The sequence below is a fragment of the Frigoribacterium sp. PhB24 genome (assembly GCF_003755185.1).
In the GTDB taxonomy this organism is placed as follows: Bacteria; Actinomycetota; Actinomycetes; order Actinomycetales; family Microbacteriaceae; genus Frigoribacterium.
The window spans coordinates 165,049-220,758 of record NZ_RKIC01000013.1; the positions used below are offsets into that span (position 1 = coordinate 165,049).

Here is a 55,710-nt window from a genome sequence, read left to right on the forward strand (position 1 = left end):
ATGTTCTGAGTTCAGAGTCGGATACAGCAGACGACCGATGGCGCGCAGCTGGACGCGTTCGGCTTCGAGTCCTGTCGGCTGCCCGTCGGGAGAAACGGAGCGGCTCTCGTCAGCGCTGGTCATCGTGTCGTCATCACGGGACGAGGGGACCGTCGTCACGGCCGACGCGGTCATGTCGGGTGGGCGCACCCGCGAGGATCGCGGCGAGCCACCCGGGAGTGTTCTCGGCCGTCCGGGGAAAATCCTCGAAGTCGGCACGATGTTCCTCGGCGCCGAAGTGGCCTAGTTCGGGTTCGTTGTCGTAGTCGTACCGCGCGCTGAGTTTCCCGGCAGTCGTGACGGTGAAGACAGCGGTGAACCATGTTCCCGCCCCTGCCTTGTACATCAGGTGCCTCAGCCGACGAGCCGCTTCGAACGTGCGTCGCGAGGGAGCAGCCGACTCCTGGGTGCCGTCAGCAGCCGACATCAGCGTCTCGCCGGCCATCACACCTCGAGCCATGCTGGTCGTCATGACGATCCGATCGAGGCCGGACGGGAGCAGCCCGTACAGCTGTCCGCCGATCTCTTGCAGGATCGCGCGCTCGGCCTCGACGCCCGTCATCAGCTGGTCGTCTGCCGAAGCAGAGCGGCTCTCCTCAGCGCCCGTCATCGTGTCCGAGGCGAACGAGGTCGTGGCGGGTCGGGGCGCCGGCGAGGACGGCGGCAAGCCAATCCGGGGTGTTCTCGGGGGTGCGGGGGAATTCGTCGAAGTCGGCTCGGTAGGCCTCGGCGCCGAACTGGCCCAACTCGGGCTCGGCGTCATGGTCGAATCGTGTGCGGAGGTTCCCTTCGGCCGTGACCGCGAACCAGGCGGTGAACCATGTTCCTGCCCCCGGCCTGTACATGGCCTCTCTGAGTTCACGGGCACGGAGGGTGGAGTCCCTCTTGCCCATGACGGAGTCGCACGTTCCGTCCGGGCGGCAGAGTCGCTTCCTCCCGGTGGAGACACCACCGACGATGCTGATCTCGGCCTCGATGCGATCGAAGCCCGCGGCGATCTCGCCATGGAGCGCCAGACCGACCTCTCTCAGCGCAGAGCGCTCGTGCTCGAGCTCGGGTGGGTTCTCATGTCCTGTCATGACTCGGGTTCTTCCTTCGGCTCATGTGTGCCACCCTGGCGTCGAGGTCGTGGCGGGTCGGTGCACCGGCGAGGATGGCGGCCAGCCAGTCGGGGGTGTTCTCGGGGGTGCGGGGGAACTCGTCGAAGTTTGCTCATGACCCTCCGGAGATCGCGGGCCGCCTGGAAGACGCCACGACCGGACGAGAGAGAGGTCGAGCTGCCGTCGGCAGCAGGCAACTCGATCGTGCCGGCTGTCACTCCGCCGACCACGCTGATCCGGGCGATCACTCGATCGTGGTCGCGCGGGATGACGGCATGTAGTGCTTTGCCGAGGATGCGAAGTGCGTCCCTCATGACGGGGGACCGGCCAGCCAACCCTCTGCTAGATGCAGCCTCGGGGTTTCGTCACGCACTGTCGGGGCCGGGTCGGCAGGAGAAGGTACCGAGATGGCCGTCCGCACTCACGACAAGGGACCAGCAACTGAGGATATGAGGAGGAGATGTTCCCTCATGCCTACGAGCTGGAGAGAATCGGCTGCCGGCCGTCCCCCCAGGGCGAGGATGGGCGTGAAGCCGAAGCATTCCTCCGGGCCGGGAACGCCGAGACGAGCTCGAGCCTCCGGCCACGGAGCCCAGTCGAAATAGTCGGGGTCGTTCAGGAAGGACTCGTACGCGGCGATGACTTTCAGGGTCGCCATCGATTTCGTGAGGATGCGAGACGTGCCCTTGCGGAATTCGAGGAGGTGCAGTCGCCCGTCCAGCCAGACGAAGAGGTCACCGAGCGCCGAAGAGAACAACGGAACGCCTTGCGTGAACCTGGGAGCGACCTCTGCGAGCACATCCAGCCATCGGGCCGGGTCGACGATCCGCAAGTAACCGTCTGCGGTGTCACCCAGGCCGTGGTCCCGCCAGAGCGCCGTCATCTCAGGAGGTACTTGTTCGGTGAACGTCTCGAGACTCGACGGCGGAATCTGCGGTCCTGAGACGAAGACGGCTTCTTTGGCCATGGGGTCATCCTCCTGTGGTCGAGGTGAGTCGGACGTTGAGTCGTGTGCGGTACCACTCCGACTCCGGGATCGAGCCGGCCAGGGACCGGACGTAGTCATCCAACGCCGCCACCCGTGTCCGCCATTGACTGCCCAGCGACTTGTTCACGCCTGCGTGCCCGAGTCCGGTCACGTTGTCGGGCCGCCCGCCGGAGATCATATCGGGGGAGTGCAGCGCGTTCTGGCCCTTGAGCCACGTGCCGACATCGAGACGAGCCTGTTCCGGGTCGACCCCGTCCAAGATCAGCTCGGTCAGACGATCTGACGCTGCGTCCTCACGCGCCGCCTGTTGCGCAGGCGAATGCGGGCGAGACGTCGACTCGTAGGCAGCGCGGTTGTCGAGGTATTCGCCGACGGTCAGGTCGTTGAGGCCTCGTTGTTGAAGATCGAGCTGTCGACGGAACTCACCGAGATCGTGACCGACGTTCGGCGTGAAGTCGATCTGTGTGACTTCCGACGCCTGAGGCAGGACCAGCTCGTGCCCGGCCCCGAGCTGACCGTTCGCGCCGTCGAGCCCCTCCTCGTGCATCGGAGGCACCCCCTCGTCGCTCGACGCATGACCTCGTCCGTCGTGCGGATCCAGACGGTCGTCCGGCTGAGAGCCGGAGGCACCTGTTTCGGCATCGCTGTGGGCTCCGCCGCCGTCGCCACGTTCGAGCAGCGTCGTGCCGCCTGATCCGGGGTCGGCGGCGCGGGCGGCACCGGCGGCCGGGTCGGGGCCGGTGCCACCACCCGCGTGGGCGGACGCGTCGGCGTGCGTCGGGGACGCGGCCCGCGCCTCCTCGGCTGCTCGACCGAGGTCGCCGTATTCGGCGAAGTCCTCGAGCTTGGACAGCGAGCCGAAGTCGACCGTCTCGCCCGCCTTCAGGGCGCCGGTGAGACCGGAGAACTCGACGTCGGTCATGCGCTCGAGGGCGGCCATCGTGTCGGTCAGACCGTCGAGGTCGTCGAGCTTCGACAGGCCGCTGCCGTGCTCGCCGAACGCGGCGACGAGATCGTCGACCCGCGACAGGCCCTTCGGCAGGTGCGACGCGTCCTCCGCCACCTCGGCCAGCCGGCCGGTGAGCGTCGCTGCCCGAGCCGCGCCCGACCCGACCTTGAGGCCCGCTCCGACCTGGCCCGCGCCCGGGATGAAGAACGACGCGACGTTCGCCACCGCGAAGGTGCCGGCCGCGACCGGGTCCTCCTCCCACTGCTCGGGTGTGCCGACGATGCCGCCGACCATGCCGTCCATCGTCTGCTTGTAGTTGTCGCGCAGGCCGCGCAGCGACTCGGGCACGGCCGAGTCGGGCAGGTTCGCCAGGGCGGGCGCCACCGGGAAGGCCACCGTGATGGCGAGGGCGCCGAGACCCGTCAGCATGCCCGTCCAGGCCTCGCCGGCGAACGACCAGTCGTGCGTCCAGCCGTTCGCGGCGTCGAAGCCGACGAGTGACACGGTGCCCTCGACGAAGCTGGTGCCGAACTCGACGAGTCCGTCGCCGACCGACTCCTGGCACGACCGCTCGCCCTTGCCCTGAGCACCCCACGGGTTGTCCTCGGCGAGGTCGAGCTGCTCACCCGTGACGGCGGTCTGCGGAGCCACGCAGAGGTCGTCGCGGAGGGCGTTGACGCCGTTCTCGAACTCGACCCGTGCCGCGTCGATCTTGGCGATCTCGGCGTTGTACTGCGCCTGCAGCTCGTTGTTGCGCTCGACCGACGGCGTGTGCTCGTTCCACGGGATGGTCGACTCGCCCTGGCCCTCGAGCACGATCGGGACCCCGCCGTTCATCTGGCTGGCCTGGAAGAGGGGGTTGTCGGGGTCGTAGAAGTCGAGCGTGACACCGCCGGCGACCGAGGCGCGGAAGGCGTTCGCCTCGGTGACCAGCTCTTTGATGCGCGCCACGGGTGCCGTGACCGCGCCCGCCAACGTGTCGAGCAGGTCGGCCACCGTCGCGAGCTTTCCCGCGACTGCCTCGGCGTCGACGCGCACCGGGTCCATCGAGGAGAACAGCTGCGGCCCTTCGGGGGCGGTGTACGACGCGGACAGGCCCGACCAGTCGGTCATCACGGCCTCGGCGTTCGTCGTGACCGCGGTCGACGTGCTCTTGTAGCTCGCCGCCGCCGACGCGATCGACTCGGGCACGATGTCGAGACCGTAGAACTCGGAGGGTTGGGTCAGCGATCCCTTCGTGGCCATCAGCGGGCCCCCTCGACGAAGCTGAGGTCGCCCGACTCGGCGGCCTGGACGGCGGCGGACTGCGTCTGCGCGGCCATCTCCTCGTCGCCGTTCACGTAGGCCAGGGTCGCGTCACCGGCCCCGGTCGCGCAGGCGAGGATGCGTGCGTTGATGCCCTGCACGCGCGACGCCTCGGACGAGATCAGGTCGACGACGGCCACCGCCGACGACACGAGGATGTCGCTGCCCACGCCGGCGTTCAGCTCGCCCTGGGCGGTCTCGACGCCGGTGAAGGTCGCCGCGAAGGTCTCGGCCGAGGCCTGCACCTTGGTCAGCACGGTGACCACGCCGTCGGTCTGGATGCTCCACGAACTCATCGGTCGTCTCCTGTCGTCACGAGGGTGCCCTGCACGTCGTCGGCCAGACGCCGGGCGAGCTCCTGGGTGAGCGGCCCGTCGAAGGGGCCGTAGGCCTCGGTCCACCAGCGGTCGGTGGTGGGACCGTCGGTCGGTCGGTCCGTGGGGTGGTCGGAGGGCGCCGGGGCGGTGACCGGCAGGCCGAGGCCGCGCCGCGCCTCCCGGGGGTCCTCGAGCTGCGTGCTGCGCAGCACCGCGAGCACCAGTCCTTCGGCCGACGCGATCTGGATGCCGCCGCCCTGCCAGAGGCGCCCCGCACCGAGCGCCCCGTCGACCGCCGCGGCCGCGCTGACGACCTCGACGGCCGTCACGGGCTCGGCCGAGAGGATCACGAACTCACGGGGCACGGCGCACCGCCGGAGGGACGAGGGCGTCGGCGACGACCCCCGGGCCGACCGCGTCGAGGGCCGCAGCGAAGCGCTGCCACCGGGTCGCGTCGGCGCCGAACGGCACGACGAGCGAGGGGGTGCGCGCGTTGCCGGTCGTGGTCCCGCCGTGCTCGGCGGCGAAGGACGCCGCGTCGAGCCCCAGGCGGCGCACGGCACGAGCACCGACCACCGCGGCGAGGGGCTGCGGCGTCGTGGGCCGGTACGGCGTGATGGTGGCGTCGGCCGCGCCGCGCTGGCTCCACGCCGTCGCCAGCAGCACCTGCTGCCGCTCGGACAGGCTGCGCAGAGCCGAGGAGGCGCGGGTCGCGTCGTCGACGCCGGTCGCCTCGGGCAGCGCGAACAGCAACCGCGTCTCTTCCGTGAGGCCGGTCTCGCTGCGGGCGATGCGGATCGTGCCGGTCCAGACCGTGCCGTCGGGCGCGGAGCCGGCGACGTGCACCCGGGAGTCCCGGGGCATACGAGCGCGGGCGAGGGCCGTGAGGCGCCCGCGGTCCCAGACGGTGGCGGGGGGTTCGGAGGTGCCCCACACGGTGGGCGCGACGCCCGCGACCGCGGTGACCAGAGCCTCCGTCGTCGCCCCGGCCAGCGCCTCGGCCCGCGCCGCGTGGTGCACGGCCACGGAGAACTGCAGCCAGGGACGCGTCGTCTCGGGCGTCGGCTGCGGCAGCAGGGCGAGTTCGTCGGCGGGCGCGGTCACGCCGGCCGCCCTGTCGATCGGATCGGTGAGCGGGTCGAGCAGGGCCTCGTCGTACGAGGCCACCCGGGCGCCGCCGATCGCGTGGCGCAGGTGCCCGTCGGCACCGCGTACCAACCAGGCACCGGCGACGAGGCGCAGGGCCTGGTAGAGCGACCAGCTGAGCCGGGCGTCGTCGTGGGTGACGACGACGACGCGGACGCCGGCACGGGTCGCATCGGTGAGGAGAGCTTGTCGCCCGGAGGTCAGGCCGACGACGGGGGCGGTGCTGACCGTCGCGATCCACCCCGGCCCGCTCGCGTCGGCGAGCGGGTGGGGGAGGGTCGTCGCCCGTGAGTCGCTCACGGGCGGGGCCTAGATGCCGTCGACGGCGGCCTTGGCCCGCTGCATCGCGGTCTGGGCCGACTCGTCGTTCGACGCGAGCGACTGGCGCAGGGTGTTGATGATGGTGCGCACCTCGGTGGCGACGCGGTTCCAGCGCTGCTCCTTGCCCGCGTACTCCTCGCTGGAGCCGTCGGCCTGGTAGTCCGCCATGGCGGTCTTGACGTCGGCGTCGCGCTGCGTGATGAGCGCCTCGAGGCGGCTGGCGACGGCGTTGAAGTTGTCCTGGGCGTTGCCCGAGGCTCCGAGGTCGAAGTCCCGGCGGTCGGTTGCGTTGGCCATGGTCGTTCCCCCTTATGCGCGCGATCCGCCGAAGCGGGCGCTCTCGAATCCGGCACCGGACTGGGCCGAGGTGGTCTCGTCGGCGATCTGCTGCTCACCCTCGACGAAGGCACGGTTCTGGCCCGTGATGCCGGTCAGCACGGACGACAGGGCGGCGTTGAGCTCGACGGAGATGCCGTCGACCTCGCCCTTGAAGCGGTCGAAGGCGGCACGGCCGGCTCCGTTGAAGCGCCCTTCGAGCGGCGCGGCCGCGTCGGCGAGCTGGCGGACGAGCGCTCCGAGGTCGTCGCCGGCCCCGCTCGTCTTCTGGCTCAGTTGCGTGAGGGTCTCGCTCCCCATGGCGAACTTCATCATGTCGTTCTCCCCTTGCTTCGATCTGATGGCGACCCGTCACGGGTCGACTCATGAGGAAATCACGATTCCGTGTCGATCGCCACCAGTTCGTGGGGTACATGTCGGAGGACCGGGGCGGGGGACGGGTGGGTGTCGGCCCCGGAACGGGTGTCTCACCGGGGGACGCGGGTCGGCTAGCCTGGGGCCGATCGTGCGCTCCGGGGACGCGGGCGGTCGCTCTTCCGTCGGTCCCGACGACCTGGTCCGGAACCCCGCAGGCGAGAGGCGGAGCCGTGGGCGCACTGGTGGGCGCACGAAGCTGCGGGCGCTGCGGTCAGCCGCTCGGTTCGGGCGCGACCTGGTGCTTCTGGTGCGGCGTGCGCATCGTCTCGGCGGCCACCGGTAGCGCCATCGGCACGTACTCGGGGCTGCTCGCGGGCGTGCAGACGGCGACACCGTCGAGGCGTCGCGGCGCGGTCGCGATCGACTGGGGCGTTCCCCTCGCCCTGATCGGCGTCCTCGTCGTCGGCGTGGCCACGGGCGCCTCCTCCGCCACGGCCGGTCGGGCGCTCGTGCCCGTCCCCGTCGAGGTCGCCGTCGTGGTCGTCGCCCTCGCCTTCGTCGCTCTCGACGTCGTGCTCTACGTACGCGGCGGCCGCTCGGTGGGCCGGTTGCTGCTCTCGTTGCGCACCGTGGACGACCTGACCGGGAGACCCCCGGCGGTGCTGCGGGTCGACCGGCGCGGCCGCTTCAGCTTCCGTCGTCAGGCGGTGACGGTCGACCTGCGTCGTGGCCGCGATCCCATGACGTCGTCACCCCCGCTCGTGCAGAGGCCCGCCTTGCCCGCCGCGGCCGCCGCCCCGCTGCCGCCCCACCCGACCGACCCCCTCGACGGCGCCGGCCGCCCCGACGAGAACACCTTCGGGCGAACGGGTCAGGGTCGGCCCCCGAGCGCCTCGCCATCGATCGTCCTCGAGCTCGACAGCGGCGAACGCCTCGACCTCGAGACGACCCTGCTGATCGGCCGTGCCCCGGTCAACCGCGAGGGCGAGGAGCACCCGGTCTTCGCCTGGGCCGACCTCGCCCGCAGCCTGACCAAGACCCACGCCCTCTTCGCGTGGGAGGGCGCCGTGCTGTGGGTCACCGACCTCGGGTCGACCAACGGGTCGTCCCTGGTGGCGCCGGACGGCACGCGCCAGCCGCTGGTGGCGGGCCTGCGAGGGCCGGCCGCGCCGGGCTACGTCGTCGAGCTCGGCGAGCGGACGCTGACCGTGCAGCCGTCGGGGGTGGTGGACGCGTGAGCGGGGACCGCGACGTCGTCCTGCTCGAGACCGTCAAGACCCACCGGGCGCGCCTGGTCTCGGCCCTGTTGTTCGGCGAGCTCGACGAGCGTCGGCTCGTGAACGACAACGTGCGTCGCCTGATCGTCAGTCTGGTCATCGCGGCGGTCGCCTGCGCGGGCTGCGCCGGGACGTCCTTCGTGCTCTCGGTCCTCGCCGACCAGCGGGCGACGCAGTCGCAGACCACCGGAGGGTCAGGAGGCGCGGTGCCGGTCACCGGCTCGCCGTCGCCTTCTCCCGCGTCGACCGACGTCCCCGACCCCACCCCCACGACGGAGCCCCGATGACCGACTACACCCGGCTGACCATCGTCGGCACGGCGCGCAAGGCCGAGATGGTCGTGCCCGCCGACGAGCCGATCGGTGGCCTGATCCCACGGCTCATGGAGCTGCTCGACGAGCGTCCGGGTGCCGTGTCGCGCCCGTTGACGCTCGTCCGCTCGACCGGGGAGCAGCTCGACACCTCGCTGTCGGTCGCCGAGCAACGCATCGTCGACGGCGAGCTGCTCCGCCTGCTGCGCGAGGACGCGGCGCCCCCGCCCCCCGAGGTCGCGGACGTCACCGACGTCCTGGCCGAGTCGCTCGCCAGCCGACCGGGTCTCTGGACGCGTCGGTCGCGCACGGCGACGGCGGCCGTCGCCATCGGCCTGCTCTCGCTGGCCCTCTCGACGGTGCTGGCCCGGGCCTCCGACGTCGACCCCGTCGGCACGCTCGCCATCGTCTACGGGCTCGCGGTCGTGGTCGCCCTGGTGTCCGGCCGCTTCGGCGGTCGCTGGCTCGCCGTCGCCGCGACCTCGGTCGCCCTCGGGTGCGCGGCACCCCTGGCGGTCGTGCTCGGGGCCGTGCCGGCCCTCGAGTTGCCGCCGGTCGACGTGGCGCTCGCCGTGATCGTGCTCGCCTGGGTCGCGCTGGCGCTCGGCGCGGGCGCCGGTCTCGGCTCACGGTCCGCGTGGTGGGGCGGCGTCCTCGGCGTCGTGCTCGGGGCCGTGCCGATCGTGCTGCGGTCCCTCGGCGTCGCCGACGCGGGGGCCGTGGGTGTCGGCGCCGTGCTGGCCGTCGTCGTCTGCGGTCTGCTGCCCTGGTTCGCCATGAGCGCCTCGGGCCTCACCGGTCTCGACGACCAGGTGGTCGACGGGCGCCGGGGCCGCCGTGACGAGGTGTTGCTGACGGTCGGCGACGCCTACCGCACCCTGACCTGGTCGACGTTCGCGGTGGCGGGTCCCGTGGCCGTCACGGCCGTCGCCTCCGTCGGATCGGCGGACCTGTGGCAGGTCGGTCTCGGGGTCGCCGTGGTGCTCGTCGTCGCGGCCCGCACCCGGGCCCTGCCGATCGCCGCGCAGGGGTGGGTGCTCTGGGCCGCCGCCCTGCTCGGCCTGCTCGGCGGTCTGCTCGTGCAACCGCTCGCGCCGGCCTGGCTCGTGGTCGTCCTGTTCGCGGCCGGTGTCGTGGTCGCGGTCGTGGCCGGCGGAGTCGACCCGGTCGCCCACCAACGCGCCTCGCTGCGCCGCGTGGGCAACCTCGTCGAGTCGCTGGGCGTCGTGGCCCTGCTACCCGTCCTGCTCGGGGTGTTCGGCGTCTACGCCGACCTGCTCGGGGCTTTCTCGTGAGCGCCTTCGACGCGTTCGTCCGGTCGGCGCCGCTCGCCCTGCTCGGCAGCGTGAGCGCCCGGGTGCACGAGGTGACGGCGGTCGACGAGATCGTCCGGCGTCCGTTGCCCGTGTCGCGCCGAATCGGCTTCGTGCAGGCCAGGGGCGGAGCCGGGGCGAGTTCGACCGCCGGCTACGTCGCCGCCCTGCTCGCCCGCCGTCGGCCCGGGCTCGTCCTCGGCGTGGACGCGTCGCGCGGCCCCCGCGGCATGCTCTGGCAGGCCGGTGCGCCGGCCGGTTCGAACGCGGCCCCGAGCTCCCGGCGGCGGACGGCCCGCCGGTCGGTCGACGCCGTCGACGGCCTGCCCCGGACGCCCTCGGGCCTGTACGCCCTCTCGCTCGACCCCCGGGGCGAGTCCCGAGCCGTGGCCGCGGCGGCGGGCTGGTACGACGAGGTGACCCCGATCAGCCGGTTCTTCGACCTCGTCGTGACCGACTGGGGAGTGCGCGACTGGCGGGCCGACCTCACCGACGTCGTGTCGGCCAGCCGGACGGTCTGCATCGTGGCCCGGGCCGACCGGCACGCGGCGGAGGAGGCCGCGGCCCTCGTCCCGGCGATCAAGGACCATCCCGACCGACCCGAGGTGGTCATCGCCCTGGTCGACGTCGGCGACGCCGGTCGGGCGGCGCCCGTCACGGTCGGTGACGACCCCACCGTGCCCGTCGTGCGGGTGCCCTACGACGTGGCCCGATCGGGCGGGCGGCCGGTGTCGAGCGCGGCACTGGGCACGCGCACCCGCATCGCCTACGCCCGCCTGGCGGCGGCCCTGCTACCCGTCGACGTCCCATCGGTCCGCCGGGCCACCCCGTCCGTCGAGGCCCCCGTGGCGGGCCCCGCCGCCGACGAGCAGCGCCCGTCGGAACGCCGCCGGGCCCGTGGGCGGGACGCCCGTCCGGCGATCTCCGACGACCAGGAGGCGCGACGATGACCGTCAAGCTCGTCCACCGGCCCACGCGCATCACGCGACCCGTCCAGCCCGCCGAGCACGAGGACATCACGCCACCGCCCCAGCTGGCCGACGGCAAGGTCGGCGGCGTGCCCGTGCAGGCCCTGCTGCCCGTGGTGGGCGCCCTCTCGAGCGTCGTGATGATCGTCGTCTACCGAGGCAGCTCCAACCCGCTGTTCCTGCTGGTCGGCGCGGTGCTGCTGATCGTCGCCCTCGTCGGCGGCCTCGCCGTCACCCTGAGCCAGCGGGGCAACGCCGCGCGGCAGCGTCGACTGCAGCGCGAGCGCTACCTCGACTTCCTCGAGCGGCTGCGCTCGCGCATGCGCACCAGGTCCCGGGCCGTCCGGGCGACCGCGGCCGTGCTCGACCCCGAGCCCGCCGCTCTGCTCGAGCTGGTGCGAGACCCCGCCCGCCTCTGGGAACGCCGCCGACAGCACGACGACTTCCTCTCGGTGCGGATCGGCGAGGGCGACCTGACCTGGTTCCCGATGTCGGTGCCCGACGACCCGAACCCCGTGCAGCCGTTCGATCCGATCATGGCCAGCGAGGCCGAGTCCGTCGTCGAGCACCTCTCCACCGTGCGGGGCATGCCCATCACGGTCGACCTCGACCGCGCAGGGTCGGTCGCCGTCCTGGGCGACCGCGAGTCGGCGCTGCGGGTCGCGCGCTCGATGATCCTGCAGCTCGCCGCCCTGCACTCGCCCGACGACGTCCACCTGGCCGCGGCCTTCCCCGAGAGCGCGGCCGACGACTGGCGCGGATTCGACCTCGTCCCGCACGCCGTGGACGACTCGTTGTACGACGGACCGGTGCCCGCGCGCCGGGTCGCGACCAGCGCCTCCTCGTTGCTCTCGGTCATCGGCGGCGAGCTGGGCGACCGGGCGCAGGAGGCCGCCACGACGAAACGCTCGATCGGCACCACGGCGCGCACCGAGGGGTCCCGTCTCGTCGTCTTCGTCGACGACTGGGGGCACGTCGCCTCGAGCATCCCGGTGCCCGACGCCGACCTCTCGCTGACCGACCTCGGCGTGACGACCGTGCACCTGCTGAGCGACCGCCTGCACGAACCGTCGGACGTCACGCTGCGCATCACCGTCGAGGGCGACGAGGCGGTCGTGACCGACGCCCGCGTCGAGGAGGACGGTCAGGTCCGCGTGCAGACGGCCACGATCGACGCGACCACCCCGCAGCTGTTCGAGGCCGTCGCCCGCACTCTCACCCCGCTGCGCCTCAGCCTGAGTCGGCAGGACGAGGTCGACTCGGCCCAGGCCGTCGGGATCACCGACCTGCTCGGTATCGACGACGTGACGACGCTGACCCCGGCGACGGCCTGGACGCCGCGCTCGCCGCGGGACTTCCTGCGCGTGCCGATCGGCATCGACGACTTCGGGGCGCCGGTCCTGCTCGACCTCAAGGAGTCCGCCCAGCTCGGGATGGGTCCGCACGGCATCTGCATCGGCGCGACCGGTTCGGGCAAGAGCGAGCTGCTGCGCACGCTCGTGCTCGGCCTGGCCCTGTCGCACTCGCCCGACGACCTCAGCATGGTCCTCGTCGACTACAAAGGAGGCGCGGCCTTCGCTCCGTTCGCGGGGTTGCCGCACGTCGCCGGGTTGATCGACAACCTGGCCGACGACGCGCAGCTCACCGAACGCGCACGCGTCAGCATCCAAGGCGAGGTCGTCCGGCGGCAGGAGCAGCTGCGCGACGCGGGTGGGGCCTCGTCGATCAGCCACTACCGCGAGATGCGCGTCGGCCGCCCCGAGCTTCCGCCGATGCCGCACCTGTTCGTCGTGATCGACGAGTTCGGCGAACTTCTCACGGCGGAGCCCGAGTTCGTCGACCTGCTCCTCACCATCGGTCGCATCGGACGATCGATCGGCGTGCACCTGCTGCTGTCGAGCCAGCGCATCGAGGCGGGCAAGCTGCGCGGGCTCGACACCTACCTGTCGTATCGGATCGGGTTGCGGACCTTCTCCGAGGCCGAGAGCTCGATCGTCCTCGACCGACCGGACGCGTTCCACCTGCCGGCCGTGCCCGGGTTCGGCTTCCTCAAGGTCGACACCTCGGTGTACCGGAGGTTCCGGGCGGGCTACGTGTCGGGACCCCTGCCGACCGAGGCCGCCCGCTCGCTCGCCGGCGACGACGACGCCCGGCCGACCGCTCTGCTGCTGCCCACCTTCAACGGCATCGCGGGCGGTGACGACGAGGGCGGCGAGGAAGAGCTGTCGCGCCCCGACGTCGGTCGTGCCGTCATCGACGAGGCCGTCGATCGTCTGATGGGCGGCGGCACCGACGTCGACCCCGTCTGGCTGCCGCCCCTGCCCGACCGGCTCGCGCTCTCGCGGGTGGTCGGAGCGGACGGGGCGGGCGGCCTGCGGGTGCCGATGGGCCTGCTCGACGACCCGGCGCGCCAGCGGCAGGATCCATGGCTGCTCGACCTCGCCCGGGCCGGCGGACACCTCGCCGTGATCGGGGCGCCGCAGACCGGGCGCAGCACGTTCCTGCGGACGCTCGTCGCCTCGCTGGCCCTGACGCACACCCCCCAGGAGGTCGGCATCTACGGCATGGACCTCACGGGTGGTGGGCTCGGCCGGATCGAGGGGTTCCCGCACGTCGGCGGCGTGGCGACGCGGGCGAGCAAGGACCGCCTCCTGCGCCTGCTCGAAGAGCTCGCGGCCATGGTGACGACGCGTGAGCGAGTGTTCCGTGACCACGGCATCGACTCGCTCGCCATGTTGCGTCGGCTGCACGCGGCGGGCGAGGTGCCCGAGCTGATCTCGGCCGACGTGGTGCTCGTCGTCGACGGGACGGGTCAGCTGCGCGGCGACTTCGTCGAGCTCGAGGCCGCGTTCGGCGACCTGCTGCTGCGCGGCGGCAGCTACGGCCTGCACGTCGTGCTCGGGATGACCCGATGGAACGAACTGCGGATGGCCCAGCAGCCGTTGGTCGGCACCCGGGTCGAGCTGCACCTGAACGATCCGGCGGACTCGGTGATCGGTCGCAAGCTGGCCCAGACCATCCGGGCCGACCAGGCCGGCCGGGCCCTGACCGACGAGAACCTGTTCGCGCAGGTGGCGTTGCCGGTGCTGGACGACACGGACGACGACGAGGTCGGTGACGCGCTCGAGGCCCTCGCCCGTCGGTCGGCGGCGAGCTGGAACGGCCCGGCCGCGGCACCGATCCGGCTGCTGCCCACCGAGCTCTCGCCGGACGAGTTGCCCGACGCGCTGGACGAGCCCGAGGCGATCCCGTTCGGGCTGCGGCAGGACACCATGCAGCCGGTCTCCCTCGACCCGGGTGCCGACCAGCACCTGCTCGTCTTCGGCGACTCGAAGGCCGGCAAGTCGACCCTGCTGCGCGGACTCGTCCGCGGCTTCGTCGACCGGGCGACCCCGGACGAGCTCGTCGTCGCCCTGATGGACCTCCGTGGCGACCTCGTCGCCGAGGTGCCGGACGACTACCTCGGCGGTCACGCCTCGACCAGCACGGACGCCCGCGCCCTCGCCGTCGCGGTCGCCGACGAGCTCGCCAAGCGTCAGGCCGGCGACCGGGACGCCGGGCCGCGCATCGTGGTCGTCATCGACGACTACGACATCGTCGCCTCGGGGGGCACCGAGCCGCTCAAGCCGTTGTTGCCGTTCCTGCCGTCCGCACGCGACCTCCGGCTGCACGTGTTGATCAGCAGGCCGGTAGCCGGCTCGGCACGGGCGCTCTACGACCCGGCGCTGCAGACGCTGCGCGACACGGGCGGGTCGTCGTTCATCATGTCGGGCGAGCGCAGCGAGGGACCGATCGTGCCGCAGGTCTACGCCGAGCAGATGACGGCCGGACGTGGTCGCCTGGTCCGTCGTGGGCAGGCCCCTCGCATCGTCCAGGTCGCGAAGTTCGAGGCCGACGTGCGGGCCGACGTCACCGGAGCGGACTCGTGACGGGCCGGACGGTCGTCGTCGCGGGCGTCGCCGGCGGTGTCGGGACGACGACGGTCACGGCCCTGCTCTTCACCCAGCTCTCGGGGGAGTCGGTGCCCCGGCTCGTCGACCACTCGGGCGGGGACCTCGGGTCCCGGCTGACCGGGGGCGACGACGCGCCGCGGATCGACCACGAGTTGACCCTGCACGACCTCGGAGCCCACGCCGACGGCGCCCTCCTCGACCTGCTCGACGACGCCAGCGTGTTCGGGGTCGTCGTGGCCCCGACGACCCCGGTCGGATTCGCCGACGCCCAACGGGTCCTCGCCCGCATCCGTGAGCGCCACGGGGTCGGCGGCCTGCGCCGGGTGATGCTCGTGGTCGTCGGCGTCTTCGGCGAGCACCGGACCACGCGCTCGAGCGAGGCGCTGCAGAACGAGTTCGGAAGACGCTCGCTCGTCGTGGTCCCGCGCGACCCCGCGCTGGCGGCGGGCGGCCGCGTGCCGCTCAACCGGCTGACCCGGGAGTCCCGACGGGCACAGGGCGAACTCGTGTCGTACCTCCGCGAACGCCTGGCGAGCCACCGCGACGCGCGCTGAGGCGCCGAGCCGCGCCTCCTCGGGGACGCGGCCCGCGCCTCCTCGTCCGAGGGGCGTCAGCCCAGGGGCTCGATGAGGTGCGGGCCGTTGTTGCGCACGTTGTTCGCGTCGCGGCTCACCTCGTACTGCACGAGGTCGTGCGCGACCTCGAACGAGTCCCGGTCGAGCAGCGTCAGCAGCTCGTCGGCGTCGAGGCCGTCACCCAGCCAGTCGTCGTACGAATCAGGCGTCAGGCAGGCCGGCATCCGGTCGTGCACCTCACCCGGTGCCACGTGCGCGTCGCGCGTGATGATCGTCGTCGAGAGCACCCAGCGGTCCGGGTCGTCCTCGGCCTTGGTGGGGTCGGGCCACGCGGTGACGAGGCCCGCCATGGCGAGCCCGGCGTCGGGCTGGTGCACGTAGTGCGGCTGCTTGCCGGTCTCGGTCACGACCCACTCGTAGTACCCCTGCGCGGGCACGACGCACCGGCTGGTCGCGAACGCCCGGCGGAACATGCCGCTCGTCGCCACCGTCTCGATGCGCGCGTTGATCGGCTGCGGCCGCTTCCTCAGGTCGGGATACCACGACGGGACGAAGCCCCACCGGGCCCCGGGCAGCTGCCGCTCGCCGTGTCGCTCGCGGACGACCGGCACGACCGTCGTGGGGGCGACGTTGAAGTCGTCGGGCAGGGGCCCCAGACCGTCGAGCAGGCTCGGCAGCAGATCGGACGTGGCCCGGGCAACGACGTAGCGACCGCACATGACGACAGTCTGCTCTTCCGCGGAGGTGCACGACAGTGGTTCACTGTGGCCGGGGCGCCGCACGGGACGGCGACGCGGTGAGAAGGTGGTGACCATGTCCGACGAGCAGAACCCCGCACGCGGCTTCGTCGTCGCGGGCGTCGTGCCGAACTCGGGCGAGGCCGTCGTGGCGACCGCGGCCGACCTGGCGGCCCGCTTCGGCACCGGGCTGCTCTGCGTCTCGGTCGAGCCCGACCGCCTCGCCTTCGCCGAGGGCATCGACGGCACCGTGCTGTCGTACCCGCTCGATCCCGACGACTACACCGAGACGCTGTCCTTCGACGCCGACCTGGAGGCGCGGCTGCGGCCGATCGCGTCGGCTCGCGGCGTCGAGCTGCGCACCTCGGTCGTCGCCGGCGAGCCCGCCCAGTGCCTGTCCCACCTCGCCGAACGGCTCGACGCCCCGCTGATCGTCGTGGGCAGTCGTGAGGCCGGCCTGCGGGGCAGCGTCCGGGAGTTCTTCGCCGGTTCGGTCGCCCTGCACCTCAGCCACCGTCAGCACCGCCCGGTCGTCGTTGTGCCGCTCGCCCCCGTGCCCCGCAGCCAGACGCTGCCGTGGGAGGACGAGCTGTGACGCGGGGTCGCCGGTGACGCGCGCCGCGCGCCCTCGTGCCCCGCACCTCCGTCCGGCCCTGATCGCCCTCGTCGCCCTGGGTGGCGCCCTGGGTACGGCCGCGCGGGTCGGGCTCACGCTCGTCGTGCCGTCGTGGGGCGCGTTCGACACGGCGATCTTCACGATCAACGTGGTCGGGGCGTTCGTGCTCGGCGTCCTGCTCGAGCGGTTGCTGCGCTCCGGTCCCGACGAGGGCGCGCGTCGCGGGGCCCGGCTCGTCGTGGGGACGGGCGTCCTCGGCGGTTTCACGACCTACAGTTCGCTCGCGACCGAGACCGCACAGCTCGCCGGGGCGGGCGGAGGCGACCTCGCCGTCGCCGCGCTCTACGGTCTGCTCAGCCTGGTGGTCGGCGTGCTCGCCGCGGCGGCCGGCATCCGGGTCGGCACTCGTCTCGCCGGACGCGCGTCGTGAGCCCGCTGCTCGTCGTCGCCGTCGCGGTGGCCGGCGGGGTCGGGTCCGCGCTGCGCTTCGTCGTCGACGGCCTCGTCAAGGACCGTCTCGGCGCGGCCTACCCGTGGGGGACGACCGTCATCAACCTGTCGGGCTCGTTCGCGCTGGGGCTGCTGACCGGTCTCGCCCTGCAGGCGGTCGTCGCCCCCGAGTGGAAGCTCGTCCTCGGCACCGGCCTGCTCGGCGGGTACACGACATTCAGCACCGCGAGCGTCGAGACGGTGCGACTGCTGACGACCGGGCGACGCGGGGCCGCGGTCGCGAACGGCCTGGGCGTGCTCGTCGCGGCCGTCGTCGCCGCGTCCCTCGGCCTCTGGATCGGCTCGCTGGCCTGACGGCCTCGCGGCCTGACGGGCTCGCGGCCTGACGGGCTGGCACGCCGAGTGGGCAGAAACTGTCCTTCGGTGGCTGGGGAAGGACCATTTCGGCCCACTCGACTCGCGCCTCCGGGGGGAAGGGGGGAAGGGGGGAAGGGAGAAGGGGGGAAGGCGACGAGGAATGCCGGGTCAGGCGTGCGTCTCGCGCTCGTGCCCCGCGTGGTCCGCCGGCTCGAGCTGGAACGTCGCGTGCTCGACCGAGAAGTGGGCGGCGAGGCACCGGTCGAGGGCGTCCAGGGTCTCGTCGACCTTCATGTCGCAGAACACCTCGCGCTCGACGACGACGTGCGCCGAGAAGACGGTGGCCCCGCTCGTGATCTGCCAGGCGTGCACGTCGTGAGCCGAGACGACACCGGGGGTGTCGCCGATGTGCGTCCGGACGGCCTCGAGGTCGATGTCACCCGGCGCCGAGCCGAACAGCACCCGGATCGCCTCGCGCAGCAGCGCCCAGGCCCGCGGCACGATCATCGCCGCGATGATCAGCGAGCCGACCGAGTCGGCCTGCGTGAAGCCCGTGGTCAGCACGACGACGGCCGCGACGACGACCGCCGCCGACCCGAGCAGGTCGCCGAGGACCTCGAGGTAGGCCCCGCGCATGTTGATGGAGTGCGTCGCGCCGCCGCGCAGCACGAGCAACGCCGCGACGTTCGTCGCTCCGCCGACCAGGCCGACGACCAGCATCGGCAGGCCGAGCACCTCGTGCTCGCCCACCGCGACGAGACGTGAGACGGCGGCGACGGCGACCGAGAGCGACACGGCGAGCAGCACGAGGCCGTTGACGAAGGCCGCGAAGACCTCGGCCCGCCGGTAGCCGTAGGTCTGCCGGCCGCTGGCGGGTCGTGCGGCGACGATGGTGGCCACGAGCGCGATGATCAGGCCGGCCAGGTCGGACAGCATGTGCCCCGAGTCGGCCAGCAGGGCGAGCGAGCCCGAGAGCCAGGCGCCGACCAGCTGCGCGACGAGGCCCAGGGCGATGATCGCGATCGCGAGGCGCAGCCGTCGTCCGTCGGCGGCGACGTGTCCGTGACCGTGGTCGTGGCCCATGGGCGCCTCTCGTCGGGGTGGCTGATCGGGGATGGCTGATCGGGGGTGGCGGTCAGCCCGCCGGATCGGCCCGCCGGGTGTCGGGCCGGCGTCGAATCTACCGGCGCCCGCCGGCGACGGCCACCGATCCGGGCAGTCGATAACGACTCTCGATCCCCGCGACGACGCCGATCGGGGCGCACCGGGTCGACGAGGAGGCGCGGGTCGGCCCCGCCTGGGAGCCGCCCCCACCGCGCATGGTTCAGTGAGGCATGACCGACTCGACCGAGACCTCGTCCGCCTCCGTGGGGGAGCCCGCCCGCGCCTCCTCGTCGCTCGTCGCGGTGACGGGCGCGACGGGTGCCGTCGGCGGGATCGTGGCCGCGCACCTGTCCGAGCGGGGCGTGCCGCTGCGGCTCGTCGTGCGGGACGCCGCCCGCGCACCCCGACTCGACGGCGCCGAGGCCGAGGTCGCCGTCGCGACCTACGGAGACCGGGCCGCGTCGGTCGAGGCCCTGCGCGGGGTCGAGACCCTGTTCATGGTGTCGGCGGCGGAGGCCCCCGACCGGGTCGACCAGCACCGGGCGTTCGTCGACGCCGCCGTCGAGGCGGGCGTGCGGCACGTGGTCTACACGTCGTTCGCCGGTGCGTCGCCCGACTCGGTGTTCACACTCGGGCGGGACCACTTCGCGACCGAGCAGCACATCCGCGAGTCGGGTCTGGACTTCACCTTCTTGCGCGACAACTTCTACCTCGACTTCCTCCCGCTGTTCGCCGACGAGCAGGGCGTCATCCGCGGTCCGGCCGGCGACGGGCGGGTCGCCGCGGTGGCCCGGGCCGACGTCGCGTCGGTGGCGGCCGTCGTGCTCCTCGACCACGAGTCCCACACCGGGGCGACCTACGACCTGACCGGCTCGGAGGCGTTCACGTTGACCGAGGCGGCGGCGCGACTCACGGCGCTCGGAGGGCGCTCGTTCACGTTCGTCGACGAGACCCTCGACGAGGCCTACGAGTCACGCCGGGTCTACGACCCCGAACCGTTCCAGGCGGACGCCTGGGTCAGCACCTACACGTCGATGGCCTCGGGCGAGGTCGCCCAAGTCACCTCGGCCGTCCGTGACCTGACCGGACGCGACCCGTTGACCCTCGAGGTGCTCTTCGCCGGCGGCGTGCAGGGCTGACCCGGCACGGCGGTTCAGGGCACGCGCCGCGACGACAGCACGCCGCTGACGCCGAGCACGACGACCGCCGCCGCGACACCGATCATCGGGATCTGCCAGTTGCCGCTGACGTCGTGCAACCCGCCGATGGCGAGCGGGCCGAGCGCGGCGATCGCGTAGCCGCCGCCCTGGACGAGGGCGGACAACCGTCGGGCCTCGACGTCGGTCGACGCCATGCGCACGATGACGATGAAGATGATCGTGATGCCGCCGCCCTGTGCGGCCCCGCCGAAGATCGACCAGAGCAGCCAGTGCTCGGGCGCGAAGAGCAGGCCCAACGGCATGGCCGACCAGAACACGGCGATCAGCCCGATGACCACCGCCGGGCGTACGCGCAGGGCGAGGAACGGCACGCCCAGCGCGCCCACGACGGCGAGGATCTGGAAGACCGACGAACTCGCGCCGGCCGCCTCGCGGGTGAGTCCGACCTCGTCCCGCAGCAGGGTCGGCATCCAGGCCGTGAGCCCGTAGTAGCCGAACGCCTGGCCGGCGAAGGCCAGCGTGAGGCCCCAGGTCGTCCAGCGCCGCAGCAGCGGGGTCGCCGTGCGTCGGCGTTCGCGGGCGTCGGCCTCGGCCTCGCCGGGCTCGACGACGTCGATGCCACCGGTGAACACGTCGGTCGCCGAGGAGGCGCGGTGCCGGTCGTCGACGTCGGCCTGCGACCCCGGCACCACGGCCACGCTGCCGCCGAGCACCGCCACGCGGGGCCCCACCGCGACCGACCAGACCACGGCGGCGAGGACGGCGAGCAGCCCCCACGTGACAAGCGCCAGCGGCCACCCCACGACCGAGGCGATCGGCGCCGTGGCGAGCGACGTGATCATCGACCCGACGTTGAGCGCCGACGTGTAGATGCCCGTGACGAAGCCGGCACGCTCCGGGCTGAAGTCGCGGCGGATGACGACGGGCAGCACGACGTTGCCGATCGTGATGGCGACGCCGATGACGATCGTGCCCACGTAGAGCCAGACGGTTCCGCCAGCCGTGCGCAGCAGCGTGCCGAGCAGGACGCCGGCGAGGCCGAGGGTGACCGCCCGCTCGGCGCCGATGCGCCCGATCAGGGCCGAGGCGAACGGGCTGGCGACGGCGAAGCAGAGCACGGGGATGCTCGTGAGCAGCCCGGCGACGACGGCCGTGAGCCCGAGATCGGCGCTCATCTGGTCGAGCACAGGAGCCGGGGCCACGATCGGCCCGCGCATGTTGAGGGCGATCAGCACGATCGCCAGGGTGAGCAGCCAGGCGGCGGGCGACCGGACGACGGCCGCGGCGCGGGTCACGCGGCGCCGCGCAGCAACGAGACGCCCAGGAGCGCGGCCACCTCGTCGACGTCCGCCGCGACGGCGACCGCGCCGACGTACTCGTCGGGCTCGCCGTAGCCCCAGCCGACCAGGATCGTGGGCACGCCGTGCACGGCCGCGCCCTCGACGTCGTGGTGGCGGTCGCCGAGCAGGACGGGACGCGAGAGGTCGGCGCCGCGAGCACGCAGGCGCCTCAGGGCCTCTTCGACGACGTCGGCCTTGGTGTTGCGCACCTCGTCGTCGGAGGCGCCGGTGATGACGTCGAGGTAGCGGTCGAGTCCGTGCGCCCGCAGGATGGCCGTGGCCGGGGTCTCGGGCTTGGAGGTCGCGGTCGACGTGGGGATGCCGGCCGCGTGGACGGCCGCCATGAGGTCGGGTACGCCCGGGAAGACCTCGCCCTCGAGGGCGCCGTTCGCCAGGTAGTGGGCACGATAGAGCCGCATGGCGTCCACGAGGCGCTCGCCGTCGAGCCCGAGCCGCACCTCGAAGCTCTGCGGCAGCGGCGGTCCGACCCAGGCCATGAGTTCGGCGGCGGAGGGCACCGGCAAGCCGAGTTCGCCGATGGTGTGGGCGAGGCTGGCGGTGATCGCGGGAGCCGAGTCGGCGATGGTGCCGTCGAGGTCGTAGAGCACGGCCGTGTAGGGGAGAGTCATCGCCCCCAGCTTAGGGACGAGACGGGCGGGCGGTCGCGTGCGACGAGGGTCAGAACAGACGCGAGTGGGAGTCGTCCAGTCCGCGCATCGCGTCGTAGTCGAGCAGCAGCGTGCGGATGCCCCGGTCGTGGGCCAGCGTGCGGGCCTGCGGCTTGATCTCTTGCGCGGCGAACACCCCGGTCACGGGCGCGAGGTGCGGGTCGCGGTTCATCAGTTCGAGGTACCGGGTGAGCTGCTCGACCCCGTCGATGTCGCCCCGGCGCTTCAGTTCGACGGCCACGGCGGCGCCCTTGGCGTCCCGGGCCAGGATGTCGACCGGCCCGATGGCGGTCATGTACTCGCGGCGGACGAGGGTGTGGCCCTCGCCGAGCAGGTCGATCTGCTCGGCCAGCAGCTTCTGCAGGTCGGCCTCGACGCCGTCCTTCGTCAGGCCCGGATCGACGCCCATCTCGTGGGACGAGTCGTGCAGCACCTCGTGGATCGAGACCATCAGGATGTCGGCGGTCTTCGCCTGCGTGACCTTCCACAGCTCGACGACACCGGCCTCGCGTTGGTCGTCGTCGGGTTCGACCGTGCGGATCGTGCACGGAGGGCTCATCCAGTTCAGCGGCTTGTAGCTGCCGCCGTCGGAGTGCACGAGCAGGCTGCCGTCGCTCTTGACCATCAGGAGGCGCGTGGCGAGGGGGAGGTGGGCGGACAGTCGACCGGCGTAGTCGACCGAGCAGCGGGCAATGACGAGACGCACCCGACGATCCTACGGGGCGACGCGGGCACCCCGTCGGCTAGGCTGCGGCAGCATGAGCCGGGCAGAGGGCGACGTCGCCGCGAGGCCGACCCTCGCGTCGGTGGCGCGGGTCGCCGGGGTCAGCGCGAGCACCGCCTCCCTGGCCTTCAGCGGCACCGGTCCCGTGTCGGACGAGACCCGCACACGGGTGCTCGCCGCCGCCGACGAGCTGGGTTACGCCGGGCCCGACCCCCGGGCGCGGTCGCTGCGCCGCGGGCGCTCCGGCATCGTCGGGGCCGTCCTCGAGTCCACCCTCAGCACGGCCTTCCGCGACCCCGTCAACGTCGCGATGCTCGACGGCATCGCCGACGTCACGGGCCCGGCCGACAACTCCCTGCTCCTGCTCACCGAGACCGCGGGCGAGCGCTCCCGGCTGCTCGACGCGCCGGTCGACGCCGTCGTGCTGTTCGGCTGCAGCACCCGCCTCGACGAGTCCGTGTCGATCATGCGTCGACGTGGCATCCCCGTGGTCTCGATCGAGGCCCCGCCGACCGAGGGAGTGCTCGACATCGCCGAGGACAACGTCGGCTCGTCCCGGCTGCTGGCACGGCACCTGCACGACCTCGGCCATCGACGGGTCGCCGTCGTCGCCCTCGAACTCGGCCCCGGGCGCTCGACCGGCGGGCAGGACGACGAGCTGACCGACGCGCGCGTCGCCCGCGGAACATCGTGGCCGACCCTCGAGCGGCTGCGCGGTACCCGTGAGGTCTTCCCCGACGTCCGGGGTCTGACCACCCGGGGCAGTTGGACGAGCGAGGGCCACCGTGCCGGACTGCGCCTGCTCGACGTGCCCGAGTCGGAGCGTCCGACGGCGATCGTCGCGCAGAGCGACCTGCTCGCGTCGGGCGTCATCGCGGCGGCGGACGACCTGGGCCTGTCGGTGCCGGGCGACCTGAGCGTCGTCGGCTACGACGGTGTGCGGCTCGACGACCCGCGGGCCGCCGACCTCACGACGGTCGTGCAACCCGCCGTCGAGAAGGGCCGTGCGGCCGGTCGTGCGGTGCTCGCCCTGCTGGCCGGCGAGCCCGTCGAGGGCGCGACCTTCACGAGCGTCTTCCGACCCGGCTCGACGACGGCGCCGCCGCGCCGCTGACGCGCCGACCCGCCACGGGGTTCACCCGGCTCCGACCACCATCCAGCGGTCGGTGCGCGCGCGGAGGCCGAGCGTCACCGCGCGGATGCCGATGTAGCCGAGACCGAAGGCCAGCCACAGGGCCACCGTGCCCTGGGCCCCCGGCTCGACCCGCGCCTCCAGCGGGATCAGGATCACGAGGTACACGACCGTGTTGAGCACACCGGCGAGGGCGAGGTAGCGGGCGTCGCCGGCTCCGAGCAGGACTCCGTCGAGCACGAACACGAACCCGGCCAGCGGGATGCCCACGGCCATCGCCAGCACGACCCCCGGCAGCTGGTCGCGCACCGCGTCGTCACCGCTGAACACGGGCGCGAGCAGCGGGGACACCGCGGCCAGCAGCACGGCGAGCAGCAGGCCGCCCCCGACTCCGAACAGCATGAGTCGCCGGGTGATCGCCCGAACCGCCTCGCGGTCGCCCTGCCCGAGCGAATGACCGACGAGCGCCTGGCCGGCGACGGCCAACGCGTCGAGGGCGAACGCCAGCGTGCTGAACAGCGTGAGCGCGACCTGGATCGTCGCGAGCCCGGTCACCCCCGAGGAGGCGGCGGCCCAGACGGTCGCGATCATCGCGACGCGCAGGGACGCGTTCCGCACGAGCAGCCACGCGCCCGAGCGTGCCGTGCGGCCGACGCCGGCCAGCCCGGGGCGCAGCGGAGCGCCGACGGCTCGAGCGGCACGGACGGCGATCACCAGGTAGACGGCCGCCATGCCCCACTGCGCGACGACGGTGCCCGCGGCCGAGCCGGCGATACCCCAGCCGAAGGCGTAGAGGAACAGCGCGTTGAGACCCGCGTTCGCGGCGAAGCCGACCGTGGCGACGACCAGCGGCGTCCTCGTGTCCTGCAGGCCGCGCAGCAGACCGGTCGCCGCGATCACGAGCAGCATGCCCGGCAGGCCGATCATCGACACGGTCAGGTAGGTCGTGGCGGCGTCGACGACCGCGGGATCGGTGCCGAACAGGCCGACGAGGGGGCGGGCGGTGAGCGCGCCGACACCGGCGAGCACGACGCCGATCAGCAGCGCGAACCAGAGCCCGTCGACGCCGGCGCGGATCGCCCCGGGCCGATCGCCCGCCCCGAGCCGACGGGCCACGGTCGGCGTCGTCGCGTAGGCCAGGAAGATCAGCAGCCCGAGGGCGGTCTGCAGCACGACGCTCGCGATGCCCAGACCGGCGAGGGGCACCGTTCCGAGGTGCCCGATCATGGCCGTGTCGGTCAGCAGGAACAGCGGCTCCGCGATCAGCGCGCCCAACGCCGGCCCGGCGAGGGCGACGATGCGGCGGTCCCAGGGCGAACGGAGGCGCGAGGTCGTCGCCGAGGACGGCCCGCCGGTGCTGCGTCCCACCCTCAGTCGGTACCCCGGGCCCGACCCACGGCCGACATGAGGTGGTAGACGACGATGGCCGCGACGGTGCCCAGGATGATGCCGCCGAAGGTGGCGCCGCCGAGCGCGAGCGTGAAGTCGGCGATGCCCATGATGAGCGCGATGCCGGCGGTCAACTGGTTCTTCGGGCGGCTGAAGTCGACCTTGTTCTCGACCCAGATGCGGATGCCGATGACGCCGATGAGGCCGTAGAGCGCGGTCGTGACGCCGCCCAGCACCCCGGGCGGGATCGTGAAGATCACGGCACCGATCTTCGGCGACAGGCCGAGCAGGATCGCCACGACGCCGGCGACCCAGTAGGCCGCGGTCGAGAAGACGCGGGTGGCGCTCATCACGCCGATGTTCTCGCCGTACGTGGTCGTCGCCGAGCCTCCGCCGAGGCCTGCCAGCACCGTGCTGAGGCCGTCGGCGAAGAGCGCCCGGCCGGTCAGCGGGTCGAGGTTGCGCTTGGTCAGTTGGCCGACGCCCTTGACGTGGCCGACGTTCTCGGCGATCAGCGCCAGCACGACGGGCAGGAACCCGAGGTAGACCGGCAGGGCGCTCGCGTCGAAGGCCGGGGCCGTGAAGGTGGGCAGGCCCACCCAGGCGGCGTCGCCGACCGCACCGAAGTCGACCTCGCCGAGCAGCAGGGCCGCGACGTACCCGACGACGACGCCCACGAAGATCGACAGCCGGCCGAGCAGGCCGCGGAACAGCACGGCGCTCAGCACGACGGCGGCGAGCGTGATGACCGCGGTGAGCGGGGCCTTCGCGAAGTTGTCGCGGGCGGCCGGAGCGAGGTTGAAGCCGATCAACGCGACGATGGCACCGCTGACGACGGGCGGCAGCAGGACGTCGATCCACCGCGTGCCGGCGAGGTTGACGATCACGCCGACGATCGCGAGCAACACCCCCACCACGACGATGCCGCTGAGCGCGAGGGGCATGCCCCCGACCTCCTGGGCGGCGGCGATCGGCGCCAGGAAGGCGAACGACGAACCCAGGTAGCTCGGCAGCCGGTTCTTCGTGATGATCAGGAAGAGCAGCGTGCCGATGCCCGAGAACAGCAGGGTCGTGCTCGGCGGGAACCCGGTGATGATCGGCACCAGGAAGGTCGCGCCGAACATCGCGACGACGTGCTGGCCACCCAACCCGATGGTGCGCGGCCAGGTGAGTCGTTCTTCGGGGGCGACGATCTCGGTGGAGTCGACCGTGCGTCCGTCGCCGTGCAGCGACCAGGGAAGTGCCATGCCCAGAACTGTAGCGGCGGGGCCGCCGTAGGCTGGCGGGCATGACGAGCGACGCACTGAGCAGCGGAATCCAGACCGACGAACTCGACCCGGCGGTGCGCCCCCAGGACGACCTCTTCCGGCACGTCAACGGCAGATGGATCGACCGCACCGAGATCCCCGAGGACAAGGCGCGGTACGGCTCCTTCTACCTCCTGGCCGAGGAGGCCGAGAAGGCCGTCCGCGAGATCGTGATCGAGTCGCAGTCCGCCGAGCCCGGCACCGAGGCCCGCAAGGTCGGCGACCTCTTCACCAGCTTCACCGACGAGGAGCGCATCGAGGCGCTCGGCGCCGCGCCCCTCGAACCGCTCCTGGCCGAGGTCGAGAAGGTGACCGACGTGACCTCGTTCACGCGCCTCCTGGGCTCGCTCGAGAAGCAGGGCGTGCCCAGCGTCGTCCAGCTCTTCGTCGACAACGACCCCGGCGACCCCGAGCGCTACGTCGTGTTCGCCGAGCAGGGCGGGCTCGGCCTGCCCGACGAGTCGTACTACCGCGAAGAGCGGTTCGAGTCCGTGCGCACCGCCTACCGCGCGTTCGTCGAGCAGCTGCTCGACCTGGCCGGCCTCGACGACGCCTCGGCCCGCGCCGACCGCGTGGTCGCGCTCGAGACCGACCTCGCCTCGCACCACTGGAGCAACGTGGCCACGCGCGACAGCGACAAGACCTACAACCTGCTGCCCTGGGCCGAGTTCGACGCGCTCGCCGAGGGAGTCGACCTGACCTCGTGGCGCGACGCCGTGGGCGGGCCGGCCGGGGTCTTCGACGAGGTCGTCGTGCGCGAGCCCTCGTTCGTGACCGGCCTGGCCACGCTGTTGACCGACGACCGCGTCGACGCGTGGCGCGACTGGCTGCGCTGGCAGATCGTCCGCTCGACGGCCGCCTACCTGTCGACTCCCTTCGTCGAGGCGAACTTCGGCTTCTACGGTCGCACCCTGACCGGCACCCCCGTCCAGCGCGCCCGCTGGAAGCGCGGCGTCTCGCTCGTCGAGGGCGCGCTCGGCGAGGCCGTGGGTCGCATCTACGTCGAGCGCCACTTCGCGCCCGAGGCCAAGACCGCGATGGACGTGCTCGTCGCCCACCTCGTCGAGGCCTACCGTCAGAGCATCTCGGGGCTCGAGTGGATGACCGGCGAGACCCGTGCCCGAGCCCTCGACAAGCTCGACAAGTTCACGCCCAAGATCGGTTTCCCGGCGACCTGGCGCGACTACTCGGCCCTGTCGATCGACCCCGCCGACCTGGTCGGCAACGTTCGGGCCACGGCGGCGTTCGGCTTCGACCGCGAGCTGGGCAAGATCGGCAAGCCGCTCGATCGCGACGAGTGGTTCATGACGCCGCAGACGATCAACGCCTACTACAACCCCGGCATGAACGAGATCGTGTTCCCGGCGGCGATCCTGCAGTTCCCGTTCTTCGACGAGACGCGCGACGCCGCGGCCAACTACGGCGCGATCGGTGCCGTCATCGGCCACGAGATCGGCCACGGCTTCGACGACCAGGGCTCGAAGTACGACGGTGACGGCAAGCTGACCGACTGGTGGACCCCGGCCGACCGCGAGGCCTTCGAGGAGCTCACCTCGTCGCTGATCGCGCAGTACGACGCGCTCGCCCCGAAGCAGGTGCCCGACCACCACGTCAACGGCGCCCTGACGATCGGCGAGAACATCGGCGACCTCGGCGGCCTCTCGATCGCCTGGAAGGCCTACCTCATCTCGCTCGACGGCGACGAGCCGCCCGTGATCGATGGCCTGACCGGTGCCGAGCGGTTCTTCCTCAGCTGGGCCCAGGCCTGGCAGATCAAGCTTCGCGACGAAGAGGCCATCCGTCTGATCTCGATCGACCCGCACTCGCCCAACGAGTTCCGCTGCAACCAGATCGTGCGCAACATCGGCGAGTTCTACGAGACGTTCAACGTCACCGAGAGCGACGCGCTGTGGCTGCCGGTCGAGGAGCGCGTCACGATTTGGTAGGTCCGGGGCCCGGCCGCCGCGCCCGACGGGAGAACGCCGACGGCGCCGATCACGAGCCGCGCCACGGTGGCGGTCGTGCGCTCGAGTCGTTCTCGGCGTCGTTCGCGGCGCTGGGCGACCTGGCGCTCGCGGGTGGTCAGGTCTCGGCCTCGGTCAGCGACCTCGACTCGGGTGACGACCTGCTGAGCGTCGACGAGCACCTGGCGCTGCCGATCGGCCAGCTCGGGGCCGTCCTGCTGTTGATCGAGGTGTCGGCCCGGATCGAGGACGGCACCCTGCGGCCGCTCGACGAACTCGACCGCCCGGGCGTCCCGGGTGACCAGGGGCCCGGCGGCATCTGGCCCTACCTGCGCCGGACGAGCCTGCCGCTGACCGACGCGGCGGCGCTCGTCGGGGCCTTCCGTGACGCGGCCGCGATCGACGCGCTCATCGGCCGGGTCGGCCTCGCGGCGGTGCGGGCACGGGCCGAGTCGCTCGGTCTCACGAAGACGGCCCTGTTGGACGTCACGCGATCGTCGCGCGGACCCGACGACGCGCCCGCCCTCGCCGTCGGCACGTCCCACGAACTCGCCGGGTTGATGGTGTCGCTCGCCCGGGGCGAGGTCGTCGACCGGGCCGTGTCGAACCGGGTGCTCGGTTGGCTGTCGCTCGGAGCCGACACGTCGCTCGTCGCCGCACCGTTCGGCCTCGACCCGCTCGGGCACCGACGGCTCGACCACGACCTGCAGATCGTCCACACGACGGGTGGCGATGCGGGCGTTCGATCCGAGCTCGGGGTGCTGCGCGGACCGCGCCGCAGCGTGGCCTACTGCGTGATCGTCACGTTCGACGACCTGACGCTGGCCCACCGCCTCCGCGCGCTCGAGGCCCTGCGGGCCGTGGGCACGGACGCGCTCGAGTACGTGCACTGAGCGGCGACACGCGCTGTGCGGCGCGTCGCCTCAGTCGACCAGGTCGAGCCCGTGCAGGCGTTCGAGCGTCGCGACCCCCGCCGGAGGGCACCGGTCGGCGTCGACCGAGGTCACCCAGTGCACCGCGCCGACCTCGGCCGCAGGAGCCGGCTCCGGGCTCGTCCCGGCGAGCTCGGCGGCGAAGACCGTCATGGCGACCTGCCGGCCCTCGGGCTCGCCGTGCGCCTGCGTCACGACCGTGAACAGCTCGGCCACGGTCGTGGGGTCGAGTTCGACGCCGACCTCTTCACGCGACTCGCGGACCAGTGCCTCGGCCGCGGTCTCGCCGGGTTCGAGCTTGCCGCCCGGCAGGTAGAGCACGTCACGATCGCGCGCGGTGACCATCAGCATCCGTCGGTCACGGACGAGGGCGAGTGCGCTGACGACGATGGTGTCCATCAGGCCATCTTCGGGCACGGTGCCGTCGGGGGCGTTCGTCGACGACAGGACGCGGTCAGCTCGCCGAGGCCTGACGATCGTCGTCGACCGCGCGCAGCGACGAGGACGAGGAGGCGCGGCGCGCGTCGGTCACGCCGAACAGCGCCTCGAGCCCGTCGCGGAACTCGTCACCGCGGCCCTCACGGGCCAGCTCACGTGCTCGGACGGACGGGGTGTGCAGCAGGACGCCGGCCAGGTGGCGCAGGGCCGACTCGGTGCGCTCGGACGAGTCGCCGCGCGACCTGGCGCGCTCGATCTCGGCGTCGAGCAGATCGAAGACGTGCTTGCGCAGGGCGACGACCGACGGGGTGAGCGACTGCTCGGCGGCGACGGCCTGGAATTCGGCGGCCGCCGACGAGACGAGTGCCCGGGCGTCGTCGGCCGCGCTGAGCTGGGGTAGCGGGGCGTGCAGGCTGATGGTCTCGAGGTCGAGCAGCTCGACGCCCTCGACGCCCGAGACGAGCGGGTCGACGTTGCGCGGCAGGCCGAGGTCGATGACGAGGCGGCGCCCGCCGGGTCGCACGACGTCGCGGGTGACGACCGGCTCGGTGGTCGAGGTGCAGGTGATCAGCACGTCGCTCCAGGCGACGGCGGTCGCGAGGTCGTCGTAGGGGGTCGCGGCGTGCTTGAGGCCGAACCACTCGGCGCGGCCGGAGCCCGAGTAGACGGCGAGCTGGTCGGCGCCGCGGTCGCGGAGCGCGGCCACGGTGGTGGCCGCGTACTGGCCGGTGCCCACGATGAGGACGCGCGCCTCGGACCAGTCGGTCACGCGTGAGGACGCCAGTTCGAGGGCGAGGCGCACGAGCGAACGACCCGCGCCTCCGACGTTCGTGCGGTTCTTGATGCCACGCGAGGTCTGCGACGCCTTCTGGAAGAGACGTTCGAGGTCGCGCGAGGTGGTGCCGTCGCGACGGGCGCGCTCGAGCGAGCGGCGCACCTGGCCCGAGATCTCGTCCTCGCCGACGACGACCGACTCGAGGCCCGAGCTGACGGCGAACAGGTGCTCGACGACCTCGTCGCCGGTGATGACCCGCACGCTGTCGCGCAGGTCGTCGGGCTCGACACCGCTGGCGGTGCTCATGGTCTCGATCGTGGCCTCGACCGCCAGGGCACTGCCCGCGGTGAGGGGCTCGTCGACGTCGAGGTAGGCCTCGAAGCGGTTGCAGGTCGCGAGCACGACCGCACCGCTCACGAAGTCGCTGCCGTCGACCAGCGTGCCCGCCGCCGAGGGCGCGCCGATGCTCAGCCTCTCGAGGAGGTCGAAGCTGGCGTTCTGGTGGGACGCCGTGAGGCAGATGAGCACTGGGAGATCCTAACTCTGATCGGCGTTTTCGGCTGGGCGTTGACTCGATGTCGAGCGGCCGGGAATGCCGCAAGAAGGTTGCAGCTTGCAACAACGGTGCCCGCGTCCGCATTCCGGTCGCGGGCCCGCACCGCATCGACGAAGGAGACACCATGACCTCGACCACCAGCATCCAGTGGCAACTCGTCGCCCGCCCGCACGGCGAGCCCACCCCCGACGACGTCGCCCGCGTCGAGGTGACCCTGTCCGAGCTCGCCGACGGCGAGGTGCGCGTGCAGAACGAGTTCCTCTCGGTCGACCCCTACATGCGCGGTCGCATGAACGACGTGAAGTCGTACGTCCCGCCCTTCGCGCTCGGCGAGACCATGACCGGCGGTGCCGTCGGTCGCGTCGTCGAGTCGCGCTCGGACGACCTGCCGGTCGGCACCGTCGTGCTCCACGACCAGGGTTGGCGCGACGTGGCCCAGGGAGGCGCGGCCGCGTTCCGGCCCGTCCGGCCCGTCGACGGCGTGCCCCTGTCGGCATACCTGGGCGTCCTCGGTCTCACCGGGCTCACCGCGTACGTCGGCCTGACCGAGATCGCCGGCATCCGCGAGGGCGACGTCGTCTTCGTCTCGGGCGCCGCCGGGGCCGTCGGCACCATGGTCGGCCAGATCGCCCGCCTCAAGGGAGCCTCGCGCGTGATCGGCAGCGCGGGATCGGCGGAGAAGGTCGAGCTGCTGACCTCGAAATACGGCTTCGACGCCGCGTTCGACTACAAGGACGGCGACGTCTCGGAGCTGCTCGCCGAGGCCGCGCCCGACGGCATCGACGTCTACTTCGACAACGTCGGCGGCGACCACCTGTCCGCCGCCCTCGCCTCGTTCCGCACGGGCGGCCGCGCGGCGCTCTGCGGCTCGATCGCGAACTACAACTCCACCGGAGCCCCCGTCGGCATCACCGGCATGACGAAGATGGTCACGCGGGGCCTGACGATGAAGGGCTTCACCCTGGGCGACTACCGCCACCTCGCACCGGCGTTCCAGGCCGAGATGGGTCCCTGGCTCGCCGCCGGCGACGTCGTGTACGACGAGACGGTCGTCGACGGGATCGACTCGGCGTTCGACGCCTTCACCGGGCTGATGCGGGGCGACAACGTCGGCAAGATGGTCGTCGCGGTCTCCTGACCCGCGCCTCCTCGGCTCGTCGGCCCCTCGCGACGGCGAGCGGACCCGACGGGGTGGCCCCGGCGTCCCCGGGCCCCCGTCGGGTCGCCTCGACGCGACGTCCAGCGGGCGATGGGACAATCGAGCACGTGACCCAGACCTCCGCCCTGCCCGAGCAGCACCCCCTGGCCGCCGGCCTCACGACGCGTTCGCCGCTGGTCCGCGCGTTGCGAGGCGACCGGCCCGAGACCCTGCCGGTGTGGTTCATGCGACAGGCGGGTCGCTCGCTGCCCGAGTACCGCGAGCTGCGCGTCGGCACCAAGATGCTCGACGCCTGCCTCACGCCCGACCTGGCGAGCGAGATCACCCTGCAGCCCGTGCGTCGTCACGGCGTCGACGCGGGCATCTTCTTCAGCGACATCGTCGTGCCGATCAAGCTCGCCGGCGTCGCGGTCGACATCGTCCCGGGTCGTGGGCCGGTGCTCGAGACGCCGATCCGCACGGCCGCCGACGTGGCGGCCCTGCGGCCGATCGACCCGGAGGCGCTGGCCCCGATCGCCGCGGGCGTCGCCCAGACCGTCGCCCAGCTCGGCGGCACGCCGCTGATCGGGTTCGCCGGCGCGCCGTTCACCCTCGCCGCCTACCTCGTCGAGGGCGGACCGTCGAAGGACCACATCCGTGCCAGGGCCCTGATGCACAGTGATCCCGAGACCTGGGACGCCCTGCTCACCTGGGCCGCCGACGTGACCGGCGCCTTCCTCCGGGCCCAGGTGCTCGCCGGGGCGAGCGCCGCCCAGTTGTTCGACTCGTGGGTCGGCTCGCTGTCGCTCGCCGACTACACGGCGCACGTGGCCCGCCACTCGGCGCGTGCCCTCTCGCACGTCGCCGACCTCGACGTGCCGCGCATCCACTTCGGCGTCGGCAGTGGCGAGGTGCTCGCCGCCATGCGCGACGTCGGCACCGACGCCGTGGGCGTCGACTGGCGCGTCCCGCTCGACGAGGCCTCGCGCCGGCTCGGCGGGTCGACCCCGGTGCAGGGCAACATCGACCCGGCCATGCTCCAGGCGCCCTGGGCCGTCCTCGACGCGCACGTCCGTGACGTGGTCGAGCGTGGCCGAGCGGCCCCCGCCCACGTGCTCAACCTCGGTCACGGCGTCAGCCCCGACACCGACCCCGACGTGTTGACCCGCATCGTCGAGCTCGCCCACACGCTGTGACCCCGCCCGTCGTCACCCCGGGCGGCGCCGTCGACGTCGCCGTGGTGGGCGGCGGCATGGGCGGCATCGTGCTCGCCCGCGACCTGGCCGCCGCGGGGCTGCACGTCGTCCTGTTCGAGGCGTCCGACCGGCTCGGGGGCGAGGTCTCACGACACGTGGTCGCCGACATCGCGCTCGATGCCGGGGCCGAGAGCTTCGCGACCCGGGGTGGCACGGTCGCCGGGTTCGCCACCGAGCTCGGCCTCGGCGACGACATCGTCCTGCCCGACCCGCGGGGCGCCTGGCTGCACGAGGCCGACGGAGAATCTCTCCCGATCCCGCGCACCGGGTTGCTCGGAATCCCCGGTGATCCCTCCGCCGCCGACGTCCGGGCCGTCGTCGGCGCGGACGGGGTACGGCGCGCGCTCGCCGACGCCGAGCTGGCGGCCGACGTCGGAAGCGACGAAACCACCCTGGGCGGTCTCGTCCGGGCGCGCATGGGCGACGCGGTCGTCGACCGGCTCGTCAGCCCCATCGTCTCGGGCGTCCACTCCCTCCACCCCGACCTGCTCGCGGTCGACCGCGTCGCTCCCGGATTGCGCTCCGCCCTGCGACGCGAGGGCAGCCTCGCCGGTGCCGTGCTCGGACTGCGCGCCCTGGCTCCGGCCGGCTCGGCGGTGGCCGGCATCCGGGGTGGTCTCGCCCGCCTCGTCGACCCGATCGTCGCCGATCTCGACCGGCACGGCGTCGACGTCCGGCTCGGCACGCGCGTCCGCTCGATCGACGAGTCGGGCGTCGAGACCGCCGGCGGCGAGCACGTGCGCGCGCGACAGGTCGTGCTGGCCGTCGGGGACCACGACGCGGTGGCGCTGACGACCCGCGCCTCCTCGGTACCGCCCGGGGCGATCACGCTCGCGACCCTGGTCGTCGACCGGCCCGAGCTCGACGCGGCTCCCCGGGGCACGGGAGTGCTCGTCGCACCCGGCTCGACCGGGCTGCGAGCCAAGGCCCTCACTCACGCGACCGTCAAGTGGAGCTGGCTGGCCGACCTCGCCGGGGGACGCCACGTGCTGCGGCTCAGCTTCGACTCGCCCGTCGTCGATCGCGGCACGTCCGACGCCGAGGTGCGCGACGCGGCGCTCGCCGACGCCTCGACCCTGCTCGGCGTCGACCTCGCCGAGCGCCACCTGGTCGGCTTCGGGCGGGCGACCTGGGACGCCCCGCGTCGGGCCGAGGCCGTGGCGGTCACCGAGCCCGTGGTCGAGGTCGTGCAGGCAGGAGGCGCGGTGGCGGGACGCGGGCTCGCCGCGATCGTCGCCCACTCGCGTCGTCAGGCGGCCACCCTCGTGGCGGCGCTCTCGTCGCCCTCATCCCGCGACTGAGCGCACGGGGTCGGCCGCGTTCGGTCCGGCGCGGGCGACGGGCAGCCGGCTCGGGCTACATTGGAGGGACGTGTGCGGCACATGCCGTGACGCGTACGACCACGAATGGAGTCCTCGTGCGAGGCAAACTGATCTTCGTCGCCGGAGCCGCTGTCGGATTCGTGCTCGGCGCCCGCGCCGGCCACGACCGGTACGAGCAGATCACCGAGAGGGCGTCCAAGGTCTGGAACAGCCGGGCCGTCCAGCGCCAGGTCGCCAAGGGCCAGGACTTCGCCGGTGCCAAGACGGCCGACGGGGTCGACGCCCTCGTCACGGGCATCACCCGCGGCATCGCCAAGCTCTTCGGTGGCGGCCGCAAGAAATGACCGACTCGACGCGCAGCGACAAGGTGCGGCACAAGACGAGGCCGCGGTCGCTCTTCGCCCTCGTGCAGGACGTGCCGACGCTGGTCACCGACCTCGTCAAGGGCGAGCTGGCCCTCCTCAAGTACGAGGTCATCGGCACGCTCAAGGCGTTCGGCATCGGCGCCGGGTTCCTGGTCGGGGCGCTCGTCTTCGTCTTCGCCATGCTCGGCGTCCTGCTGACCGGCATCGTCCTGCTGCTCGCCATCTGGCTGCCCGGTTGGGCATCGGCACTCATCGTCGCCGGCGTCCTGCTGCTCGTGGCCGCCCTGCTGGCGTTCCTCGGGTACAAGGCGATCAAGAAGGGGCTCCCGGCGGTCCCCGAGAAGACCATCGCCAGCCTCAAGGCCGACCTCAAGGCCGTCAAGGGCGTGGGTTCGATCCCCGGCGCCCGCCTCGACGAGCGCTGACGCGCCTCCTCGACACCCCCATCCTTCCCCCGTTCCCGACAGGAGCACCGTGAGCGACAGCAGCGACATCCAGGCCCACATCGACCGCACGCGCGCCGAGCTCGCCGCGACCCTCAACGAGCTCGAGGACAAACTGAACGTACCCAAGCAGTTGGGCGTCGCGGGGCACCGCGCCAAGGCGTCGTTCGACCGCGACAAGACCCCGTGGCTCGCCGCCGCCGGGGCGGGCGCGCTGGCCGTGGCGGGCGTCGTCGTCGCGGTCGTCAAGCGCCGCTGACCGGTCGCTCGGCTCGTCCCCCGGTGGGCCGGAGCGCCCGTTCGCTCGACCGGGAGCAACCTGGTTGGGCTCCCAGCGTGCCGAGAGAGAGAATGGATCCATGAGTTCCAGCGCCGACGCGGCAGCGCCCGTACTGCCGACGTCCGATTCACCCGCAGCAGACGCTCCCACCCAGCCCGGTGACGCCGCGGCGAGCACGCCCGCACCCGCCGAACGCCTCGGCTACACGCTCTGGGCCGTCCTGCGCCGCGACCCCCAGAACCCCTACGCCCCAGAGCTCGACGACGTCCCCCAGCTGGACGCGGTCGTCGACGCCCTGGCCGGTCTCGGCGTGACCGTGCGGGGCTTCTACGACGTCAGCGCCCTGCGCGCCGACGCCGACATCATGATCTGGCTGCACGGCGAGGTGCCCGAGACCGTCCAGTCCGCCTATCGACAGCTGCTGCGCACCGACGTCCTCGGCGGCCTGCTGCCGACCTGGAACGCCATGGGCATGCACCGCGACGCCGAGTTCTCGCGCAACCACAGCCCGGCCTTCATGCGTGGCAAGGCACCCGAGACCTGGCTCACGGTGTACCCGTTCGTGCGCAGCTACGAGTGGTACCTGCTGCCCGAGGCCGAGCGCCGCCAGATGCTGGCCGACCACGGCAAGCAGGGCTCCGAGCACCGCGCCGTGCTGACCAACACGGTCGCCAGCTTCTCGCTCGGCGACTACGAGTGGATCCTCGCCCTCGAGGCACCCGAGCTCGTCCAGCTCGTCGACCTCATGCGCGACCTCCGGTACACCGAGGCGCGCCGCCACGTCCGCGAAGAGATCCCGTTCTACACGGGCCGACGCATCCCCACCACCGACATCATCGAGGTCTTGTCGTGACCGACACCAGCCACATCTCCAACGGGCAGTTCGTCCGCAACGCGACCCCCGCAGCGGCCTCGGGGCCAGAGCACGTCTCCGAGCCCACGGACTACGACGCCATCCTGCTGGCGGGCTTCGGCGGGCCCGAGGGGCAGGACGACGTCATCCCCTTCCTGCGCAACGTCACGCGGGGGCGCGGCATCCCCGAAGAACGCCTCGAAGAGGTCGCGACCCACTACCGCCACTTCGGCGGCGTCAGCCCGATCAACGAGCACAACCGCGAGCTCAAGGCCGCCCTCGAGGCCGAACTCGAACGCCGCGGCATCGACCTGCCCGTCATCTGGGGCAACCGCAACTGGCAGCCCTACATGGCCGACGCCGTGCGCGAGGCCGACGAGCGCGGGTTCCGCAAGCTCATCGCCGTCGCGACCAGCGCCTACTCGTCGTACAGCTCCTGCCGCCAGTACCGCGAGGACTTCGCGATGGCTCTCGACGCCACCGGGCTCGGCGACACCATGCAGATCGACAAGGTGCGCCAGTTCTTCGACCACCCCGGGTTCGTGCAGCCCTTCATCGACGGCGTGCGCGACGCCCTCGTCAAGGCTCGTGCCGAGAACGAGGGCCTCGACCTCGCCACCCAGGTGCAGGTGCTCTTCGCGACGCACTCGATCCCGTCGACGGACGCGGCCAAGAGCGGGCCCGAGGCACGCGGCTTCGACGCCGACGGTGCCTACGCCGCCCAGCACAAGGCCGTGGCCGAGGTCGTCATGGCCGCCGCCGAGGCAGCACTCGGGCTCGACGTGCCCGACGGGGGCGGCACGACCGTCCCCTGGCAGCTCGTCTACCAGTCGCGCAGCGGCCCCCCCTCGATGCCGTGGCTCGAACCCGACATCAACGACGCCATCGACGACCTGGCCGGCGGTCCGACCCGTGCCGTCGTCATCGTGCCGCTCGGCTTCGTCAGCGACCACATGGAGGTCATGTGGGACCTCGACAACGAGGCGATGGAGACCAGCGAGAAGAACGGCTTCTGGGCCACGCGCACCCCGACCCCTGGCATCGACCCCGTCTACGTCACCGGGCTCGTCGACCTCGTGCTCGAGCGTCGTGACGGCGTGCCGGTCGAGGACCGTCCGCACGTGACCGACCTCGGTCCCTGGTACGACGTCTGTCGCCCCGGCTGCTGCGAGAACGTGAGGCTCGGTTTCAAACCCGCCCTGTCCGGCCTGGTGCCCTGACCCCGTGGCGACCATCCGCATCGGCACCCGGGGCAGCGCGCTGGCCGTCGCCCAGTCGACCACCGTCGCCGAACGCATCGCGACCGCGACCGGTCACGACGTCGAGCTCGTCCGCATCAAGACCGAGGGCGATCGTTCGCAGGGCACGGGCGAGTCCCTCGCCTCGCTCGGTGGCACGGGCGTCTTCGCCAGCGCCCTGCGCGAGGCGTTGCTCGCCGACGAGTGCGACGCGCTGGTGCACTCGCTCAAGGACCTCCCCACCGCCACGCACCCCGGCCTCGTCATCGGCGCCACGCCCGGCCGGGCGGACGCCCGCGACGCCCTCTGCGCCCGCGACGGGTTGACCCTCGAAGGGCTGCCCGCGGGGGCACGCGTCGGCACGGGCTCCCCGCGCCGTGCCGCCCAGCTGCTCTCGCGACGCCCCGACCTCGAGGTCGTCGACATCCGCGGCAACGTCGACACGCGGCTCGGTCGCGTCGGCGACGACCTCGACGCCGTGTTGCTGAGCGCCGCCGGCCTCGGACGTCTCGGGCGGCTCGACGCCGCGACCGAACTGCTCGGGCTCGGCTTCTGGCCCAGCGCGCCGGGTCAGGGTTCGCTGGCCGTCGAGGTCCGCGAGGACGACCCGGACGAGGCGCTCGCCCGGGGGCTGGCCGCCATCGAAGACGACGAGACCCGCCTCGTGGTCACGGCCGAGCGTGCCGTGCTGGCCGGTCTCGAGGCCGGTTGCGCGGCGCCCGTGGGCGCGAGCGCGGTCGTCGACGCCGGATTGCTGTTGCTCAGCGCGACGGTCTACAGCCCCGACGGCAGCCGACGCCTCAGCTCGTCGCACGCCGTCTCGCTCGACGACGGCCCGCTCGTCGCGCGACTCGCCGACGTCCACGAGGTCGCCGGTCGGGTGGTCGACGAACTGCTCGACTCGGGCGCGGCCGAGTTCGCCCCGTTGGGTGGCGGACCCTCCGGCGGTGACCCCCTGGGCAGCGCCTCGTGACGGCCGACAAGCCGCTCAAGGGCGTCCGAGTCCTCGTTCCGCGAGGCGGGAAATGGGGGGACGGCGTCGCGGCCTCGCTGCGGTCGCACGGTGCGGCACCCGTGATCGCGCCCCTGATCAACTTCGCCCCGGCCGAGACGCCCGAGCTGCTCGCCGCGGCGCTCGCCCGCCTCGAGTCCGGGGTCTACGAGTGGCTCGTCGTCACCAGCGCCACGACGGTCGACGTGCTGGTCGGCAACGGCATCCGCCCTCCCGCGTCCACCCGGGTCGCCGCGGTCGGCGAGACCACCGCGGCAGCCCTGGGCCTGGCGGGCATCCGCGTCGACTTCGTACCCGAGGGTGACAACTCCGCCCGCGGACTCGTCAAAGAGTGGCCGGCCGACGAGGTCACCGGCCGTGTGCTCGTGCCCCAGTCCGACCTCGCCGAGCCGACCCTCGTCGCCGGGCTGTCGACCCGAGGCTTCGACGCCGAGTTCGTCTCGGCCTACCGGACGGTCGGCGTGCCCGTGTCGGACGAGGTGCGCCACGGCGTCGCCGACGGCTCGATCGGCGTTCTGCTCGTCACCTCGGGCAGCGTGGCCCGTCAGATCGCCGCCCAGCTGGCACCCCTGCCCGTGGCGACCCTCGTCGCGTGCATCGGCCCGCGCACCGCCTTCGACGCCCGTGCCGCGGGACTCCCCGTGCACCTGATCGCCGAGACCCGATCGGCGGCGGCCCTCGTCGAGGCCGTGGTGGACCACGCCCTCGACGGTCCGTCCGCCGGAACACCCCCCACCGAGAAGGACTGATGTCCGATTTCCCCCGCGTGCGGCCTCGCCGCCTGCGCGCCACCCCCGCCCTGCGCCGCCTGACCGCCGAGACCCGCCTGCACCCGGCCGACCTCGTCCTGCCGATGTTCGTCCGCGAGGGCATCGACGAACCGGCCCCGATCTCGTCCATGCCGGGAGTGGTGCACCACAGCCTGTCGAGCCTGCCCCGGGCGATCGAGCAGGCGGCCGAAGCCGGCGTCGGCGGCGTCATGCTGTTCGGTGTCCCGCTCGAGAAGGACGCCGTCGGTTCGGGCGCGACCGATCCCGAGGGCATCCTCAACGTCGCCACCCGCGTGGCCGTCGACGCCGCGCAGGGCGCGCTCGTCGTGCAGACCGACCTCTGCCTCGACGAGTTCACCGACCACGGCCACTGCGGCGTACTCGCCGCCGACGGCTCCGTCGACAACGACGCCACCCTCGTGCGCTACGACGAGATGGCGGTCGTCCAGGCCGAGGCCGGCTCGCAGCTCATCGGTATGAGCGGCATGATGGACGGTCAGATCGGCTCGGCACGCGACGCCCTCGACGAGGCCGGCTTCGGCGGCACGGCACTGCTCGCCTACGCCGCCAAGTACGCGTCGGCCTTCTACGGGCCTTTCCGCGAGGCCGTCCGGTCGACACTCGTCGGCGACCGCCGCACCTACCAGATGGACGCGGCCAACGGACGCGAGGGCCTCCGCGAGGTCGACCTCGACATCGCCGAGGGTGCCGACGTCGTCATGGTCAAGCCGGCCATGAGCTATCTCGACGTCCTCGCCGAGACCGCCGCGACCAGCACGGTGCCGGTCTGGGCGTACCAGATCAGCGGTGAGTACGCGATGATCCAGGCGGCCGCGGCGAACGGATGGATCGACCTCGACGCCGCGTCCTACGAGAGCGTCCTGTCGATCAAGCGCGCGGGAGCCGACGCCATCTTGACGTACTGGGCCACCGAACTGGCCACGCGCCTCCAGAGAGAGCGGTTCTGATGACCGAGCAGAGCAACGACACCTACTTCACCCGGGCCAAGCGGTCGATCCCGGGTGGCGTCAACTCGCCGGTCCGAGCGTACGGCTCGGTCGGTGGGACGCCGCGGTTCCTGGTGGGGGCCAAGGGCGCCTACGTCACGGACGCCGAGGGTCGTGACTACGTCGACCTCGTCGCCTCGTGGGGGCCGGCGATCCTCGGACACACGCACCCCGAGGTGCTCGAGGCGGTGCAGCAGGCGGCCGCCCGCGGTCTCTCGTTCGGCGCCTCGACGCCCGCCGAGACCGAGCTCGCCGAGCTGGTCCGCGAACGCGTCGCCGTCGGCGACCAGCGCCCCATCGGCAAGATCCGCATGGTCTCGACCGGCACCGAGGCCACCATGACGGCCATCCGCCTGGCCCGCGGCTACACCGGTCGCGACCTTCTCGTGAAGTTCGCCGGGCACTACCACGGGCACTCCGACTCACTGCTGGCCGAGGCCGGCTCGGGCGTCGCCACCCTGTCGATGCCCGGCTCGGCCGGCATCACCGCCGAGACCGCGGCCCAGACCCTCGTGCTGCCGTACAACGACCTCGACGCCGTGCGGGCGGCGTTCGACGAGCACGGCCCCCGCATCGCGGCGGTCATCGTCGAGGCGGCGGCCGCCAACATGGGGGTGCTCGCCCCGCAACGCGGCTTCAACCGCAGCCTCTCCGAGATCACGCGACGCCACGGCTCGCTCCTGATCGTCGACGAGGTGCTCACCGGCTTCCGGGTCGGCCGTGCCGGTTGGTGGGGCCTCGAGGCGTCGCAGGTGGTGCCCGACGGTGCCGGGTGGGAACCCGACCTGATCACCTTCGGCAAGGTCATCGGCGGGGGCATGCCACTGGCGGCCCTGGGTGGCCGCGCCGAGGTGATGGACTTCCTCGCCCCCCTGGGGCCGGTCTACCAGGCGGGAACTCTGAGCGGCAACCCCGTGGCCGTCGCCGCCGGCATCGCCACGCTCCGTCTCGCGACGCCAGAGGTCTACGCCCGGCTCGACACCGTGGCGGACCAGCTGTCGACCGGGGTCTCGGCTGCCCTGTCGGCCGAAGGGGTCGAGCACAGCGTCCAGCGGGCCGGCTCCCTCTTCTCGTTCGCGTTCGCGCCGACGGCCCCGATCGACTACGACGACGTCCGGGCACAGCAGGCCTGGCGTTACCCGCCGTTCTTCCACGCCATGCTCGACGCCGGCGTCAACCTGCCACCGTCGGTGTTCGAGGCGTGGTTCGTCACGGCCGCCCACGACGACGACGTGGTGTCACGCATCCTCGACGCCGTGCCGGCCGCGGCGAAGGCCGCCGCGGCCGCCGAGACGCCGCACTAGGCGGCCTCTGCCGCCGACGCACGACCGGGCGTGACCCGGCGTGCCGGGCCCCCGGTCAGCGTCGGCGGGCCCGGGCGGTCCAGCGACCTTCGACGCGGTCGATGACGAGCGGGTGGTCGAAAGCACCCGACACGAGGTCGGACGTCAGCACCTCGTCGGCCGTGCCGGTCGCGACGACCTCGCCGTCGCGGAGCAGCAGGGCGTGCGACGTGCTGCTCGGCAGGTCCTCGAGGTGGTGGGTCACGGTCACCGAGGCCATCTCGGGGTGGGCCGTCCGCAGGTCGTCGACCGTGTCGAGCAGATGCTCCCGGGCCGCGACGTCGAGACCGGTCGCCGGTTCGTCGAGCAGCAGCAGCGCGGGCTGCGCGACGAGGGCGCGGGCGATCAGGACCCGCCCTCGTTCGCCCTGGGACAGCACGCTCCACCGTGCCGAGAGACGGGACGAGAGGCCGACGCCGGCGACAAGGTCGACGACCCGCGCCTCCTGCTCGTCGGTGGGTGACCAGCGGGGCACCGGGTCGCTGCTGCCCGTCAGCCCGGTGAGCACGACCTCGCGCACGCTGTTGTCGCCGGCCATGCGGTGACGCGGGTCCACGTGGCCGATCTGACGCCGCAGCTCGCTCAGCTCGACGCGTCCCAGTCGGCGGCCGAGCACCTCGACCGTGCCCGCGGTCGGGTGGCCGAGCGCACCGCACAGCGTGAGCAGGGTGGTCTTACCGGCTCCGTTCGGGCCGATCAGCGCCCAGTGCTCACCGGCGCCGACCCTCAGGGACACGTCGTGCACCAGGTCGCGACCGCCCCGGGTCACCCGTGCACCGACCACGTCGAGCACGGGCGGCACCGGGGCGGCCGCCGGGGGAGCAGAGGTCACGCGCGGTAGATGCCCGCCTCGCGCACCCGGTCGAACAGGCCCTGAAGGCGTTCGGGTTGCTCACGCACGGCTGCGGCGGCCGCCTTGGCGTCGTCGGCCTTGACCGCGTCGCGGAACGCCACGGAGAAGGCGTGCGCCTGCTCGTTGTCGACGATGCCGTTGGCCGTGGGGCGGCGCAGCACCAGCAGCAGGCGCGGGCCCGTGTTCGACCACAGCCGCGTCAGGGACTCGCTGTCGGCCGCGGCCAGCAGGATCTCGTTGGCCCGCACGAGACCACTGACGTCCTCCTCTTTCTTGGCCTTGTACGCCTTGGCGCGTGCGTCGAGCAGCCCGACGACCTCGGCGCGCTGCGCCTTGTCGAGCTTGGGCACGGCACGCTCGACGAAGAGCGACCAGACGGCGTAACCGACGTCGACGGTGTCGACGAACTCGTCGTACGACGGGTCGACGATGCGCGTGTAGCGGTTGGCCTCGATGTCGACCAACGCCTGGTCGGCGAGTTTGGCGATGGCTTCGCGGACGGGCGTGCGAGAGACACCGAGCCAGGCGACGAGCTGGTCGTCGTTCAGGCGCTCACCGAACTCGAGAGTGCCGTCGAGGATGGCGGCGAACATCTTGTCGTAGACGACGTCGCGCAACAGGCGGCGGGGTGCGGGCGTCTGGTCGTCGTTCTGGGGGATCGGCATCGGGGGCCTCCGTCGTGTGTGCGGTCAGGTGCCGACGGTCGACGGCGCGCAGCACCGTGGTCGGTCGGGTTCGTCGACCCGGGCCTGAACCGGTCGCCGACATGTCGAGCATAAACCTGAGGGCTGAGTACGTATGAGTGATCCGGAGTTCTAGATTCGCGGCGCGGCGACCCGTACGACCGTTCGGCCACGAGTCCGGCCCGCCAGGATCGCCTCGCCGGCACCGACGACGTCGGCCAGCGCGACCTCGTCGGTCATCGAATCGAGCAGGTCGAGGTCGAGGTCTCGCGCCAGCCGGTCCCAGGCACGCTCACGCAGCTCGAGAGGCGCTTCGACCGAGTTGACGCCGGCCAGGGTCACCCCCCGCAGGATGAACGGCAGCACGGTGGTCGGCAGGTCGGCGCCCTGGGCGAGCCCGCAGGCCGTCACCGTGCCGCCCCAGCGGGTCTGCGCCAGGACCGTGCCGAGGGTGTGGCTGCCGACCGAGTCGACGCCGCCGGCCCAGCGGGCTCGCTGCATCGGCTTGCCTTCGCCGGACAGCTCGTCGCGGTCGATGAGCTCGGATGCCCCGAGCGAGCGCAGGTAGTCGCCCTGCTCGGCGATGCGACCCGAGGAGGCGCTGACCGAGTACCCGAGACCGCTCAAGAGCGCGATCGCCACCGATCCGACGCCTCCGGCCGCCCCGGTCACCACGACGTCGCCGTCGTCGGGGCGGACGTCGCGTTCGAGCCGGAGGACGCTGAGCATGGCCGTGAAACCCGCCGTGCCGATGGCGGCGGCACGCCGCCCGTCGATGCCCCGGGGAAGCGACACGGCGCTGCCGGGATCGACCACGACGCGTTCGGCGAAGCCACCGGGCCTCGTCTCGCCGTGACCGGCACCGTTGACGAGCACCTCGTCACCCGGCGCGAAGCGCGACGACCCCGAGGACGCCACGACACCGACCAGGTCGATGCCGGGCACGAGAGGGTCGACCCGGGCGACCCCAGGGTCGCCGCGCAGGGCGAGGCCGTCTTTGTAGTTGACGCCGGACCAGGTGACGTCGACGACGACGTCATCTGGCCCGGCGACCGGCTCGTCGAGCTCTCTCAGCTCGGCGGCCCTGTCTTTCTCGACCACGATCGCACGCATGCGACCGAGGCTACGCGGGGTCGGTCAGGCGCGATCGCCGGGGCCGGTCGCCCCGGCCTTGCCCCCGAGGAAACCGCCCAGCGCGCTGACGAGGTCGAGCCCCGTCGTGGCCTTCACGACGTCCTGCAGTTGCGTCATGTTGTTGGCGACGGACTTGGTCAGCTCGTTGGCGCCATCGGTCGAGACCACCGTCAGGGCATCGATGTTGCCCATCGGGGCCGCCATCTCGCGGGCGATCTCGGGCAGGCGGGAGATCACCTGCGACGCGAGCGCCGCCTGACCGAACTTGCCCTGTGCCTCGGCCAGGGCGTCGACCGCCTCGGCCTCGGCGAGACCCTTGGCCTTGATCGCCGCGGCCTCGGCCCGACCGGCGGCCTCGACCGCCGCAGCCTCGTTCTCGGCCGCGTTGCGGGCCGCGTCGGCGAGCTGAGTGCGTCGGAACGCCTCGGCCTCGACGGCGGCGTTCGCGGCGTCGCGCTCGGCCTCGGCGTTCTGCACGGACGCGTAGGCCGCGGCCTCGGCGGGCTGACGCACCTCGATGTTGAGTCGCTCCTGGTTGACCTTGGCCTGCTCGGCGACGGCGATGCTCTCTTGTTCGGCGACGAGCTTGTCTTGCATGGCCCGGGCGAGCTCACCGGCGGCCGCGGCCTCTGCCTGTGCCCGGTCCGTCTCGGCCTTGATCTGCGCCTGGCGCACGTCGAGCTGCAGCTGGCGCTCGGCCGTCTGCTGGGTGTTGCCGATGCGGGCCAGGGCGGCGATGCGCTCGGCCTCGGCCTCGGCGACGTCGGCGTTCTGCTTGGCGACGGCTGCCTCGGCGCGTCCGCGGTCGGCGAGGTAGGTGCTGCCCGGGGTCTCGATCTCGCGGATGTTCATCGTCTCGATCTGCAGGCCGAGCTCGGCGAGCTCGCCCTTCGTCTCGTTCACGGCGTCGGCGGCGAGGCGCGAGAAGTTCTTGACCAGGTCGTCGACCGGTTGGCCACCGATGAGACCGCGGATCGAGCCCTCGAGCGACTGCTGCACGATGACGGGGAGCTGCTGCTGCTGCAGCAGGTAGCGCTGGGCGGCGCGACGCACGCCGTCCTCGGTGCCGGTCACCTTGAAGTTGACCGTCGCCTTCACGGCGGTGCGGATGTAGTTGGCGTCGATCGCCTGCACCTCGACCGGGGTCTGGTACTGCTCGAGCGACAGCTTGAAGCCCTCTTGGAAGATCGGCCAGACGAACGTGCGACCGCCGATGATGACCTTCTGCGGGCTCGAGATGCCCCCGCCCTCGGAACGCTCGGCGCCACGGCCGACCACGATCAGCGCCTCGTTCGGCGGGACGCGACGGACGCGGCTGGCGACGAACGACAGCAGGGCGAGCACGATGACGACGGCGACGACGATGGCGACGACGCTGACGTTGGATGAGATGAAGTCCACGGGGCTTCCTTTCAGTTGGTCTGGGGATCACGTGACGCGGGGGCGTCGCCGGCGTCGAGTGCCTCGACCTGCACGCGGGGGCCGTTCTCGGCCACGACGCGGACGCGGACGCCGCGTTCGATGCGCGCGGCACTGGTCGCGAGTCGCCGCTCGAGCTCACGGACGTCGTCGAGCCGCACCTCGCCGCCGGCCGGGCCGGTGGCCTCGGTCGTGACGCCGATGAACCCGACGGGCGACCAGTGGCCGCCGCTCTCGCGGCGCGTCACGCGGCGGACGACGAGCTGGATCAGCACGAGCGCGACGAGAGCCATGCCGACGGCGACGGCGTACGTCCACCCCGGGGCGAGGTCGGTCTGCGACGTGACGATCCCGGCGAGCCCGAAGATGGCCAGCGCGGCGCCCAGGGCGACACCCGAGACGAGCCCGTCGCCGACGTCGAAGACGTCGAGCAGGTCGCCCACGACGATGCTGACGAGCAGGAGCAGGAGCCCGATCGCCCCCACCACGATGAACGTGATCATGTGTCGAGCCTGGCAGAGTCCGGCTGGATGCACATCGCCTGCGCGACGGACCCGGGGCGCCTTCGGGGCGGTCACGCCTGGGGAGGAGCCGTCGACGGTGACCCGACCCGGTCAGGACCGGAGACGCGTCCGCGGCCCCCACCTCACCCGAAGAGGATCGCGGCCTCGTCGTACCGGTTCTGCGGGACGACCTTGAGGCTGTCGAGGGCCTCCTCGAACGACACGTGCACGATCTCGGTGCCGCGCAGGGCGACCATGCGGCCCCAGCGTCCCTCGACGACCGCGTCGCTCGCCGCCATGCCGAGGCGCGTCGCGAGCACGCGGTCGTACGAGGTGGGCGTGCCGCCGCGCTGGATGTGGCCCAGCGTCGTCGCGCGGGTCTCGATGCCCGTGCGCTCCTCGATGACGGGAGCGAGGCGCTCGCCGATGCCGCCGAGTCGGGGACGGCCGAAGGCGTCGAGGCCGCGTTCCGAGTGGACGTCGCTCTCGTGGTCGGGCACGAAGCCCTCGGCGACGACGACCAACGGTGCGCGCCCCCGGTCGTAGGCGGACTGCACCCACTCGACGATCTGGTCCATGCTCGTCGCCTGCTCGGGGATGAGGATCGCGTGCGCACCCGCGGCCATGCCCGAGTGCAGGGCGATCCACCCCACGTGCCGACCCATGACCTCGGCGACCATGCAGCGGCTGTGGGAGTCGCCCGTGGTGCGGAGGCGGTCCATCGCGTCGGTGGCGATCTGCACGGCGGTGTCGAAGCCGAAGGTGTAGTCGGTCGCCCCGAGGTCGTTGTCGACGGTCTTGGGCACGCCGACGATCTTCAGCCCCGCGTCGGTCAGTCGCTTGGCCGCGGCCAAGGTGCCCTCGCCGCCGATGGCGATCATGGCGTCGATGCCGAAGCGTTCCATGTTCTCGGCGATGCGGTCGACACCGCCGTCGCCCTCGAACGGGTTGGTGCGGCTCGTGCCGAGGATCGTGCCGCCCTGCTTCGCGATGCCCTGGATCTCTTTCCGCGTGAGCGGCATCACGTCGCCGTCGACGACGCCTCGCCACCCGTCACGGAACCCGACGAACTCCTGCCCGTGGATCTGCGTGCCCTTGAGCACTGCTCCGCGGATGACCGCGTTGAGACCGGGGCAGTCGCCGCCGCTGGTGAGGATACCGATTCGCATCGAGGGGCTCCATCGCATCGAGGGGCCCGATCGACGGGCCGAGGTCGAGACCCATCATGGACCACGAGGAGGCGCGGCACCTGTCCGCGACGCCGGTCGCCGCCCGGCCAGGTCGCGCAGGCGGCCGTACTACCCTCGCCTGCATGAGCAACGAGCAGTCGGGGCGCCCGCCGTCGCCGTGGGCACGCTTCACCCGGCCCGCGCCGACCGAGCCCGATCGGGGCGAGTTCCCGTTCGGTCCGCCGCGGCCGGTGCGCCCCGAGACGGTCACGGCCGACCACGGCTGGCCGCTCGATCCGTCCGGCGCCTCGCAGCAGCCCGTCGTGCGGCGACCGTCCGTCCCGCAGACCTCCGAGCAGCCGCCCGCCGCGCCCGCCTGGGACTCCGACGGTCGCCAGGTCTGGGCGCCGGTGCCCGAGGCCCTGTCCGACGACGGGGCCTCGACCGTCGCCCGCCCCGAGAACGCGGGCCTCGGCTCGTACTTCTTCCCCGCAGACGACGACTGGTCGTCCGCGCCGCCGCGCACGGACGACGAGGGACGCGGCCTGGCGATCGCCTCGATCGTCTTCGGTCTCTTCTTCGCGCCCCTGGGACTGGTCTTCGGCATCGTCGCCGCCCGCCGGGCACGTGCCGCCGGCCGACCGGCCACCCTCGCCCTGACCGGCATGATCGTCGCCTCGATCGTCATCGTCCTGAGCCTCGTGTACGCGATCGCGGCCTTCGACTACTTCTCACAACTGGCGACGGCGTGCGCCCAGCTCGGTCCGGGCGACTACGTGAACGGCGACGGCCAGACCGTCAGCTGCGGGTGACCCCGGCGACGACCGGCGTCGCCCGGGACGCGGGTCGCCGCGCACGACCCGCGCCGCGCCTCCTCGGCTAGAGCGAGACGGTGCCGGTGTCGGCGACGTTCTTCGGGTGCCCGCCGGTCACGGCCGCCTTGGCGTACTTGAAGAGGGTGACGGCCTTGGGCTCGTTGCTGACCCAGTACTCGGCCGTGTCGACGTCCACCTCGAGCAGGGCCACGCTCGGGTCGTCGCGGCCCTGGTCGAACCAGGCCTCGGCGCCGGTGGTCCACAGGTCGTCGATGAGCGCGGAGTCCTTCACGACCGACGCCGTGCCCGCGAGCGACAGGTAGCCCTTGCCGGTCTCGACCGCGACGTTCACCTGCGGGTGCGCCTTCACGTCGTCGACCTTGGGGGAGGGGTCGCGCGTGAAGAAGTACACCTTGCCGTCGAAGTCGCGGTCGACGAGCGCGAGGGGGCGGCTCACCAGGTGGCCGTGGCTGCTCTGCGTCGTGAGGATGCCGATGCGGCCCGCGTCGAGGACCTCGCCGATCTTGCTGCTGTCGTTGGTCTCAGTCATGCCGGGGACCCTACGCCGGAGGCCCGACGACGGTCACAGCGCCGGAGGCGCGGTGCCGGTCGCAGGTCACGTCGCCTCGCGCACCGCACCCCTCGCAGGCGACCAGTTGCTCTCGGCACTGCACGTCGACGCAGTTCTGCATGCGACTGGTCGCGGTGCCGCAGGTCTCACAGCGGCCGATCACGGCCGCGTGGTCACTGAACTCGACCGAGCCGCGACCGTCGAAGACGTAGAGCGAACCGTCCCACAGGCCGTCGTCGCCGAAGCGCTCGCCGTACCGCACGACACCCCCGTCGAGTTGATAGACCCGCGAGAAGCCGCGTGCCGTCATGAGCGACGAGAGCACCTCGCAGCGCACACCACCCGTGCAATAGGTGACGACGGGCTCGTCCTTGAGGTGGTCGTAGCGGCCGCTGTCGAGTTCGGCCACGAAGTCGCGGGTGGTGGCCACGTCGGGCACGACGGCGCCCCGGAACCGGCCGATGCGTGACTCGTATTCGTTGCGCCCGTCGAAGAAGGTGACCTGCTCGCGGTCGACGAGTTCGTGCAGCTCGTCGGGGGAGAGCCGCACGCCCGTGCCCACCACGCCGGACCCGTCGACCTCGAGCTCGTCGGGGGCGCCGAACGTCACGATCTCGTCGCGCACCCTGACCGACAACCGGGGGAAGTCGCTGCCGGTGCCCTCGCTCCACTTCACGTCGAGCTGCGCGAACGCGGGGTGCTGCCGAGTCTTCTTGAGCCAGCGTTTGACGTCGGGCAGGTCGCCACCGAGCGTGCCGTTGACGCCGTGGCGCGAGACGAGCACGCGGCCCGTCAGGTCGAGCGACTCGGCCAGGTCGCGCTGCCACAGGCGGACGGCGTCGGGATCGGCCAGGGGCGTGAACGCGTAGAAGAGCACGATCTTCGGGGTGGCCATCCACGGAGTCTAGTTTCTCGGGCCACTACTCGACGCACAGGGCATGAATGCCTTATGATCACGACCGGAATACCTGACATCAGCAGAGAGGCGTCGATGCCCGTCCCGTCCCCCACCCGTCCGGCCATCCCTCGCCGTCTGCACAAGGACGCCGTGTTCGACCACCTCGTCGCTGCCATCCTCGACGGCACCCTGCAGCCGGGCGAACGCCTCCGCGACGCCGACTGCGAAGCGTGGCTGGGTGTCTCGCGCACGCCGATCCGGGTCGCCGTCGCGAAGCTCGGACACGTCGGTCTCGTCGACTCGACGACGCATCGGGCGGCCTGTGTGGTCGTCCCGTGCCGTGCGGCCGCCATCGACCTGCTCGGGGCCGCGTGCGCCCTGCTGTGCGCGGTGGCCACGTCGACGCTCCCCGGGCGGGACGACGAAGAACGCGCCGAGATCGACCGACGACTCGGCGTCCTGGCCGGGGCCTGCGCCACGGCGTCACGGTCGCCGCGAGCACCCGTCGACGAGATCGTCGACGCGGCTCGGGCGGTATGGACGACACTGACCGCACGCGCCCGGGACGGACTCGCCGTCCGGTTCGCCGAGCGTGTGGCGCTGCCCCTGCGACATCACTTGCGTGACGTCTCGACGGCCGATCTCGGCATCGTCGCCGACGTGACGGACGAGGTGCGTCGGTGGTTCGCCCTCGAGCCCGACGGCGAAGGACGTGCGCTCGAGGACGTGCTGGCGCGGGGCCTCCGTCGGCTGGGTCCCGGTGACCCCGTCGGGGTCGGGTCGACCGTCGGGGTCGGCCGCGGGCCCGTCCCCGGCCGACCCGGCTCGGCCGTCGGGGCGCGGCACGGCACCCAGGCCCCTCTCGTCCGCCGACGTCTGAGCGACGACGTCCACGACCTCGTCCTCGCGGCGGTCCTCGACGGCACGCTGGCCCCCGACGAACGTCTCGTCGACGACGAGCTCATCGCGTGGCTCGGGGTGTCGCGTACTCCGATCCGCTCCGCGCTGGAGCGACTCGACGAGGCCGGGCTCGTCGACCTGGCACCGAACCGCCACACGCGGGTGACGCGTCCCCGGCCGGCCGACGTCGTCGGCGCCCGCGACCTGTACGCGGCGCTCGTGTCGTGGTCGGCCGATCGTGTCGAGGCACCGAGCGCCGGCCGGGGCGACGAGCTCGTGGCGATGCTCGTGCGGCTCGATCCGATCATGCGGCGTGCCGAGGGGCGGACGTCGACCCTGGCGACCCTCTCGTGCGTCCGTCCACTGTTGCGTCGGCTCGCGTCCGCCGAGGAGTCGCCGTCGCTCGCGCGCGAGCTCGACCTGCTCGAGCCCCGGCTCGCTCACGGCCTCGTCGCCTGCGGCTTCTCGCTGCCGAGGGGGGCGTGGCGCTCGTTCTCGTCCGCCGTCACCGCGTCGATCCGAGAGGCGGGCGGGGGGCTCGGGCCGGTCGCCGCCGATTTGGTGCGCTCGCTCAGCGACTCGCCCGACTGATCGCCTCGAGGTCCTTGCTGCCGACGTGGGTGGGAGTCGGTCATCGGGGCTCCGCATCGTGGTCGTGAGCGGGCTCAGTACGCACCGGCCGGCTTGAGGACCGCACCGACCGTCTTGACGAGCAGCCGCCCGTCGGTCGCCGGGGTCCACGAGTGGACGTAATGCAGGTCGAGGTCGAGCCCGGCGCCCCAGTCGAGGTCGGAGCGTCCGCCGACCTGCCACGGGCCGGTCAGCCCCGGCAGCACCCGCAGCCGCTCGTGGGCGCGGCCGCAGTACTGCGCGACCTCGTTCGGGAGGGCCGGGCGCGGCCCGACCAGGCTCATCTCGCCCCGCAGGACGTTGACCAGTTGTGGCAGCTCGTCGAGCGAGTGCCTGCGGAGCACGCGACCGACCCGGGTCACCCGAGGGTCGACGCGGAGCTTGAAGAGCGGCCCGTCGGCATCGTTCGCCTCGGGGAGGATCGTGGCCTCGCGACCGCGGTCGTGCATCGACCGGAACTTGAGCATCTCGAAGGTCCGGCCGTCGAGACCGCAGCGCACCTGGCGGTAGAGGACCGGGCCCGGGCTGTCGAGTCGGACGGCCAGGGCGACCAGGACGAGGGCGGGAGCAAGGACGGTCAGGGCGGTGAGGGCGCCGACGACGTCGATCGCCCGCTTCGTGCGACGGGCGGCGACCCGTCGGACCGGGGGAACCAGCGAGGTGACGCCCGGACCGTGGGTGTCGCGCCCGTGGTGGCGGTTCGGTCTGCCGCGCCCGGAGGAGGGGCTCCACGTGCTCGCGGGTGCGGACACGGGTCTCGTGGTGATCGTCATCGGTGTGCTCGGCGTCTTTCGTCTCGTCCACGGTCGGCCAAGGGGCGATCATGAAAATATCACATCGAAATGAGCCATGACGGTAAAGCTGTCGGCGGTAGCGTCTACCATCGCGACATGGACCAGCTCGAGGACGCCGGCGCCGCTGCTGAGGGGGGCGCCCGCCACCTCGGCACCGTCTACTCGTCGGTGCACCCGGTCGACGTCCGGGCCACGCTGCGGCCCCTGAGCCGCGGCTCCGGCGATCCCTCGTTCCGTGTCGTCGGCGACCGGATCTGGCTCGCCCTGCGCACGCCGGCGGGCGAGGCGACGCTGTGCGTGTCGGCGAGCCGCGCCTCCTCGTCCGTCCGCGCGGACGCGTGGGGGCCGGGTGCGGACTGGGCGATCGAGCACGTGCCCGAACTGCTCGGTCGGGGCGACGACTGGTCGGGGCTCGACGTCACGGCGAACGCGTTCCTCGCCGACGCCCACCGGCGTCAACCGGGGCTACGCCTCACCCGCACCAACCTCGTGCTGCAGGCCGTCGTCCCGGCGATCCTCGAGCAGAAGGTGACGAGCGTCGAGGCCTGGCGCGCGTGGCGGCAGCTCGTGCGTCGTCACGGCACGCCGGCGCCCGGTCCGGCACCCGAGGGGCTCGTCGTGCCGCCCGACGCCCAGGGCTGGCGTCGCGTCCCGAGCTGGGAGTGGCACCGGGCGGGCGTCGGGCCGCAGCGGTCGGCGACCGTCATGCGGGTCTGTGCCGTGGCGCCGGCTCTCGAGCGCACCCTGTCCGTCGGTCGCGGCGGCGACGAGGTGGCGCGGCGTCTGCGATCGATCCCCGGTGTGGGCGTCTGGACCGCCGCAGAGACGACCCAACGGGCGCACGGCGACCCCGACAGTCCCAGCGTGGGTGACTACCACCTGCCCGCCGTCGTCGGGTGGGCGCTCGTCGGCCGGCCCGTCGACGACGACGGCATGCTCGAACTGCTCGAGCCGTGGCGTGGCCATCGCGAACGCGTCATGCGGCTGATCACCGGAAGCGGGTTCTCGAAGCCGAGGTTCGGCCCGCGCATGACCATCCAGGACCACCGCTTCCACTGAGGTGTCCGCCGATCGGGTTCTCCCGTCCGCCCCGGCTCGACGAGGAGGCGCGGGTCAGCTGTGGACGTCGGGTGACGCGTCCGTGCCGATCGCCTCGAGCACGCGACCCGAGAAGGCCTGGACGACCTCGGCGTCCGCGCCGAGGACGTCGGCGAAGTACTTCTTGATCGCGGCCGTGTGCCCGCGGGTCGCGGCGAGCATGGCCCGACGTCCGTCCGGGGTCAGCTCGACCCAGGTACCGCGTGCGTCCGACGCGCACTCGGTGCGACGGACCAACCCCCGACGCTCCATGCGGGTGACCTGGTGGCTGACCCGGCTCTTCTCCCAGCCAATCTGCTCGGCGATGTCGCGGACGCGCGAGCGTCGGTCGCTGCTCCGGCCCAGGCCGACGAGGATCTCGTACTCGGGGGCGGAGACGCCCGAGTCGCTCTGCAGGCGGAGCTCGAGGGCACGGTCGAGGCGACGTCTCATGACGTAGAAGGAGTCCCAGACGACCCACTCCTCGTCGGTGAGTTCGTCGGCCATTCGCCCAGTGTAGGGACGGTGGCGCAGCATATCCTCGACCCATGTCCGATGTGCACGCCGACGAAGTCACGCAGCAGACCATCGAGACAGCCCGCCGCTGGTGGGATGCCGCGCGTGCCGCCCCGGTGCAGGGTCCGGCCGCTCGTCTGGCCGAGGTGCTGCGCGACCCCCGAGGGCTCGAGTTCGCCCGTGACTTCGCCGATCGCGTCGTCCGGCCCGAAGACGACAGGGCGGCGGCGTCCGCGCTCGACGCGCTCAGCCGACGGACGCCGGCCCTGCTGCCCTGGCACCTCCGGGCGGCGATCTCGTTCGGCGGGGGCTTCGGCCCGCTCGCACCCAAGCCGATCATGCCGGTCGCCAGGCGGACGCTACGGCACATGGTCGGGCACCTGCTCGTCGACGCTCCACCCGAGAAGCTCGCGCAGGCCCTCACGGGTCTCCGCGGCGACGGCATCCGGCTCGACCTGACGGCCTGGGGGCCGACGGTGTCGGGTCCGACACGGGCCGAGCGGCGAGTCGCCGCGGTCCGGGCGCTGATCGAGCGGCCCGATGTCGAGCGCGTCACGACCACCGTGCGCGAGCTCGTCGGCCCGACCTCGCCGTGGGCCTTCGACGAGACGAGCGATCTGGCCGTGTCGCGGCTCGGGCCCCTGTTCGAGCTCGCGGCGTCGTCGGGCACCCTCCTCACCCTCGGCGTCGACCGGCACGCCGACGTCGACCTCACGATCGACGTCTTCACGCGACTGCTCGACCGGCCCGGGCTCGAGTCGGCCACGGCGGGCATCGTCGTCCAGTCGTACGTCCCCGAGGCGCTCGACTCGCTGCGACTGCTCACCGACTGGGCCCGGGCCCGGGTCGACCGGGGCGGCGCTCCGATATCGGTCAGGCTGGTGAAGGGCGGGTCGCGTCGTGACGAGATCGTCGACGCACGGCTCCACGACTGGCCAGTCGTCACGTTCGAGGCGAAGCACGAGACCGACGCGAGCCACCTCCGGTTGGTCGACTTCGCCCTGCGGCCCGAGAACGCCGCGGTCGTCCGGGTCGGATTCGCGGGGCACGACGTCTTCGACCTGGCCCGAGCCGTCACGGTCGCCCGCCGACACGGCACCGACCACCTGCTCGACGTCGAGATGTGGCTGGGGTCGGCGCCCGGTCTGGCCGAGGTCGTCCGCTCCGAGCTCGGTTCCCTCGTCCTCCAGGTGCCGGTGATCGACCCCGGCGAGTTCGACTCCGCCGTGCGACACCTGGTGGGCCGGCTCGACGCGCTCGCCGACCCCGAAGGGTTCCTCTCCAGCACCCTCGACGTCGACCACGAGGCGGCCTTCGCCCGAGAGGCCCGCCGACACGACCGAGCCGTCGCGACCGTGGGCGAGCTGCCCTCCGCGCCTCGCCGTCGACGAGACCGGTCGGGCCCGCTCGACGAGGGCCCCGACCACGTCGTCGACTTCGTGGCCGAAGCCGACACCGATCCCTCACTCGACGGCAACCGGAGGTGGGCTCGGGGTGTGCTCGGGCGCGCCCGACGGTCGGTCGCGGGCGTCGAGACCGCCGACGCGGCACCCTCCCTCGGGGCCGGCGCACTCGAGGACGGAGCCCTCGAGGCGATGTTGACCCGCGCCTCCGCTGCAGGGGTGGCGTGGGCCGGGCAAGATCCCGAGACCCGTGCCGAACTGCTCGACCTCGCGGGTCGCGAGCTCGCCCTGCGGCGCTCGCGACTCGTCGAGGTGTCGATCAGCGAGTACCGCTCGACCCTGTCCGAGGCCGACCACGAGGTCGGTGCGGCCGTCGACTCGGCGCACCGGCTGGCGGCCCTGACCCGAGACCTC

At 72.5% G+C, this 55,710-nt stretch carries 58 protein-coding genes (2 of these 58 cut by a window edge); 29 read left to right on the forward strand and 29 right to left on the reverse strand.

All coding sequences use genetic code 11. The features are described 5' to 3' along the window. The 10 genes from EDF50_RS12475 to EDF50_RS12520 form a co-directional block, all read right to left on the reverse strand. Positions 1-2 carry a 2-nt sliver of a hypothetical protein gene (locus EDF50_RS12475; protein ID WP_233570621.1) on the reverse strand. It extends 298 nt beyond the left edge of the window, so only 2 of the gene's 300 nt are visible here; only part of the start codon is in view: it crosses the left edge, with 2 bases visible at positions 1-2; the stop codon falls past the left edge of the window. Between the two features lie 131 nt (positions 3-133). Next, positions 134-649, reverse strand: a complete 516-nt coding sequence (locus tag EDF50_RS12480) for a hypothetical protein (protein ID WP_123519861.1) — start codon at positions 647-649, stop codon at positions 134-136. Beyond that, positions 636-1,118 (reverse strand): hypothetical protein, encoded by a 483-nt coding sequence (locus EDF50_RS12485; protein ID WP_123519862.1) that lies wholly within the window; start codon positions 1,116-1,118, stop codon positions 636-638. The genes EDF50_RS12480 and EDF50_RS12485 overlap by 14 nt, the downstream gene beginning before the upstream one ends. Before the next feature lie 442 nt (positions 1,119-1,560). Beyond that, the gene (locus EDF50_RS12490; protein WP_158612713.1) at positions 1,561-2,106 is read right to left on the reverse strand and encodes a T6SS immunity protein Tdi1 domain-containing protein; all 546 of its coding nucleotides are present in this window, start codon (positions 2,104-2,106) and stop codon (positions 1,561-1,563) included. Between the two features lie 4 nt (positions 2,107-2,110). Beyond that, the gene (locus EDF50_RS12495; protein ID WP_123519864.1) at positions 2,111-4,321 is read right to left on the reverse strand and encodes a polymorphic toxin type 15 domain-containing protein; all 2,211 of its coding nucleotides are present in this window, start codon (positions 4,319-4,321) and stop codon (positions 2,111-2,113) included. Continuing rightward, positions 4,321-4,677, reverse strand: a complete 357-nt coding sequence (locus EDF50_RS12500) for a DUF6507 family protein (protein WP_123519865.1) — start codon at positions 4,675-4,677, stop codon at positions 4,321-4,323. The genes EDF50_RS12495 and EDF50_RS12500 overlap by 1 nt, the downstream gene beginning before the upstream one ends. Then, entirely contained in the window at positions 4,674-5,063 is a 390-nt protein-coding gene (locus EDF50_RS12505; RefSeq protein ID WP_123519866.1) for a hypothetical protein, read from the reverse strand. The genes EDF50_RS12500 and EDF50_RS12505 overlap by 4 nt, the downstream gene beginning before the upstream one ends. Then, on the reverse strand, positions 5,053-6,144 hold the full coding sequence (locus EDF50_RS12510) for a DUF6177 family protein (protein WP_123519867.1): 1,092 nt from the start codon (positions 6,142-6,144) through the stop codon (positions 5,053-5,055). Before EDF50_RS12510 ends, EDF50_RS12505 begins: the two co-directional genes overlap by 11 nt. Before the next feature lie 9 nt (positions 6,145-6,153). After that, positions 6,154-6,462 carry a pore-forming ESAT-6 family protein gene (locus EDF50_RS12515; RefSeq protein WP_123519868.1) on the reverse strand — a complete coding sequence of 103 codons (309 nt, stop codon included), beginning with the start codon at positions 6,460-6,462 and terminating at the stop codon, positions 6,154-6,156. A gap of 12 nt (positions 6,463-6,474) precedes the next feature. Then, a complete protein-coding gene (locus tag EDF50_RS12520) occupies positions 6,475-6,816 on the reverse strand; it encodes a WXG100 family type VII secretion target (RefSeq protein WP_307785006.1) in 342 nt (113 codons plus the stop codon). Positions 6,817-7,088: 272 nt separating this feature from the next. Here EDF50_RS12520 and EDF50_RS12525 point away from each other — a divergent pair, with 272 nt between their 5' ends. From EDF50_RS12525 to EDF50_RS12550, 6 genes are read left to right on the forward strand one after another with little or no spacing between them, the layout of a single operon-like run. Beyond that, on the forward strand, positions 7,089-8,096 hold the full coding sequence (locus EDF50_RS12525; protein WP_233570623.1) for an RDD family protein: 1,008 nt from the start codon (positions 7,089-7,091) through the stop codon (positions 8,094-8,096). Continuing rightward, positions 8,093-8,422: a hypothetical protein gene (locus tag EDF50_RS12530; RefSeq protein ID WP_055975719.1), complete on the forward strand. Its 330-nt coding sequence runs from the start codon at positions 8,093-8,095 to the stop codon at positions 8,420-8,422. The genes EDF50_RS12525 and EDF50_RS12530 overlap by 4 nt, the downstream gene beginning before the upstream one ends. Beyond that, the gene (locus EDF50_RS12535) at positions 8,419-9,741 is read left to right on the forward strand and encodes an EsaB/YukD family protein (RefSeq protein WP_123519870.1); all 1,323 of its coding nucleotides are present in this window, start codon (positions 8,419-8,421) and stop codon (positions 9,739-9,741) included. Before EDF50_RS12530 ends, EDF50_RS12535 begins: the two co-directional genes overlap by 4 nt. Next, on the forward strand, positions 9,738-10,709 hold the full coding sequence (locus tag EDF50_RS12540) for a hypothetical protein (RefSeq protein ID WP_123519871.1): 972 nt from the start codon (positions 9,738-9,740) through the stop codon (positions 10,707-10,709). The genes EDF50_RS12535 and EDF50_RS12540 overlap by 4 nt, the downstream gene beginning before the upstream one ends. Continuing rightward, positions 10,706-14,656 (forward strand): type VII secretion protein EccCa, encoded by a 3,951-nt coding sequence (eccCa, locus tag EDF50_RS12545; protein WP_123519872.1) that lies wholly within the window; start codon positions 10,706-10,708, stop codon positions 14,654-14,656. The genes EDF50_RS12540 and eccCa overlap by 4 nt, the downstream gene beginning before the upstream one ends. After that, positions 14,653-15,234 (forward strand): hypothetical protein, encoded by a 582-nt coding sequence (locus EDF50_RS12550; RefSeq protein WP_123519873.1) that lies wholly within the window; start codon positions 14,653-14,655, stop codon positions 15,232-15,234. Before eccCa ends, EDF50_RS12550 begins: the two co-directional genes overlap by 4 nt. A 56-nt stretch (positions 15,235-15,290) precedes the next feature. Here EDF50_RS12550 and EDF50_RS12555 read toward each other — a convergent pair whose 3' ends face one another. Next, positions 15,291-15,974, reverse strand: coding sequence for an SOS response-associated peptidase (locus tag EDF50_RS12555; RefSeq protein WP_123519874.1), 684 nt, complete (start codon positions 15,972-15,974; stop codon positions 15,291-15,293). Positions 15,975-16,068: 94 nt separating this feature from the next. Here EDF50_RS12555 and EDF50_RS12560 point away from each other — a divergent pair, with 94 nt between their 5' ends. Genes EDF50_RS12560 through crcB form a run of 3 tightly spaced genes read left to right on the forward strand, consistent with a single transcriptional unit; the run spans position 16,069 to position 17,412 of the window. After that, on the forward strand, positions 16,069-16,587 hold the full coding sequence (locus EDF50_RS12560; protein WP_123519956.1) for a universal stress protein: 519 nt from the start codon (positions 16,069-16,071) through the stop codon (positions 16,585-16,587). Positions 16,588-16,600: 13 nt separating this feature from the next. Beyond that, entirely contained in the window at positions 16,601-17,038 is a 438-nt protein-coding gene (locus EDF50_RS12565; RefSeq protein ID WP_123519875.1) for a CrcB family protein, read from the forward strand. Continuing rightward, positions 17,035-17,412 carry a fluoride efflux transporter CrcB gene (gene crcB / locus EDF50_RS12570; RefSeq protein ID WP_123519876.1) on the forward strand — a complete coding sequence of 126 codons (378 nt, stop codon included), beginning with the start codon at positions 17,035-17,037 and terminating at the stop codon, positions 17,410-17,412. The genes EDF50_RS12565 and crcB overlap by 4 nt, the downstream gene beginning before the upstream one ends. 171 nt (positions 17,413-17,583) lie before the next feature. Here the strand turns inward: crcB and EDF50_RS12575 are convergent, their stop codons facing one another. Continuing rightward, on the reverse strand, positions 17,584-18,498 hold the full coding sequence (locus EDF50_RS12575) for a cation diffusion facilitator family transporter (protein WP_123519877.1): 915 nt from the start codon (positions 18,496-18,498) through the stop codon (positions 17,584-17,586). Between the two features lie 251 nt (positions 18,499-18,749). On the opposite strand from EDF50_RS12575, the gene EDF50_RS12580 reads away from it, so the two are divergent. Beyond that, complete coding sequence (locus EDF50_RS12580) at positions 18,750-19,658, forward strand: SDR family oxidoreductase (RefSeq protein ID WP_123519878.1); 909 nt, start codon at positions 18,750-18,752, stop codon at positions 19,656-19,658. A 14-nt stretch (positions 19,659-19,672) separates the two neighbouring features. Here EDF50_RS12580 and EDF50_RS12585 read toward each other — a convergent pair whose 3' ends face one another. The 3 genes from EDF50_RS12585 to nucS are packed head-to-tail and all read right to left on the reverse strand — an operon-like array spanning position 19,673 to position 22,393. Beyond that, positions 19,673-20,974 carry a CynX/NimT family MFS transporter gene (locus EDF50_RS12585; RefSeq protein WP_233570625.1) on the reverse strand — a complete coding sequence of 434 codons (1,302 nt, stop codon included), beginning with the start codon at positions 20,972-20,974 and terminating at the stop codon, positions 19,673-19,675. Next, positions 20,971-21,648, reverse strand: coding sequence for an HAD hydrolase-like protein (locus EDF50_RS12590; RefSeq protein ID WP_123519879.1), 678 nt, complete (start codon positions 21,646-21,648; stop codon positions 20,971-20,973). Before EDF50_RS12590 ends, EDF50_RS12585 begins: the two co-directional genes overlap by 4 nt. Before the next feature lie 49 nt (positions 21,649-21,697). Further along, positions 21,698-22,393 carry an endonuclease NucS gene (gene nucS / locus EDF50_RS12595; RefSeq protein WP_123519880.1) on the reverse strand — a complete coding sequence of 232 codons (696 nt, stop codon included), beginning with the start codon at positions 22,391-22,393 and terminating at the stop codon, positions 21,698-21,700. 52 nt (positions 22,394-22,445) lie between these two features. Between nucS and EDF50_RS12600 the strand changes: the two genes are divergently transcribed. Further along, on the forward strand, positions 22,446-23,525 hold the full coding sequence (locus EDF50_RS12600; protein ID WP_123519881.1) for a LacI family DNA-binding transcriptional regulator: 1,080 nt from the start codon (positions 22,446-22,448) through the stop codon (positions 23,523-23,525). Between the two features lie 21 nt (positions 23,526-23,546). Here the strand turns inward: EDF50_RS12600 and EDF50_RS12605 are convergent, their stop codons facing one another. Both EDF50_RS12605 and EDF50_RS12610 read right to left on the reverse strand, forming a co-directional pair. Continuing rightward, entirely contained in the window at positions 23,547-24,911 is a 1,365-nt protein-coding gene (locus EDF50_RS12605; RefSeq protein ID WP_123519882.1) for an MATE family efflux transporter, read from the reverse strand. Between the two features lie 2 nt (positions 24,912-24,913). Next, positions 24,914-26,179 carry a uracil-xanthine permease family protein gene (locus EDF50_RS12610; protein ID WP_123519883.1) on the reverse strand — a complete coding sequence of 422 codons (1,266 nt, stop codon included), beginning with the start codon at positions 26,177-26,179 and terminating at the stop codon, positions 24,914-24,916. Between the two features lie 41 nt (positions 26,180-26,220). Between EDF50_RS12610 and EDF50_RS12615 the strand changes: the two genes are divergently transcribed. Continuing rightward, positions 26,221-28,185 carry a M13 family metallopeptidase gene (locus EDF50_RS12615; protein WP_123519884.1) on the forward strand — a complete coding sequence of 655 codons (1,965 nt, stop codon included), beginning with the start codon at positions 26,221-26,223 and terminating at the stop codon, positions 28,183-28,185. After that, on the forward strand, positions 28,179-29,096 hold the full coding sequence (locus tag EDF50_RS12620; RefSeq protein ID WP_123519885.1) for a serine hydrolase: 918 nt from the start codon (positions 28,179-28,181) through the stop codon (positions 29,094-29,096). The genes EDF50_RS12615 and EDF50_RS12620 overlap by 7 nt, the downstream gene beginning before the upstream one ends. Positions 29,097-29,126: 30 nt before the next feature. Here the strand turns inward: EDF50_RS12620 and EDF50_RS12625 are convergent, their stop codons facing one another. Further along, positions 29,127-29,534: an NUDIX domain-containing protein gene (locus tag EDF50_RS12625; protein WP_123519886.1), complete on the reverse strand. Its 408-nt coding sequence runs from the start codon at positions 29,532-29,534 to the stop codon at positions 29,127-29,129. Between the two features lie 55 nt (positions 29,535-29,589). Further along, positions 29,590-30,876: a glutamyl-tRNA reductase gene (locus EDF50_RS12630; RefSeq protein WP_123519887.1), complete on the reverse strand. Its 1,287-nt coding sequence runs from the start codon at positions 30,874-30,876 to the stop codon at positions 29,590-29,592. 152 nt (positions 30,877-31,028) lie between these two features. Here EDF50_RS12630 and EDF50_RS12635 point away from each other — a divergent pair, with 152 nt between their 5' ends. The 12 genes from EDF50_RS12635 to hemL all read left to right on the forward strand — a co-directional run bounded on the left by EDF50_RS12635 (position 31,029) and on the right by hemL (position 41,892). Beyond that, a complete protein-coding gene (locus EDF50_RS12635) occupies positions 31,029-32,042 on the forward strand; it encodes an NADP-dependent oxidoreductase (protein ID WP_123519888.1) in 1,014 nt (337 codons plus the stop codon). A 128-nt stretch (positions 32,043-32,170) separates the two neighbouring features. Beyond that, complete coding sequence (gene hemE / locus EDF50_RS12640; protein ID WP_199738781.1) at positions 32,171-33,238, forward strand: uroporphyrinogen decarboxylase; 1,068 nt, start codon at positions 32,171-32,173, stop codon at positions 33,236-33,238. Beyond that, on the forward strand, positions 33,235-34,599 hold the full coding sequence (locus EDF50_RS12645) for an NAD(P)/FAD-dependent oxidoreductase (RefSeq protein WP_233570626.1): 1,365 nt from the start codon (positions 33,235-33,237) through the stop codon (positions 34,597-34,599). The genes hemE and EDF50_RS12645 overlap by 4 nt, the downstream gene beginning before the upstream one ends. A gap of 116 nt (positions 34,600-34,715) precedes the next feature. After that, positions 34,716-34,964, forward strand: coding sequence for a hypothetical protein (locus EDF50_RS12650; protein ID WP_123519889.1), 249 nt, complete (start codon positions 34,716-34,718; stop codon positions 34,962-34,964). Further along, positions 34,961-35,410, forward strand: a complete 450-nt coding sequence (locus EDF50_RS12655) for a phage holin family protein (protein WP_054147459.1) — start codon at positions 34,961-34,963, stop codon at positions 35,408-35,410. Before EDF50_RS12650 ends, EDF50_RS12655 begins: the two co-directional genes overlap by 4 nt. Positions 35,411-35,459: 49 nt before the next feature. Beyond that, a complete protein-coding gene (locus EDF50_RS12660; RefSeq protein ID WP_123519890.1) occupies positions 35,460-35,687 on the forward strand; it encodes a DUF3618 domain-containing protein in 228 nt (75 codons plus the stop codon). Positions 35,688-35,787: 100 nt separating this feature from the next. Continuing rightward, positions 35,788-36,561 carry a hydrogen peroxide-dependent heme synthase gene (hemQ, locus tag EDF50_RS12665; RefSeq protein ID WP_123519891.1) on the forward strand — a complete coding sequence of 258 codons (774 nt, stop codon included), beginning with the start codon at positions 35,788-35,790 and terminating at the stop codon, positions 36,559-36,561. Then, the gene (locus EDF50_RS12670; RefSeq protein ID WP_123519892.1) at positions 36,558-37,781 is read left to right on the forward strand and encodes a ferrochelatase; all 1,224 of its coding nucleotides are present in this window, start codon (positions 36,558-36,560) and stop codon (positions 37,779-37,781) included. The genes hemQ and EDF50_RS12670 overlap by 4 nt, the downstream gene beginning before the upstream one ends. A gap of 4 nt (positions 37,782-37,785) precedes the next feature. Then, the gene (gene hemC / locus EDF50_RS12675; protein WP_123519893.1) at positions 37,786-38,772 is read left to right on the forward strand and encodes a hydroxymethylbilane synthase; all 987 of its coding nucleotides are present in this window, start codon (positions 37,786-37,788) and stop codon (positions 38,770-38,772) included. Beyond that, positions 38,769-39,560, forward strand: a complete 792-nt coding sequence (locus EDF50_RS12680; protein WP_123519894.1) for a uroporphyrinogen-III synthase — start codon at positions 38,769-38,771, stop codon at positions 39,558-39,560. The genes hemC and EDF50_RS12680 overlap by 4 nt, the downstream gene beginning before the upstream one ends. Next, complete coding sequence (gene hemB / locus EDF50_RS12685) at positions 39,560-40,549, forward strand: porphobilinogen synthase (protein WP_123519895.1); 990 nt, start codon at positions 39,560-39,562, stop codon at positions 40,547-40,549. The genes EDF50_RS12680 and hemB overlap by 1 nt, the downstream gene beginning before the upstream one ends. Next, entirely contained in the window at positions 40,549-41,892 is a 1,344-nt protein-coding gene (gene hemL, locus EDF50_RS12690; RefSeq protein WP_123519896.1) for a glutamate-1-semialdehyde 2,1-aminomutase, read from the forward strand. The genes hemB and hemL overlap by 1 nt, the downstream gene beginning before the upstream one ends. Positions 41,893-41,947: 55 nt before the next feature. Here hemL and EDF50_RS12695 read toward each other — a convergent pair whose 3' ends face one another. The 6 genes from EDF50_RS12695 to EDF50_RS12720 form a co-directional block, all read right to left on the reverse strand. Next, the gene (locus tag EDF50_RS12695) at positions 41,948-42,763 is read right to left on the reverse strand and encodes an ABC transporter ATP-binding protein (protein WP_233570627.1); all 816 of its coding nucleotides are present in this window, start codon (positions 42,761-42,763) and stop codon (positions 41,948-41,950) included. Continuing rightward, complete coding sequence (locus EDF50_RS12700; RefSeq protein ID WP_123519897.1) at positions 42,760-43,449, reverse strand: GntR family transcriptional regulator; 690 nt, start codon at positions 43,447-43,449, stop codon at positions 42,760-42,762. The genes EDF50_RS12695 and EDF50_RS12700 overlap by 4 nt, the downstream gene beginning before the upstream one ends. 150 nt (positions 43,450-43,599) lie before the next feature. After that, entirely contained in the window at positions 43,600-44,580 is a 981-nt protein-coding gene (locus EDF50_RS12705) for an MDR family oxidoreductase (protein WP_123519898.1), read from the reverse strand. Positions 44,581-44,604: 24 nt separating this feature from the next. Next, a complete protein-coding gene (locus EDF50_RS12710; RefSeq protein WP_123519899.1) occupies positions 44,605-46,002 on the reverse strand; it encodes an SPFH domain-containing protein in 1,398 nt (465 codons plus the stop codon). Between the two features lie 11 nt (positions 46,003-46,013). Next, positions 46,014-46,523 carry a hypothetical protein gene (locus tag EDF50_RS12715; RefSeq protein ID WP_123519900.1) on the reverse strand — a complete coding sequence of 170 codons (510 nt, stop codon included), beginning with the start codon at positions 46,521-46,523 and terminating at the stop codon, positions 46,014-46,016. Positions 46,524-46,666: 143 nt separating this feature from the next. Continuing rightward, positions 46,667-47,692 carry a 6-phosphofructokinase gene (locus EDF50_RS12720; RefSeq protein ID WP_043596536.1) on the reverse strand — a complete coding sequence of 342 codons (1,026 nt, stop codon included), beginning with the start codon at positions 47,690-47,692 and terminating at the stop codon, positions 46,667-46,669. 143 nt (positions 47,693-47,835) lie between these two features. Here EDF50_RS12720 and EDF50_RS12725 point away from each other — a divergent pair, with 143 nt between their 5' ends. After that, a complete protein-coding gene (locus EDF50_RS12725; protein ID WP_123519901.1) occupies positions 47,836-48,504 on the forward strand; it encodes a DUF4190 domain-containing protein in 669 nt (222 codons plus the stop codon). Positions 48,505-48,571: 67 nt separating this feature from the next. Here the strand turns inward: EDF50_RS12725 and EDF50_RS12730 are convergent, their stop codons facing one another. Both EDF50_RS12730 and EDF50_RS12735 read right to left on the reverse strand, forming a co-directional pair. Further along, positions 48,572-49,057: a pyridoxamine 5'-phosphate oxidase family protein gene (locus tag EDF50_RS12730; RefSeq protein ID WP_123519902.1), complete on the reverse strand. Its 486-nt coding sequence runs from the start codon at positions 49,055-49,057 to the stop codon at positions 48,572-48,574. 10 nt (positions 49,058-49,067) lie between these two features. Continuing rightward, positions 49,068-49,973: a rhodanese-related sulfurtransferase gene (locus EDF50_RS12735; protein ID WP_123519903.1), complete on the reverse strand. Its 906-nt coding sequence runs from the start codon at positions 49,971-49,973 to the stop codon at positions 49,068-49,070. Positions 49,974-50,069: 96 nt separating this feature from the next. Between EDF50_RS12735 and EDF50_RS17000 the strand changes: the two genes are divergently transcribed. Next, positions 50,070-51,467 (forward strand): GntR family transcriptional regulator, encoded by a 1,398-nt coding sequence (locus EDF50_RS17000; RefSeq protein WP_233570628.1) that lies wholly within the window; start codon positions 50,070-50,072, stop codon positions 51,465-51,467. A 74-nt stretch (positions 51,468-51,541) separates the two neighbouring features. Here the strand turns inward: EDF50_RS17000 and EDF50_RS12750 are convergent, their stop codons facing one another. Next, a complete protein-coding gene (locus EDF50_RS12750) occupies positions 51,542-52,279 on the reverse strand; it encodes a sugar transferase (RefSeq protein WP_123519904.1) in 738 nt (245 codons plus the stop codon). Between the two features lie 117 nt (positions 52,280-52,396). Here EDF50_RS12750 and EDF50_RS12755 point away from each other — a divergent pair, with 117 nt between their 5' ends. Beyond that, positions 52,397-53,359, forward strand: a complete 963-nt coding sequence (locus EDF50_RS12755) for a DNA-3-methyladenine glycosylase (RefSeq protein WP_233570629.1) — start codon at positions 52,397-52,399, stop codon at positions 53,357-53,359. Positions 53,360-53,413: 54 nt separating this feature from the next. On the opposite strand, the gene EDF50_RS12760 is transcribed toward EDF50_RS12755, so the two are convergent. Then, positions 53,414-53,884, reverse strand: a complete 471-nt coding sequence (locus tag EDF50_RS12760) for a MarR family winged helix-turn-helix transcriptional regulator (RefSeq protein ID WP_158612715.1) — start codon at positions 53,882-53,884, stop codon at positions 53,414-53,416. A 41-nt stretch (positions 53,885-53,925) separates the two neighbouring features. Here EDF50_RS12760 and EDF50_RS12765 point away from each other — a divergent pair, with 41 nt between their 5' ends. Beyond that, a protein-coding gene (locus EDF50_RS12765; RefSeq protein ID WP_123519906.1) for a proline dehydrogenase family protein crosses the window boundary here: on the forward strand, positions 53,926-55,710 show its beginning. Its footprint extends 1,821 nt past the window's final position; the window shows 1,785 of its 3,606 coding nt (coding positions 1-1,785); it begins with the start codon at positions 53,926-53,928; its stop codon lies beyond the right edge, outside the window.

What these genes read in the sequence shown, in the direction of transcription:
- EDF50_RS12480 (WP_123519861.1), bottom strand. Translation starts at nt 649, where the DNA reads ATGACGGGCGCTGAGGAGAGCCGCTCTGCTTCGGCAGACGACCAGCTG.
- EDF50_RS12485 (WP_123519862.1), bottom strand. Translation starts at nt 1,118, where the DNA reads ATGACAGGACATGAGAACCCACCCGAGCTCGAGCACGAGCGCTCTGCG.
- EDF50_RS12490 (WP_158612713.1), bottom strand. Translation starts at nt 2,106, where the DNA reads ATGGCCAAAGAAGCCGTCTTCGTCTCAGGACCGCAGATTCCGCCGTCG.
- EDF50_RS12495 (WP_123519864.1), bottom strand. Translation starts at nt 4,321, where the DNA reads ATGGCCACGAAGGGATCGCTGACCCAACCCTCCGAGTTCTACGGTCTC.
- EDF50_RS12500 (WP_123519865.1), bottom strand. Translation starts at nt 4,677, where the DNA reads ATGAGTTCGTGGAGCATCCAGACCGACGGCGTGGTCACCGTGCTGACC.
- EDF50_RS12515 (WP_123519868.1), bottom strand. Translation starts at nt 6,462, where the DNA reads ATGGCCAACGCAACCGACCGCCGGGACTTCGACCTCGGAGCCTCGGGC.
- EDF50_RS12520 (WP_307785006.1), bottom strand. Translation starts at nt 6,816, where the DNA reads ATGATGAAGTTCGCCATGGGGAGCGAGACCCTCACGCAACTGAGCCAG.
- EDF50_RS12535 (WP_123519870.1), top strand. Translation starts at nt 8,419, where the DNA reads ATGACCGACTACACCCGGCTGACCATCGTCGGCACGGCGCGCAAGGCC.
- eccCa (WP_123519872.1), top strand. Translation starts at nt 10,706, where the DNA reads ATGACCGTCAAGCTCGTCCACCGGCCCACGCGCATCACGCGACCCGTC.
- EDF50_RS12555 (WP_123519874.1), bottom strand. Translation starts at nt 15,974, where the DNA reads ATGTGCGGTCGCTACGTCGTTGCCCGGGCCACGTCCGATCTGCTGCCG.
- EDF50_RS12560 (WP_123519956.1), top strand. Translation starts at nt 16,069, where the DNA reads ATGTCCGACGAGCAGAACCCCGCACGCGGCTTCGTCGTCGCGGGCGTC.
- EDF50_RS12575 (WP_123519877.1), bottom strand. Translation starts at nt 18,498, where the DNA reads ATGGGCCACGACCACGGTCACGGACACGTCGCCGCCGACGGACGACGG.
- EDF50_RS12580 (WP_123519878.1), top strand. Translation starts at nt 18,750, where the DNA reads ATGACCGACTCGACCGAGACCTCGTCCGCCTCCGTGGGGGAGCCCGCC.
- EDF50_RS12590 (WP_123519879.1), bottom strand. Translation starts at nt 21,648, where the DNA reads ATGACTCTCCCCTACACGGCCGTGCTCTACGACCTCGACGGCACCATC.
- EDF50_RS12600 (WP_123519881.1), top strand. Translation starts at nt 22,446, where the DNA reads ATGAGCCGGGCAGAGGGCGACGTCGCCGCGAGGCCGACCCTCGCGTCG.
- EDF50_RS12610 (WP_123519883.1), bottom strand. Translation starts at nt 26,179, where the DNA reads ATGGCACTTCCCTGGTCGCTGCACGGCGACGGACGCACGGTCGACTCC.
- EDF50_RS12615 (WP_123519884.1), top strand. Translation starts at nt 26,221, where the DNA reads ATGACGAGCGACGCACTGAGCAGCGGAATCCAGACCGACGAACTCGAC.
- EDF50_RS12625 (WP_123519886.1), bottom strand. Translation starts at nt 29,534, where the DNA reads ATGGACACCATCGTCGTCAGCGCACTCGCCCTCGTCCGTGACCGACGG.
- EDF50_RS12635 (WP_123519888.1), top strand. Translation starts at nt 31,029, where the DNA reads ATGACCTCGACCACCAGCATCCAGTGGCAACTCGTCGCCCGCCCGCAC.
- EDF50_RS12655 (WP_054147459.1), top strand. Translation starts at nt 34,961, where the DNA reads ATGACCGACTCGACGCGCAGCGACAAGGTGCGGCACAAGACGAGGCCG.
- hemQ (WP_123519891.1), top strand. Translation starts at nt 35,788, where the DNA reads ATGAGTTCCAGCGCCGACGCGGCAGCGCCCGTACTGCCGACGTCCGAT.
- hemB (WP_123519895.1), top strand. Translation starts at nt 39,560, where the DNA reads ATGTCCGATTTCCCCCGCGTGCGGCCTCGCCGCCTGCGCGCCACCCCC.
- hemL (WP_123519896.1), top strand. Translation starts at nt 40,549, where the DNA reads ATGACCGAGCAGAGCAACGACACCTACTTCACCCGGGCCAAGCGGTCG.
- EDF50_RS12700 (WP_123519897.1), bottom strand. Translation starts at nt 43,449, where the DNA reads ATGCCGATCCCCCAGAACGACGACCAGACGCCCGCACCCCGCCGCCTG.
- EDF50_RS12705 (WP_123519898.1), bottom strand. Translation starts at nt 44,580, where the DNA reads ATGCGTGCGATCGTGGTCGAGAAAGACAGGGCCGCCGAGCTGAGAGAG.
- EDF50_RS12715 (WP_123519900.1), bottom strand. Translation starts at nt 46,523, where the DNA reads ATGATCACGTTCATCGTGGTGGGGGCGATCGGGCTCCTGCTCCTGCTC.
- EDF50_RS12720 (WP_043596536.1), bottom strand. Translation starts at nt 47,692, where the DNA reads ATGCGAATCGGTATCCTCACCAGCGGCGGCGACTGCCCCGGTCTCAAC.
- EDF50_RS12725 (WP_123519901.1), top strand. Translation starts at nt 47,836, where the DNA reads ATGAGCAACGAGCAGTCGGGGCGCCCGCCGTCGCCGTGGGCACGCTTC.
- EDF50_RS12730 (WP_123519902.1), bottom strand. Translation starts at nt 49,057, where the DNA reads ATGACTGAGACCAACGACAGCAGCAAGATCGGCGAGGTCCTCGACGCG.
- EDF50_RS12735 (WP_123519903.1), bottom strand. Translation starts at nt 49,973, where the DNA reads ATGGCCACCCCGAAGATCGTGCTCTTCTACGCGTTCACGCCCCTGGCC.
- EDF50_RS17000 (WP_233570628.1), top strand. Translation starts at nt 50,070, where the DNA reads ATGCCCGTCCCGTCCCCCACCCGTCCGGCCATCCCTCGCCGTCTGCAC.
- EDF50_RS12750 (WP_123519904.1), bottom strand. Translation starts at nt 52,279, where the DNA reads ATGACGATCACCACGAGACCCGTGTCCGCACCCGCGAGCACGTGGAGC.
- EDF50_RS12755 (WP_233570629.1), top strand. Translation starts at nt 52,397, where the DNA reads ATGGACCAGCTCGAGGACGCCGGCGCCGCTGCTGAGGGGGGCGCCCGC.
- EDF50_RS12760 (WP_158612715.1), bottom strand. Translation starts at nt 53,884, where the DNA reads ATGGCCGACGAACTCACCGACGAGGAGTGGGTCGTCTGGGACTCCTTC.